This window comes from Leifsonia sp. Ger2509, from assembly GCF_055231915.1.
The window spans coordinates 341,732-398,300 of the sequence record NZ_JBUYVB010000003.1 but is presented as its reverse complement, the minus strand read 5'-3'; the positions used below and the strand labels follow the sequence as shown (position 1 = coordinate 398,300).

The following is a 56,569-nucleotide window of genomic DNA, read 5'->3' as shown; positions in this document are numbered from 1 at the left end:
CGTCGATCACCGGATAGGTGTTGCCGTCTTCCCACTCGATGGTCTTGTCGCTCGTCACCGTGGAACGGGTAAGGAACGTCGCACCCGAGGCCAGGTCGCGGAAAACCACCGGAGCGTACTCGGGGTGAATGTCAGTCTTCATCAGGACTTCCTTGTTACTTAGTGATTAGGGTGTCTTGCCCGCTGCGCTGCACGTGTGTCGCGCGGGGCGAGAAGCATGGTGGCTCGTGGGCCAGCTATCGAGTTTAGCAGATGGTTCAGGACTCCGCCGCGACCGACGCTCGTGCGCTGAAGCGCCCGTCGGACTCGGTGAGTTCGATGCCGAGGCCGAACGTGTCGCTCAGCTTCTCGGAGGTGATCACATTGTCGATGGTCCCCTGGGCGACGATGCCGCCGGTGCGGAGAAGGAGGGCGTTGCGGAACCCGAGCGGAATCTCCTCGACGTGATGCGTGACCATCACGATCGCGGGCGACCGCGGGTCGCTCGCGAATCCGCCGAGCAACTGCAGCAGTTCCTCGCGTCCGCCGAGGTCGAGACTGGCGGCCGGTTCGTCGAGCAGGAGGATCTCCGGGTCGGTCATGACTGCGCGCGCGATCTGGACCCGCTTCTGCTCACCGTCGCTGAGCGTTCCGAACGCCCGCTCCGCGAGGTGGCCGAGGTTCCATTCGTTGAGTACGCGGTGCGCGCGACGTTCGTCGATCTCCTCGTACTCTTCGTTCCAGCGCCCGGTGACCGCGTAGGCGGCCGTCATGACCACATCGAGCACGGTCTCGTTGCGGGGAATGCGTCGTGCCATCGCGCTCGAGGCGAACCCGATCCTGGGACGGAGCTCTGCCAGGTCGCTCTTGCCGAGCCTCTCCCCCAGCACGTCGGCCTTGCCGCTCGTGGGGTGCAATGCGGCCGCGGCGATCTGCAGGAGAGTGGTCTTTCCTGCGCCGTTCGGACCGAGGATCACCCACCGCTCGTCCGGCTCGACGGTCCAGTTCACACTGTCGAGAATCGTATTCTCGTCGCGGACGATGGACACATCAGTGAGCTTGAGAACGCTGGCCATGGTTCTAGCCTACCGGGCGTTCTCAGGCGAGAAGCGACCGGTAGATCTCTCGTGTCTGCTCGGCGATGGAGCTCCAGCTGAACGCTGTTTCGGCGCGCAGCCGGCCCGCGCTGCCCATGAGCGCAGCCCGGTCACGGTCCCCGAGCACCTCGATGAGTGCGGCCGCGAGTTCTGCCACGAACGCATCCGGATCGGTCGGCGTTCCCGTGCCGTCCTGGAGCTGGTCGATGGGCACGAGGCGACCGGTCACTCCCTCGACGATGACTTCGGGGATGCCGCCGGTGGCCGTCCCCACGACCGGCAGGCCGCAGGCCATCGCCTCGAGGTTCACGATTCCGAGCGGTTCGTAGATCGACGGGCAGACGAAAACGGTGGATGCGGTGAGTACTGCACGCAGTTCCGTCTGGCTGAGCAACCGGTCCAGCCACACGACCCCGGCGCGTTCGGCCTGGAGGGCTTCCACGCCCCGGGTGACTTCGGCCATGATCTCCGGGGTGTCAGGGGCGCCGGCGCAGAGTACGACCTGCACATCCGCGGGCAGGAGGCGCGCGGCACGCAGAAGGTACGGGAGGCCCTTCTGGCGGGTGATCCGTCCGACGAACACCACTGCCGGACGATCCGGGTCCACCCCCAGCGACCGGGCGAGGTCGTCGTCTTCCAGCGGCTTCCATCGTTCCAGGTCGATGCCGTTGTAGACGACCTTCACCTTGTCGGGGTCAAGGGCGGGGTAGCTGCGCAGCATGTCGCGTCGCATGCCGTCACTGACGGCGATGACCGCATCCGCCGACTCGAACGCCGAGCGTTCGATCCAGCTCGAGACCCGGTAGCCGCCACCCAGCTGCTCGGCCTTCCAGGGTCGCAGCGGCTCCAGGCTGTGGGCCGTGATCACGTGCGGGATACCGTGCAGCAGGGATGCGAGTTGCCCTGCCGCGTTCGCGTACCAGGTGTGCGAGTGCACGATGTCGGCACCGCCCGCGTCCTGCGCCATCCGCAGGTCGACGCCGAGCGTCGTGATCGCGCCGTTGGCGCCTGCGAGCTCCTGAGGCACGCCGTACGCGTAGGTGTCGGGTTCATCGCGCGGGGCTCCGAAGCAGCGCACGACCACCTCGGTGTCGACCCGGAGTGCTCGCACGAGCTCTGCGACGTGCACCCCAGCACCCCCGTAGATCTCCGGCGGATATTCACGGGTGAGCAGATCGACTCGCATGACCTGAACGCTAGTACAGCCGGGAGGTTGCCTCTACTCTTGACCCATGGCTGGCACAAAGATCTTCGGCATCGTCCTTGCTGGTGGCGAAGGGAAGCGGCTGATGCCCCTCACTGCCGATCGCGCCAAGCCGGCCGTGCCGTTCGGCGGGCAGTACCGATTGATCGACTTCGCGCTGTCGAACCTGATCAACTCCAACCTCCGCCAGGTCGTCGTGCTCACCCAGTACAAGTCCCACAGCCTCGACCGCCACGTGTCGCAGACCTGGCGTCTCGACGGGATGCTGAACTCGTACATCGCGTCCGTTCCGGCTCAGCAGCGGCTGGGCAAGCGCTGGTTCAGCGGCTCGGCGGACGCGATCCTGCAGAGCCTCAATCTCCTGCGCGACGAGAAGCCCGACATCGTGGTCGTCGTCGGCGCCGATCACGTCTACCGCATGGACTTCGCCCAGATGATCGATGCCCACATCGAGTCGGGTGCTCCGGCGACGGTTGCGGCGATCCGCCAGCCCATCGGTCTCGCCGACCAGTTCGGCGTGATCGAGGTCGACCCGAAGCATCCGGACCGCATCGGTGCGTTCCGTGAGAAGCCCACGGACCCTGTCGGGCTTCCGGATTCGCCGAACGAGGTGCTCGCGTCGATGGGCAACTACGTCTTCGACGCGGATGCGCTGATCGAGGCGGTCATCCGCGACGGCGACCGCCCGGACTCGAACCACGACATGGGTGGTGACATCATCCCCGACTTCGTCCACCGCGGCGAGGCCGGCGTGTACGACTTCAACCGAAACGACGTTCCGGGTTCGACCGACCGCGACCGCTACTACTGGCGGGATGTCGGGACCATCGAGTCGTTCTTCGAGGCCCACCAGGACCTCATCTCCGCGCTACCGGTGTTCAACCTCTACAACCGCTGGTGGCCGATCTTCAGCCAGCAGCTGAACTCTCCCCCGGCGAAGCTGGTCCGCGACGGCCGTGGGTCGCTCGGGGTGACGATCGACTCGATCGTGTCGCTCGGAAGCGTGATCTCCGGGGCGCATCTCGAGCGCAGCGTTCTCGGGCCGTGGGCGAAGATCGAGTCTGGCGCGCACGTCGTCGATTCCGTCGTCTTCGAGCGGGCCGTCATCGAACCGAACGCTTTCGTCGGCCGCGCTATCCTCGACAAGGATGTGGTCGTGGCCGCCGGTGCGTCCATCGGCGTCGACCCCGCTCGCGACCGCGCTCGGGGCTTCACCGTGACCGAGTCCGGCATCACCGTCGTCGGCAAGGGAGTACACGTCGTTCCATGACGCAGCGTTCCACCGCGCTCAGCGCCCCGGGCGTGCCCAGCGCCGCAACTGAACAGACCGCCGGCTCGCCCCGATTCCTCGTGGTGCTCGACGCGGATTCGACCCTCATCCACGACGAGGTGATCGAATTGCTCGCCGAGGAGGCGGGCTCCCGCACGGAGGTCGCCGAGATCACCGACCGGGCGATGCGCGGCGAACTCGATTTCGAAGCGAGCCTCCGGGAACGGGTGAAGACCCTGGCCGGGTTACGGATCGAGGTGTTCGAGCACGTGGGCGAACGGGTCCGCGTGACTGACGGCGTCTCGGACCTCGTCAGCGGTGTGCGCGCTGCTGGCGGCGCTGTCGGTGTGGTCTCGGGCGGCTTCCACGAAGTCCTCGACGGGCTGGGTCACCGGCTCGGCCTCGACCATTGGCGAGCCAACCGGCTCGAGGTCTCCGACGGAGTGCTCACCGGTGGGCTGGTCGGTGCGATCGTCGATGCGCAGGCCAAGGCGGATGCGCTCCTCGAGTGGGCGGCGGCAGCCCGCATCCCCCTGACCCGCACGATCGCAGTCGGGGACGGTGCCAACGATCTCAGGATGATGGCGGCAGCCGCTTTATCGGTCGCGTTCAACGCGAAGCCGCGTGTGCGTGCCGAAGCGAACGTCGTCGTCGACCGTCAGGACCTGTCGCAGGTGCTCGGGTTGCTCGGCCTGCGGGGCTAGCCTCGTCAGCGCAGCTGCCTCGGGACTGGCGTCGCGGGATCGCGGTGCAATCCTTTCAGCTCCAGCGTCAGTGCCCCATCCCGAGCCCGCCGTCGACGGGGATCACCGCGCCTGAGATGTAGGCGGCGTCGTCCCCTGCGACCCAGGCGACGACCTTGGCGACTTCGTTCGGCGTCGCGAAACGCCCGGCCGGGATGCTTCGCTTGTACTCCGCCTGCTGCGTCTCCGGCAGCGCGGCCGTCATGTCGGTCTCGATGAAGCCGGGCGCAACGACGTTCGCCGTGATCCCGCGCGCCCCGAGCTCTCGCGTGATCGACCTCGCCATGCCGACGAGCCCGGCCTTCGACGCGGCGTAGTTGACCTGTCCTGCGGATCCGAGGAGGCCGACCACGCTCGAGATGAGCACGATGCGGCCATAGCGCGCTTTGAGCATGTTCTTCGACGCGCGCTTGATCACACGGAAGGAGCCGCCCAGGTTCGTGTCGACGACGGTGTCGAAGTCCTCTTCGGTCATGCGCATGAGGAGGGTGTCGCGGGTGATCCCCGCGTTCGCGATGACGACCTCGACGGGGCCGAGCTTCTCCTCGACCTCGGCGAACGCGGCGTCGACGCCGGCGGTGTCCGTCACATCCGCGCGGACGGTGAGGCTTCCCTCCGGTCCCTCGCCTGAGCGGGCGGTCACGGCGACGCGGTGACCCTGCGCCAGGAACTCCTCGGCGATCGCGAAACCGATGCCGCGGTTTCCGCCGGTCACGAGCACTGTGCGTGGGGTTGTCATCCGGGATCCTCTCCTGTGTGCAGGCCGTGTGCCTGACAACGCGTACCAGTTTATGGTCTGGGTTGGACGTAGGCTTGAGGGGACGGATCGGGCCCGATTCGCGGCACCGGTAACGGACATGAAGCAGCAACAGTCGATCACGAACCTTCCGCTCTCGCCTGACGAGGAGCGACGTCGCCGGATGATCAAGTACTCGGTGGCGATGGGCATCCGTGTGCTCTGCATCATCTCGATCCTGTTCGTGCCGGGCTGGTGGGCGGTCATCCCGGCGATCGGCGCGGTGCTCCTGCCCTATTTCGCCGTGGTGATCGCCAATGTCGGGGCCGACCCCCGTCGAGTGGATGTTCAGCGACCGGGCAATATCATTCCCATGACGCCTCCGGTCTCTTCGCCGGGTGCGGATGCGGGGTCGGATGCACGTTCGGGCGCGGATGCGCGTTCGGGCGACCGAGGCGATGGCGCGGTCGACGAAGACGAAGGCGAAGACGACGAAGGCGAAGGCGGGCGGAGGGAGCATGGCACGTGATCGGGTTCGGTGAACCGGAGGCGCTGACGTGCTCGCGCGCGAACTGCCGCGAGACGGCCGTGTGGCGCATCGAGTGGCGCAACCCGAAGATCCACACGGAGGATCGTGTGAAGGTCTGGCTCGCGTGCGCGGAGCACGTTGATTTCCTGCGTGAGTTCCTCGCTGCGCGGGAGTTCCCCCTGCAGGTTGTCGCGATCGAACCGACCGGCGTGGGCGGAGCGGCTTCGTGAAGGGCTGGAGGTTCGCGTTCTCCCGCCGCTGGCTCGGGTACATCGCATTCGCGATCGTGTTCGCGATCGCCTGCGGCGGGCTCTCCGCCTGGCAGCTCGCGCGGAGCAAGGAGGCCGCGGCAGCGAACGCGCTCCTCGACGCCAACTTCAACTCGCAGCCGGTTCCGCTCCAGCAGGTGCTGCCCACCCTCACGTCGTTCTCGAGGAGCCAGGAGTGGAAGCGCGTCAGCATGACCGGCACGTATGTGACGGATGACGAACTCCTCGTCCGCAACCGGCCGCTCGACAGCACCCCAGGTTTCGAGGTCCTCACGCCGCTCCGGCTGGCCGATGGTTCCCTGTTCATCGTGGATCGCGGATGGGTCCCCACGGGGACCCGCACGGATGCGCCCGACAGCGTTCCGGCCGCCCCTGGCGGCCAGGTCACGGTCATCGCACGGCTGAAGCCGGGCGAGCCGCGACTGGATGGGCGTTCGGGTGTCGGAAACCAGGTGGCGACGATCGAGCTGCCGGACATCCGCACACGGATCGGCGGGGACGTCTACACGGCGGCATACGGACTGCTCGATTCTCAGGATCCATCCCCGGCATCCGCACCGGCATCGACGGTGACAGCCGCGCCTACCCAGGATGAGGGCCTGCACTGGTCGTACATGATCCAGTGGATCATCTTCGCGCTGATCGGATTCTTCGGACTCGGCTACGCCTTGCGTACCGAGTACCGCAAGCTCAACGAGGATGACCCGGCCGAACAGGCGCGTGCGGCCGATCGGGAACGTCGCAAGTCTCTGAGGGCGCGCACGGATGCCGAGATCGAGGACGACCTGCTCGAACGCTCCAGCTGAACGGCTAAGCCAGCGAGATCAGGTCGAGGTAGTCCTTGTTCCAGTGGTCCTCGACGCCATCGGGCATGATGAGGACCCGTTCAGGGTTGAGCGCTTCGACGGCGCCCTCGTCGTGGCTCACGAGCACGACCGCGCCTTCGTAGTGGGCCAGAGCGTCGAGGATCTCGTCGCGGCTCGCCGGGTCGAGGTTGTTCGTGGGCTCGTCGAGCAGCAGCACGTTCGCACCCGAGACGACGATCATCGCGAGCGCTAGACGGGTCTTCTCGCCGCCCGAGAGCACCCCGGCGGGCTTGTGCGAGTCGTCGCCGGTGAACAGGAACGATCCGAGCACGCGTCGCGCTTCGGTCTCGGTGAGGTTCGGCGACGACGACATCATGTTCTGCAGCACGGATGCTTTGACGTCGATGGTCTCGTGCTCCTGCGCGTAGTAGCCGATCCGCAGGCCGTGTCCGGGTTCGATCTGCCCGGTGTCCGGCCGGTCGACTCCTGCGAGCATCCGAAGGAGCGTGGTCTTGCCCGCGCCGTTCAGTCCGAGCACGACGACTTTGGAGCCGCGATCGATGGCCAGATCGACGGCTGCGAAGATCTCGAGTGATCCGTAGCTCTTCGACAGGTCGCTCGCCTGCAGCGGAGTGCGCCCACAGGGTGCCGGCGTCGGGAAGCGGAGCTTGGCGACCCGGTCGACAGAGCGCACCTCCTCGAGCCCCGCGAGAAGCTTCTCAGCGCGCGCGACCATCTGGTGCGCCGCGGCGGCCTTGGTCGCCTTGGCGCCGAACTTCGCAGCCTGGAGCTGAAGCGCGCCTGCCTTCTTCTCTGCGTTGGCGCGCTCCTTCTTGCGACGTTCCTCGTCGGCTGCGCGCTGCCGCTGGTAGTTCTTCCAGCCCATGTTGTAGATGTCGATGACCTGGCGGTTCGCATCCAGGTAGAACACACGGTTGACGGTCTCTCCGACGAGTTCGACATCGTGGCTGATCACGATGAAGCCTCCGGTGTAGCTCTTCAGGAACTCGCGCAGCCAGATGACGGAGTCCGCGTCGAGGTGGTTCGTCGGCTCGTCGAGGATCATCGTGCGGGCGTCCGAGAACAGGATGCGCGCGAGCTCGATGCGACGTCGCTGACCCCCGGAGAGGGTCTTCAGCTGCTGGTCGAGGATGCGATCGGGCAGGTTCAGGTTGCTGGCGATGGATGCGGCCTCTGCCTCCGCCGCGTAGCCGCCGAGCATGTGGAACTGCTCCTCGAGCCGCCCGTACTTCTTCATCGCGGCAGCGCTGACGGCGGGGTCGTCGCTGGCCATGTCGTGCGTGGACTGCTGCATGCCGAGCACGATGCTGCCGAGTCCGCGTGCGTCGAGGATGCGCGTGCGTGCGAGGTCTTCCGGGTTGCCCGAGCGGGGATCCTGCGGCAGGTAGCCGATCTCTTCGCTGCGGTCGACGCGTCCTCCGGTGGGAAGGCTCTCCCCTGCCAGCACCTTGGTGAGCGTCGTCTTGCCGGCGCCGTTGCGACCGACGAGCCCGATCTTGTCGCCGTCCGCAACGCGGAAGTCGACTCCTTGCATCAGAAGTCTGGCTCCTACTCTGAGCTCAAGGTCGTGCACACTGAGCACAGAAGTCGTCCATTCTTTCGTCGTGAAACCACGACAGGGGGTAGGGGTGTACCTGCAAGTATATTTCGAAGTCCCCGCACGTTCTCCGTGAGACTTCTACGGTCGACTGCATTCGGACTCCGGCCTCTGCCGGTCCGGACGTGCACGAGCGACGGAAACGCACCGGGCCCACTGCGGTCGTACCGGGCGCAGGCAGGCCATCGTCCACGCACTCGGCTGCTCGCACTCGGCTCTTCACCGAACGCGAACGATCACGGGTCAGATCGCGAAGCCGATGGCGCGCATCATGTCGCGGCCGTCGTCGGTGATCCGTTCCGGACCCCACGGCGGCATCCAGACCCAGTTGATCCGGAACGCCTCGACGATCCCGTCGAGTGATTCCGCGGTCTGCTCCTCGAGAACGTCGGTGAGCGGGCAGCCGGCACTCGTCAGGGTCATCGAGATGACGAGCGCGTTGTTCTCGTCGTCCCAGCCCAGGTCGTAGATCAGGCCGAGGTCGACGACGTTGACCCCGAGCTCGGGGTCGACCACGTCTTTCAGGGCTTCTTCGACCTGGTCGAAGAGCTCCGGGCTCAGGGTGGTGACCATATCGCCAGCCTACGCTTCCGCTGGAGCGGGCACATCGGTTTCGACGGCGGGCTCCGGCGTCTCGGTGAACCGGTCGTAGCCTTCCTCTTCGAGGCGGTCGGCCAGCTCGGGACCGCCCTCCTCAGCGACGCGGCCCGCGACGAACACGTGCACGAAGTCCGGCGTGATGTAGCGGAGGATGCGCGTGTAGTGGGTGATCAGCATGATGCCGAGACCCGTGTTCTCCTTGGCGCGGTTCACGCCTTCGGAGACGACCTTGAGGGCGTCGACGTCGAGTCCGGAGTCGGTCTCGTCGAGTACGGCGAACTTGGGCTTGAGAAGCTCGAGCTGGAGGATCTCGTTGCGCTTCTTCTCGCCGCCCGAGAATCCTTCGTTGACATTGCGCTCGGCGAAGGAGGTGTCCATGCGCAGCTTCGTCATCGTCTCGCGGACCTCTTTGACCCAGCCGCGGATGGGCGGAGCCTCGCCGTCGATCGCGGTCTTCGCGGTGCGGAGGAAGTTCTGGTTGGTGACACCCGGGATCTCGACCGGGTACTGCATTGCGAGGAACAGACCGGCGCGAGCACGCTGGTCCACGGTCATCGCCAGGACGTCTTCGCCGTCGAGTGTGATCGTGCCCTTGGTCACCTTGTACTTGGGATGCCCGGCGATCGTGTAGGCGAGCGTCGATTTGCCCGAGCCGTTAGGACCCATGATGGCGTGGATCTCGCCTTCGCGGATGGTCAGGTCGACACCGTTGAGGATGGGCTTCGTGCCCTGCTCCGTCTCGACGGTGACGTGGAGGTCGCGGATCTCAAGAACTGACATGTGCTTCTAAATCTCTTTCGTTACGGTCGGGTCGATGTAGACGTCTCCGTCGATCAGCTCGACCGGATAGACGGGAACCGGCTCGTACGCCGGCAGGTTCAGGGGTTTGCCCGTGACGAGCGAGAACTGCGAGCCGTGGGCCCAGCATTCGAGCGTCTCGTCTTCGACGAAGCCTTCGGAGAGGGAGATCTCGCCGTGCGTACAGGTGTCCCCGATCGCGTGCACCGCTCCGGACGAGTCCTTGACGATCGCGATCGGAATTGCATCGATGACGACGCGGATCGCCTGGTTCTCGACGAGCTCGTCCATCGAGCAGACCCTCGTGCCCACTACTTCTCCTCCGCGGTGAGAGCCTGTGCGCCGGCGTCCTGCGGCGGCGTGAGTGCAGTGAGCTCGGCTTCGATCGCGGCCGTGAGGCGCTCCTGCAGAGCGGGCGACCCGATCCGCTGCACGATCTCGGCGAGGAAACCCCGGACGACGAGGCGACGCGCTTCGTCTTCCGTGATGCCGCGGGACTGCAGGTAGAACAGCTGCTCGTCGTCGAACCGGCCCGTCGCACTCGCGTGACCGGCGCCGAGGATGTCCCCGGTCTCGATCTCGAGGTTGGGCACGGAGTCTGCGCGCGCGCCGTCGGTGAGCACGAGGTTCCGGTTCTGCTCGTAGGTGTCTGTGCCGACGGCCTTCGGGCCGATGAGCACGTCGCCCACCCAGACCGTGCGCGCGCCCTCGCCCTGCAGCGCTCCCTTGTAGGTGACGCGGCTGCGCGTGTGGGGTGCGTCGTGGAAGACGTAGACCTGCTGTTCGAGGTGCTGCCCAGCATCCGCGAAGTACGCGCCGAGCAGTTCGGCGTCCGAGCCGGCGCCGACGAGGTGGGCGGCCGGATTGAGCCGGACGACACTGCCGCCGAGCGTCACCGCGATGTGCTTCAGCCGCGCATCCCGCCCGACAGAGGCGAAGTGCGTGGCGACGTGGAGTGCGTCGTCATCCCATTCCTGCACGCTCACGACGGTGAGCGCTGCGGATTCGCCGAGCACGATCTCGACGTTCTCCGTCAGGTGGGCGGGCCCGGTGTTCTGGAGGATGAGCGTCGCACGGCTGAACGGTGCGGCCTCGACGATGGTGTGGGCGCCACGAGCCTTCTCGCCGAGCCCAGCGCGGGTGAGAGTGAACTCCTTATCGTCCTCACCGGTCACCGAGATCACGAGGGCCTTCTCGAAACTGGTCCACGCGTTGGCGGATGCTCGCTCCTCGGGCGAGCCGGCCACGCCGATGCGCGCGTCGTCGCGACCGACCCAGGCGATGCTCACGCCGTCGGTATCGGTCGTGGAGACATCGTAGGGCGAGCCGTCGAGCTCGCTCGAGGTCAGCTCGGCGATACGCGCGACGGGTGTGTACTTCCAGGTCGCTTCACGACCGGTGATGGCCGGGAAATCCTCGACGTTCGTCGAATGGAACCGCTCGGATCGGGTCTGGATGGGGACCAGTCCCCATCCTCCGTCGGAGTGCTTCTTGATTCCGTGCTGTTCAGATGTGGGGCCGGTGGCCGCGGTGGTGGGCGTCGGTGTTGTTGCCGTGCTCATTTAGCCGACGGATCCTTCCATGCCCATTTCGATGAGCTTGTTGAGTTCGAGTGCGTATTCCATGGGAAGCTCGCGCGCGATCGGCTCGATGAAGCCGCGCACGATCATCGCCATCGCCTCGTCTTCCGGCATTCCGCGCGACATCAGGTAGAACAACTGCTCCTCGCTCACGCGCGACACGGTCGCCTCGTGCCCAAGCTGCACGTCGTCGACACGGATGTCGATGGAGGGATAGGTGTCGGAACGCGAGATGGTGTCGACGAGGAGCGCATCGCAGCGCACGGTGTTGGCGGCGTGGTGGGCGTTCTGGTCGACACGCACTTCACCGCGGTAGCCGGCGCGGCCTCCCCCACGGGCGATCGACTTGGAGACGATCGACGACTGGGTGTACGGGGCCATGTGGATCATCTTCGCGCCGGCGTCCTGATGCTGCCCGGGACCCGCGAACGCGACCGACAGCGTCTCGCCCTTCGCGTGCTCGCCCATCAAGTAGATCGACGGGTACTTCATGGTGACCTTGGACCCGATGTTTCCGTCGATCCACTCCATGGTCGCGCCTTCGGCAGCCGTCGCACGCTTCGTGACCAGGTTGTAGACGTTGTTCGACCAGTTCTGGATCGTGGTGTAGCGCACGCGGGCGTTCTTCTTCACGATGATCTCGACGACGGCGGAGTGCAGGGAGTCCGACTTGTAGATCGGGGCCGTGCAGCCCTCGATGTAGTGCACATAGCTGCCCTCGTCGGCGATGATCAGCGTGCGCTCGAACTGGCCCATGTTCTCGGTGTTGATGCGGAAGTAGGCCTGGAGCGGAATGTCGACGTGCACTCCGGGCGGCACATAGACGAACGAGCCACCGGACCACACGGCGGAGTTCAGCGCGGCGAACTTGTTGTCGCCGCTCGGGATGACCGTGCCGAAGTACTCCTCGAAGAACTCGGGGTGCTCGCGGAGGGCCGTGTCGGTGTCCATGAAGATCACGCCCTGGGCTTCGAGCTCCGCGTTGATCTGGTGGTAGACCACCTCCGACTCGTACTGGGCAGCGACGCCGGCGACGAGACGCTGCCGCTCGGCCTCGGGGATGCCGAGCTTCTCGTAGGTGTTCTTGATGTCATCGGGCAGGTCTTCCCAGGTCTGGGCCTGCTTCTCGGTCGACCGCACGAAGTATTTGATGTTGTCGAAGTCGATCTCCGACAGGTCCGCGCCCCAGGTGGGCATCGGCTTGCGTTCGAAGAGCTGGAGAGCCTTGAGGCGGCGCTGCAGCATCCACTCCGGCTCGTTCTTGAGGTGCGAGATGTCGGCGACCACCTCCGGCGAGATCCCACGGCGGGCGGATGCGCCTGCAACGTCGGAATCGGCCCAGCCGAACTCGTACTGCCCGAGGCTGTTGAGTTCGGGGCGGTCGATCAGGATGTCTGACATTTCTACCTCGTTTCCTACCACACGTAACCGGCTGTCATTCCGGCTCATTCCCCACCTCGACGACATGCGTCGCTTCGGCGGTTCACGATTGTGCGAGTGGCTGGTGTGCGTACCTAAAATATTCGAGGACACGGGCGACGCTGCCCCGGCGCCTGAGGGCGCGCGTCACGAACACTTCATTCTACAGGCAGGCTCACAGCAGACGTCGAAGTGTCACCGAATTGACAGTGAGGGCTCTGCTTCGGCACGTGCGATCGAGACGGTCGGAAAGAGCCCGGGGTTGACGTCGAGCACGACCCGCAGGACGCCCACCCAGACGAGAGCCGCACCGAGCAGGTGCAGGGCGACCAGCGCATCCGGCAGGCCGGTCACAGACTGGACGACGCCGATCCCGGCCTGCAGGAGCAGCACGACGATGAACGTGAATGTGCGGCGGCGGGCGAGCCGCGCGTCGGGGATGCGAGCCAGAACGGCGAGGAGTGTGATAGCGAGTGCCAGTGTCGCCGTGCCGAGAACGGCGTGCACGATCGTGATGTTCAACCAGTCGAACGTCATCCGCGGAACCTCGGCCGAGTCGCCGGAATGCGGCCCGGAACCCGACACGAGCGTGCCGACGAGGATCAGCAGGAGCGTGACGGCGAGAAGCGTGTAGCTGAGCACGCGTGCGTAGCGAGGAATCGACACCGTTGCGGTCTCGCTCAGGTGGGCGCGATGCCAGGTGAGCGCGGTCGTGGTCAGGAGGGCGATGGCCATGACGAAATGGAAGGCGACGATATACGGGTTGAGGGCGGTCAAGACGGTGATTCCCCCGGCGATCGCGTTCGCGACGACGAGCCAGAACTGCGACCATGCCAGGCGGGTCATGGTGCGGTTGCGCGGCTTCTGCAGCCTGGCGGCAATGATGACCCACGCAACGGCTGCGCAGAGAACGCCCGTCATCATCCGGTTCGAGAACTCGATGATCGCGTGGATGCCGAGGGCCGGCGTCGGTGTCAGCGATCCGACTTCGCAGCTCGGCCACGTCGGGCAGCCGAGCCCTGAGCCGGTGACACGCACGACTCCCCCGCTGAACACGATGATGATGCTGACGACCAGCGCCGCGGTGGTCGCCCACCGAAGCGATCGCGGTCCGAGGGTGTAGCGCGCGGCCAGGTAAGCGAGCGGGGTTTGCACACTCCATCGTAACCGGCCGCCACCTGGCCGATTCCCGTGATCGCAGTCGTCAGGCGTGCCTGCCGGACGCGGGCGACGCCACCAGCACGCCCAGCCACGCCGGCCGCTGCTCTCCACGGAATTCGGTGGTGCGTCCGACGCCCGGCTCGATCACGAATCCGAGCGAGGTCGCGATCCGCATGCTCGCGACGTTGCCGATGAGCCCCTCCCAGCGCAGGCGCGTGTATCCGGGCCCGGCCGGGCTCAGTGCGTAGTCGACGACCCCGGCCGCGGCTTCCTTCATGTAGCCGTGCCCACGCGAGGGCATTCCCAGCCAGCATCCGATCGATGCGGAGCGTTCCGCGACGTCACGACGGAGTTCGATTGCGCCGATGAGGGCAGGGTCGGCAGACGTGCGGATCGCCCAGGTCTCGTACGCCCCGCTCGCGAGTCCGTGCGGCACATAGCTGTCGACGAAGAACTCGGCGTTCGACCGCTCGTACGGGGACGGCAGCGGAACCCAGCGATGGATCTCGGGGTCCTGGCACAATTCGAGGATCGTGTCGACGTCGGACCGCTCGGGGGCGTCGAGAACCAGCCGCTCCGTGCGAAGCGTGACCGTCATGCGCCAAGACTACGGTCCGGCGAGGGAACACGACCAGCCCTGCGGGCCGGGACGGCTCAGAACGGCAGCAGCGGGTCGATCGCGATCGCCAGGAAGAGCAGCGTCAGGTAGGCGATCGAGCCGTGGAACACGCGCATCGGCGAGACGACCTCGTGCCGGATCGCGAGACTGTAGAGGCGGTGCGATTCGTAGATGAACCAGCCGCCGGTGCCGACGGCGACAGCGGTGTACAGGACGCCCATGTGCGCCACAGGGATGAGGAGCAGGGAGCAGGCGACCGTGGCCCACGCGTAGAGGATCACCTGGAGCCCGACGACCGCGCGGCCGCGGACGACCGCGAGCATGGGCACGCCTGCGGACTTGTAGTCGTCGCGGTACTTCATGGACAGCGGCCAGTAGTGCGGTGGTGTCCACAGGAAGATGATGAAGAACAGGATGAACGGTGCCCAGGCGAGCGACCCGGTCACGGCGGCCCAGCCGATGAGCACGGGCATGCAGCCCGCGACGCCGCCCCAGACGATGTTCTGCGGGGTCCGGCGCTTCAGGATGAGCGTGTAGAAGACGACGTACAGCAGGATCGCGACGAGGGACAGTGCGGCGGCCAGCCAGTTGGCGAGGAAGCCGAGCACGAGGATGGAGGCCACGCCGAGGCCCCAGGCGAAGACGAGTGCTTCACGGTCCGAGAGCTCCCCGGTGACCAGCGGACGGTTCTTGGTGCGGTTCATCACGCGGTCGATGTCGCGATCGAAGTAGCAGTTGAAGGCGCCGGCAGCCCCAGCGCTCATCGCCCCGCCGAGGACGGTGGCGAGCACCAGCAGCAGGTTGGGGATGCCGTTCTGGGCGAGGATCATGGTCGGGACGGTGACGACGAGCAGCAGTTCGACCACGCGGGGCTTCGTAAGGGCGAGATAGGCCTGGAGCTTGCGCCGTGCGCCGATTCGACCCGGGTCTACTCGGCTCTCTACAGCGACGTCCATTGCTCCTCTAACGCTCGAATCCCCACACGATTCTATGGCATCGTCGTCGCGCGGCCGACCCGAGTGGCGCACGTACGTTACGGGAACATGTCACGTTTCGCGCGTGTTACCTATACTTGGAGATGCTCGCCAGCCGAAGCGCCTTCACCCCCGGTCCTCTTTGTAGGTCTCGCACGGGTGCACGCGTCAGGTGCCGAAGACGTCCGCGGCGCGCACTACCTCAATCGGTGCGGGACATGACGGCCCGTCACCCTCTCTACGAAGGGTCAGTTTTCACGTGGCAGCTCTGCAATGGGATCCCATCGACAACAAGGCGGTAGACACCGCGCGCGTCCTCGCAGCGGATGCGGTTGAGAAAGTCGGCAACGGGCATCCCGGCACCGCCATGAGCCTGGCGCCGGCCGCCTACCTGCTGTTCCAGAAGGTGATGAAGCGCGACCCGCAGGACCACGACTGGCTCGGGCGCGACCGGTTCATCCTCTCCGCGGGTCACAGCTCGCTGACCCAGTACATCCAGCTCTACTTCGCCGGCGACGGGCTGAAGCTCACCGACCTCGAGGCGCTTCGCACCTGGGGCTCGCTGACGCCGGGCCACCCGGAGTACGGCCACACCGACGGCGTTGAGATCACGACCGGCCCGCTCGGCCAGGGCATCTCGTCCGCGGTCGGCTTCGCGTACGCCAGCCGCTTCGAGCGCGGTCTGTTCGATCCCGAGGCGGAGCCCGGCACCAGCCCGTTCGACCACTTCGTCTACGTGATCGCCGGTGACGGCGACCTGCAGGAAGGCGTGAGCTCCGAGGCGTCGTCGCTCGCCGGCCACCAGGAGCTCGGCAACCTCATCGCGATCTACGACAGCAACCAGATCTCGATCGAGGACGACACGAACATCGCGTTCACCGAGGACGTGAAGGCGCGCTACGAGGCGTACCACTGGCATGTCCAGGTCGTCGACTGGAAGAAGTCCGGCGTCTACAGCGAAGACGTCGTCGCACTCCACGACGCGATCCTCGCCGCCCAGGCGGTCACCGACAAGCCCTCTCTGATCATCCTGAAGACGATCATCGGCTGGCCGAGCCCGAAGAAGCAGAACACCGGAAAGATCCACGGTTCGGCGCTGGGCGCGGACGAACTGGCCGCCGTCAAGAAGGTCCTCGGGTTCGACCCCGAGAAGACGTTCGACGTCGACCCCGAGGTCATCGAGCACACGCGCAAGGCGGTCGATCGCGGTCTCGCGGCGCATGCCGAATGGGATGTGGCGTTCGAGGCCTGGGCGGATGCCAACCCCGAGCGCAAGGCACTGCTCGAGCGGCTGCTGAAGGGCGAGCTGCCCGAGGGTGTCGAAGCCGCGCTTCCGGTGTTCGAGGCCGGCAAGGACGTCTCGACGCGTGCAGCGAGCGGCAAGGTCATCAACGCGATCGCGCCGCTGATGCCCGAGCTGTGGGGCGGTTCGGCCGACCTCGCGGAGTCCAACAACACCACCATCGAAGGCGCGGCCTCGTTCGTCCCGGCCGAGCGCTCCACGCATGAGTGGACGGGCAACCCGTACGGCCGGGTGCTGCACTTCGGCATTCGCGAGCACGCGATGGCGGCGATCATCAACGGCATCGTGCTGCACGGCCCCACCCGCGTGTTCGGCGGCACGTTCCTGATCTTCAGCGACTACATGCGGCCGGCCGTCCGGCTGTCGGCGCTCATGCGCGTGCCGTCGATCTTCGTCTGGACCCACGACTCCGTCGCGCTCGGCGAAGACGGACCGACCCACCAGCCGATCGAGCAGCTCGCGACCCTGCGCGCCATCCCGCACCTCGACGTCGTCCGTCCCGGCGACGCGAACGAGGTCGCCTGGGCCTGGAAGACGATCCTCGAACGCCGCCAGGGTCCGGCAGGCATCGCGCTCACCCGCCAGAACATCCCGGTCTTCGCCCGTGGCGAAGGAGACGCGACCGGTGACACCTTCGCTTCGGCGAAGAACGTCGCCAAGGGCGCATACGTCCTTGCGGAGGCGCCCGGCGGCACGCCCGACGTGATCTTCATCGCGACCGGCTCCGAGGTGCAGATCGCGGTGGATGCGCGCGAGGCGCTCCGCGCCGAGGGCATCAACGCCCGCGTCGTCTCCGCTCCCAGCCTCGAATGGTTCGAAGAGCAGAGCGACGAGTACCGCGCATCCGTCCTCCCGGCGTCCGTCAAGGCGCGCGTCTCCATCGAGGCCGGTCTCGACCTCACGTGGCGCAAGTACGTCGGCGACCACGGTCGGAGCGTGTCGATCGAGCACTTCGGCGCATCCGCCGACTACAAGACCCTGTTCCGCGAGTTCGGCATGACGACCGAGCACGCCGTCGCGGCAGCCAAGGAATCGCTCGGGTCCCTCTGAGGCCCGGCCAGAACGTCACACTGAAGAGAAGAGAAGAGAAGACATGACAGACGCAACACCCACCGCCCAGCTCTCCGAAGCCGGAGTCAGCATCTGGCTCGACGACCTCTCACGCGAGCGCATCCAGTCGGGCGGGTTGCAGAAGCTGATCGATGAGAAGAACGTCGTCGGCGTCACCACGAACCCCACCATCTTCGCGACGGCTCTCTCCAAGGGCGACGCGTACGACGAGCAGGTGCGCGAGCTCGCGCAGGCCGGCACGGGCGTCGTCGACGCTGTCTTCGAGATCACGACCGACGATGTCGCCGACGCGAGCGACATCTTCCACTCGATCTTCGAGGCGACGAATGGCGTCGATGGCCGTGTCTCGATCGAGGTCGAGCCCGGACTGGCCCACGACGCGGCCGGAACGATCGCGGAGGCGAAGAAGCTCGCCGCCAAGGTCGACAAGCCCAACGTCCTCATCAAGATCCCCGCTACGGTCGAGGGCATCGAGGCCATCGCGGAGACCATCGGTGCAGGCATCAGCGTCAACGTCACGCTGATCTTCAGCCTCGAGCGCTACCGTCAGGTCATCGACGCGTACCTCACCGGTCTTGAGACGGCGAAGGCCGCCGGGATCGACCTGTCGGGCATCCAGTCGGTCGCATCGTTCTTCGTCTCGCGGGTCGACACGGAGATCGACAAGCGACTCGTCGCCATCGGTACGGATGAAGCGCTCGCCCTCAAGAGCAAGGCCGGAGTCGCGAACGCTCAACTCGCCTACCAGGCCTTCGAAGAGGCTTTCGCGACCGACCGCGCCAAGTCGCTCCTCGCCGCAGGGGCGAACCTGCAGCGGCCGCTGTGGGCGTCGACGGGCGTCAAGGACCCGAGCCTCCCCGACACCCTCTACGTGACGCAGCTGGTCGCGCCGGGCGTCGTCAACACGATGCCGGAGAAGACTCTCGACGCGACGTTCGACCACGGCGTGATCACGGGCGACACCGTGACCGGGTCCTACGCAGAGGCCGCCGAGGTCCTGAAGGCCATCGAGAACCTGGGCGTCTCCTACGACGAGGTCACCGCGCTTCTCGAGAAGGAGGGCGTCGACAAGTTCGTCGTCTCCTGGAACGAACTGCTCGACACCGTGACCGCCGCGCTCGAGGCCGCGAAATGAGCTTCAAGGTCCACGTCTCCGGGGCAGCAGAGGCGGCGGTCAAGGCCGCCCTCCCCCAGCTCGTGGCCGACCTCGTCGCGTCGGGGATCACCGCCCAGGACGCAGGGCTGTGGGGTCCGGATGCGGAGGACGAGGCGTCCAAGCGCCTCGGCTGGACCGAGTCCGTCGCGATCTCGCGCCCGCTCGTGCCCGAAATCGTCGCGCTGCGCGACGAACTGCGTGCCAAGGGCGTCGACCGGATCGTCCTCGCGGGCATGGGCGGTTCGTCGCTCGCGCCCGAGGTGATCGCGCAGACCGCCGCCGTCGAGCTGACCATCCTCGACTCGACGGCTCCCGGCCAGGTCCTCGCCGCACTTTCCGAGCGTCTCGAGGCCACGGCTCTCGTTGTCTCCAGCAAGTCGGGGTCGACGCTGGAGACGGACAGCCAGCGCCGGGTCTTCGAGAAGGCGTTCCGTGATGCGGGCATCGACCCGCGCGAGCGGATCATCGTCGTGACCGACCCGGGCTCACCCCTCGACGGCGCGGCGCGCGAGGCCGGTTACCGCGTGTTCAACGCGGATCCCAACGTCGGAGGCCGTTATTCGGCACTGACGGCGTTCGGGCTGGTCCCGTCCGGGCTCGCCGGTGTCGACATCGAAGAACTGCTCGAAGAGGCGGAGACGATCTCACTCGAGCTCGCGATCGACGACCCCACCAACCCTGGGCTCATCCTCGCCGCCGCGATCGCGGGAAGCAAACCGCTGAAGGACAAGCTCGGACTCATCTCCGACGGCACGCACATCATCGGCCTGCCCGACTGGGCCGAGCAGCTGATCGCCGAGTCCACCGGCAAGCAGGGTACCGGCATCCTCCCGGTCGTCCTCGACAAGCTGGCCCCGGAACTCTCGGCGAACCTGCCAGACCTCCAGGTCGTCCGCATCGTCGACAACGCTGAGGCGCACCACCTGTTCCCCTCCGACCGTCACCACGGCGAGATCCTCGTTTCGGGGAGCCTCGGAGCGCAGTTCCTCGTCTGGGAGTACGCCACGGCGGTCGCTGGTCGTATTCTGGGCATCAACCCGTTCGACCAGCCCGACGTGGAGTCGGCGAAGATCGCAGCCCGCGGTCTCCTCGACAACCGGCCGGAGCCGACCAGTCCGTCCTTCGTGGCGGACGGCATCGAGGTCCGCGGATCCGAGGTCGTCGTCGCGGGTGCCGGCACGCTCTCCGGCGTGGTGGATGCGCTGCTCGCGCAGCTCGGACCGGACGGCTACGTGTCGGTCCAGGCCTACGTCGACCGCGTCGCGCTCCCCCAGCTCGAAGGACTGCGCGACCTGCTCGCGGCCAAAGCCGGCCGGCCGGTCACGTTCGGCTGGGGGCCGCGCTTCCTGCACTCGACGGGCCAGTTCCACAAGGGTGGCCCGGCCGTGGGCGTCTTCCTCCAGATCACCGAGAACGCACCGGAGGACCTCGAGATCCCCGACCGGCCGTTCACCTTCGGGCAGCTGATCCAGGCTCAGGCGAACGGCGACGCGAGCGTGCTCGCAGAGCACGGGCGTCCGGTCCTCACCCTCAACCTCACCGATCCGGAGGCGAACCTCGTGCCTCTCTTCGACGCGGTCAACTAGCGCGTCAACGCGAAACAAGGAGCTCAATGTCCCCGGTGGAAATCACCCCGGAGTTCAACCCGCTGCGGGTGCCGTACGACAAGCGACTCAATCGCATCGCCGGCCCCAGCAGCCTCATCATCTTCGGTGTGACGGGCGACCTGTCGCGCAAGAAGCTGATGCCGGCGGTCTACGACCTCGCCAACCGGGGGCTCCTCCCTCCGGGCTTCTCGCTCGTCGGGTTCGCCCGTCGCGACTGGGAGGACCAGGATTTCGAGAAGGTCGTCTACGACGCGGTGAAGCAGTATTCGCGCACGCCGTTCCAGGACGACGTCTGGCAACAGCTCGCTCAGGGCATCCGATTCGTCTCCGGTGAGTTCGACGACGAGTCCGCTTTCGAAAGACTGCGGGAGACCGTCGAGAAACTCGACGTCGAGCGCGGGACGATGGGCAACCACGCGTTCTACCTGTCGATCCCGCCGAAGGCGTTTCCCCTGGTGACGGAGCAGCTCAGCCGGTCCGGGCTGGCGACCCAGGAGCCCGGGCATTGGCGGCGCGTGGTCATCGAGAAGCCGTTCGGCAGCGACCTGAAAACGGCCCGCGAGCTGAACAGTGTCGTGGAGTCGGTGTTCCCACCGGACTCGGTCTTCCGCATCGACCACTACCTCGGCAAAGAGACGGTCCAGAACATCCTGGCGCTCCGTTTCGCCAACGAGTTGTACGAGCCGATCTGGAATGCCAACTACGTCGACCACGTGCAGATCACGATGGCGGAAGACATCGGCGTGGGCGGCCGGGCCGGCTATTACGACGGAATCGGCGCCGCTCGCGACGTCATCCAGAACCACCTGCTGCAGCTTCTCGCCCTCACTGCGATGGAGGAGCCGATCTCCTTCGACGCTGCGGACCTCCGAGCAGAGAAGGAGAAGGTCCTCGCGGCCGTCCGGCTGCCGGAGGACCTCAGCACGGCAACGGCACGAGGCCAGTACTCGGGTGGGTGGCAGGGCGGTGAGAAGGTCGTCGGCTTCCTCGAGGAGGACGGGATGAACCCGGAGTCGACCACAGAGACCTACGCGGCCATGAAGCTCGGGATCGGAACGCGCCGCTGGGCGGGAGTGCCCTTCTACCTCCGCGCCGGAAAGCGCCTTGGGCGTCGCGTGACCGAGATCGCCGTCGTCTTCAAGCGGGCGCCGCAGCAACTGTTCGCCGAGAGCCAGACGTCCGCTCTCGGTCAGAACGCGCTCGTGATCCGCGTCCAGCCCGACGAAGGGGTGACGATCCGCTTCGGCTCGAAAGTCCCCGGCGCCGGCATGCAGGTGCGCGATGTGAGCATGGACTTCGGCTACGGACACGCGTTCACCGAGGCCAGCCCCGAAGCGTACGAGCGGCTCATCCTCGACGTGCTCCTCGGCGACCCGCCGCTCTTCCCTCGCCACGAAGAAGTCGAACTCTCCTGGAAGATCCTCGACCCGATCGAAGAGTACTGGGCGACCCAGGGTCCGCCGGAACAGTACCGCCCCGGAACCTGGGGCCCGAGCTCCGCCGATGAGCTGCTCGCTCGCGACGGCCGAACCTGGAGACGCCCATGATCGTCGACCTTCCCGCCACCACGACGAGCAAAGTCTCGAAGGCCCTCGTCAAGATTCGTGAGGAGGGCGGCGCGGTCGCCCTCGGCCGTGTCCTCACCCTCGTCATCGCAACGCACCTCGGCCAGGAGGAGGAAGCGATCGAGGCCGCCAACGATGCGTCGCGTGAGCATCCGATGCGCGTCATCGTCGTCTCGACGGAGGACCCCAACCATGTCACGCCGGCCGAGTCCGAGGGCCGGCTCGACGCGCAGATCCGTGTCGGCGGCGACGCCGGTGCGAGCGAGGTCATCGTTCTGCGCGCATACGGTGAGACCGCCAGCGACGAAGAGGGCCTGGTCACGGGCCTGCTCCTTCCCGATGCTCCCGTCGTCGCCTGGTGGCCGGGAGCCGCTCCTGAGGTCGTCTCCGCGTCCCCGCTCGGCCGCATCGCGACGCGGCGGATCACGGATGCTTCCGCGCAGCCCGATCCGCACGAGGCGCTCCGCCACCTCTCCCGTACCTACAAGCCAGGCGACACCGACTTCGCCTGGACCCGTCTCACCCTGTGGCGGGCGCAGCTCGCTGCAGTGCTCGACCAGCCGCCCTTCGAGAGCATCGAGTCGGTCGAGGTCGCGGGCGCAGCCGACTCGCCGTCCACGGTGCTTCTCGCGGCGTGGCTCCGCCTCCAGTTGCAGGTGCCCGTCCAGCACGACCTGACCTCGCGTGCCACCGGTTCGAGCGGAATTCACGGGGTCCGCCTGGGCCGTGCATCCGGGATCATCGAGCTCGAGCGAGAGATTCCCGATGTCGCCCGACTCTCGGAGCCCGGCCAGCCGACCCACGATCTTTCGCTGCCACGCCGCAACCTCCGTGACTGTCTCGCGGAGGAACTGCGTAGGCTGGACCCCGACGACCTGTACGGCGAGGTGATCACCAAGGGCCTCGAAGAGCTTGAGGCCGCCGACGAAGGAGTGGGCGCGACGCGATGACGAACGAACGACGGGTGCTCGTCCACCCGGACAAGCAGGCTCTCACCGGCTCCGTCGCCGCGCGCTTCCTGACGAAGACCGTCGACATCATCGACGACCTCGGTGCGGCGAACATCGTGCTCACCGGCGGCACCGTCGGTATCGGCGTCCTCCAGGCGGTCAACGACTCTCCCGCGCGCGACAGCGTCGACTGGTCGAAGGTGCATTTCTGGTGGGGCGACGAGCGCTGGGTTCCGAAATCGTCCGAGGATCGCAACGAACTTCAGGCCCGACAGGCGCTCCTCGACAACATCGCAGTTCCTGCCGGGAACATCCATCCGTTCGCGGCCTCGGACGAACTCGACGACGTGGACGCGGCCGCCTCGGCCTACGCGGACGAGCTCGCGGCATATGCGACCGAGGGAATGCGCTATCCCCGGTTCGACATCACATTCCTCGGCGTGGGTCCCGACGGCCATATCGCGTCGCTGTTCCCCGACCGCGCGGGCATCAGGGAGACCGAGGCCACCGTCGTGGCGGTGCGCGACTCCCCCAAGCCGCCGCCGGAGCGTCTCAGCCTCACCCGTCCGGTATTGAACTCATCCGATCGCATCTGGCTGGTGCTGGCCGGCGAAGACAAAGCGTCGGCGCTCGGCCTTGCTCTGGCGGGGGCGAGCTATACGGAAGTCCCTGTCGCCGGCGCCAAGGGGCGCAAGCGGACCGTGTTCTTCGTGGACCAGGACGCGGCGGCGGAGGTTCCCGCGAACCTGATCGCACCCAGTTACTGACCCCGCCGTCCGAACGAGAAAAGCCCCGACCGGAAATTCGGCGGGGCTTTCTTCGTGAACGCTAGTTGGTTGCGCTGAGCTTTCCGCGACGCGCGCGAAGCTGGGTCAGGGCGTCTTCGAGCAGCTGCTCGGCCTCGTCCTCGGTGCGACGCTCTTTCACGTAAGCAAGGTGTGTCTTGTACGGCTCGAGCTTCGCCACCGACGGCGGATTGTCCTTGTCGCGGCCGGCAGGAAGACCAGACGACGGCGAGTCGATGATGTCGGGGATCTCGTCGTCGGGCAGGTTCGCCGCGAAATGGCGGACCGTCTCATTGCCCAGGGCGTCCCAATACGAGACGGAGATACGCTCAGCGTGGTAGCCGCGGTCCTGCTCCCCCATGGGGCCGGCGCCTACGCGCGAGCCCCGAATTGCGCTTCCACCGGATGCCATTGTTCCTCCTCTGGCCCGCAGGCCGATGTGCTGTGGTCAGGCGCCAGTATCGAACTTGGTGATGAGTCCGAGTACGACGATGCACGTGATCCAGATCAGTCCGAGGATCACGGTGATGCGATTGAGGTTGCGTTCGGCAACTCCTGATGCTCCGAGGTTGGAGGTGACGCCGCCGCCGAACATGTCGGACAGACCGCCGCCACGACCCTTGTGCAGAAGGATGAGCAGGGTCAGCAGCAGGCTGGTGATACCTAGCAGCACCTGCAGGACGACCTGGAGAATTTGCACGAGAAACCTTTCGGGGAACGTCCGGGCTCAGCGCCCGGGAAGACCACAGACCAGTATAACCGCAGGTGTCACAGACCGACGTGCTTCTGGTACCGCACAATGGCCGCGAACTCGTCCACATCGAGGCTCGCCCCACCGACGAGAGCCCCGTCGACGTTGGGTTCCCGCATGAAGCTCGCGATGTTCCCGGACTTCACGGAACCGCCGTAAAGGATGCGCGTCTTGGCCGCGACATCCTCACCGAGGGCTTCCACCAGCACCGCACGCAGAGCCGCAGCGACCTGTTCGGCCTGCTCGGGCGTCGCCGCCTGGCCGGAGCCGATGGCCCACACGGGCTCGTAGGCAATGACGATGTCCGCTGCCGTCGAGACGAGCGCCAGTGATGCACGCAGCTGTGCGACCGGAATGGCGCTCGGCCCGTGCTTCTCGAGGTCCTCGGCCGTCTCTCCGACGCAGATGATCGGCGCGAGGCCCTGCGCAAGAGCCGCAGCGACCTTGCCGGCGACCTGCTCATCCGACTCGTTGTGGAGGGTACGCCGCTCGGAGTGGCCGATGATGACGTAGCGGCATTCCAGTTTCGACAGAAAGTGCGCGGAGATCTCGCCGGTGTATGCACCCGACTCGTGCACCGAGACATCCTGCGCTCCGAATGCGAGCGGGAGTTTGTCGGCCGAGACCAAGGTCTGCACACTCCGAAGGTCGGTGAACGGAGGGAAGACGGCGACCTCGACGGTGTTGAAGTCGTGCGAGGCGTCCTTCAACGTCCACGCCAGCTTCTGGACGAATGCGATCGCCTGCAGGTGATCGAGGTTCATCTTCCAGTTGCCCGCGATCAGCGGGGTACGCCGCATGGTCGAACTCACTGCTGCCATCCGAGGACCTCCAGGCCGGGCAGGTGCTTGCCTTCGAGGAATTCGAGACTCGCCCCGCCACCAGTAGAAATGTGACCGAACTGGTCATCGCTGAATCCGAGCGCGCGAACGGCGGCCGCCGAGTCTCCCCCGCCGACGACGCCGAGGCCGTCGATCTCGGTGAGAGCCTGCGCGATCGCTTTCGTCCCTGCCGCGAACGGCGCGAGCTCGAAGACGCCCATGGGGCCGTTCCAGAAGACCGTGCGACCGGCGCGGATGTACTCCGCGAACAACTCCGAGGTCGAAGGCCCGATGTCGAGACCGAGGCCGGATGCGCCCCACTCAGTGTCCTCGATGCCGTCGACCGGGCGCACGACATGTTCGGCGTCAGCGCCGAATTTCGATGCGACGACGACATCGCGCGGGAGCACGATCTCGACGCCGAGCTTCTGCGCCTGTTCGAGGTAGCCCTTGACCGTCTCGATCTGGTCGGCCTCGAGGAGGCTGGCACCCACCTTGTGCCCGAGGGCTGCGAGGAAGGTGAACAGCATTCCGCCGCCGATGAGCAGGGAGTTCACGCGCGGAAGCAGGTGACCGATCACGCCCAGCTTGTCGGAGACCTTGGACCCTCCGAGAACGACCACATACGGCCGCTCCGGATTCTCCGTGAGCCGATCGAGCACGTCGAGCTCGGTGGCGATCAGCTGCCCTGCTGCGCTCGGGAGCAGCTTCGCGAGCTCGTAAACGCTCGCCTGCTTGCGGTGCACGACCCCGAAGCCGTCGCTTACGAAGGCGTCGCCGAACTCGGCGAGCCTGGCCGCGAACGCTTCGCGCTCCGTCTCGTCCTTGCTCGTCTCGCCGGGGTTGAAGCGGAGGTTCTCGAGCAGCGCGACATCGCCGTCCTCAAGGCCGTCGACAGCCTCGTGAGCGGCTCCGCCGACGGTGTCCCTGGCGAAGGTCACCGGCTTGCCGAGGAGCTCGCACAGGCGCTGTGCGACGGGAGCGAGGCTGTACCGGGAGTCCGGTGCGCCTTCGGGTCGGCCGAGGTGTGAGACCACGACGACCCTGGCACCCTGGTTGATCAGGGCGTTCAGCGTGGGAATCGACGCTCGCACACGGCCATCGTCCGTGATTTGACCGTCCTTGAGGGGAACGTTCAGATCACAGCGGACGATGACGCGCTTTCCGGCGAGCGAACCGAGTGAATCCAATGTGCGAAGCGTCACGTCGGTTCCCTGGTGTTAGAGGCGCTCTGCGACGTACTCGGTGAGGTCGACCAGGCGGTTCGAGTAGCCCCACTCGTTGTCGTACCACGAGGACAGCTTGACCTGGTCGCCGAGCACGCGCAGCAGCCCCGCGTCGAAGATCGACGAGTGAGGGTCGCTGACGATGTCGCTCGAGACGATCTCGTCTTCGGTGTACTTGAGGATGCCCTTGAGGGGGCCCTCGGCGGCGGCCTTGTACGCTGCTTTGACCTCGTCGACGGTGACCGGCCGGGATGCGGTGACGGTGAGGTCGGTGATCGAGCCGGTCGGGACCGGCACGCGCAGCGCGAAGCCGTCGAGCTTGCCCTTCAGCTCCGGCAGCACCAGGCCGATCGCCTTCGCGGCGCCGGTCGAGGTGGGGACGATGTTGATGGCGGCGGCGCGCGCACGGCGGAGGTCGCTGTGCGGGCCGTCCTGCAGGTTCTGGTCGGCGGTGTACGCGTGCACCGTCGTCATCAGGCCGCGCTCGATGCCGAACTCGTCATTGAAGACCTTCGCGAGCGGCGCGAGGCAGTTCGTGGTGCAGGAGGCGTTCGAGATGATGTGGTGGTTCGCCGGGTCGTATTCGTGCTCGTTGACACCGATGACGAACGTCGCATCCTCGTCGGTCGCGGGGGCCGAGATGATGACCTTCTTCGCGCCGCCCTCGATGTGCTTGCGGGCATCCGACGCCTTCGTGAAGCGACCGGTCGACTCGATCACGATCTCGACACCGAGTTCGCCCCAGGGAAGGTTCGCGGGGTCGCGTTCCTCGAGGACCTTGATCGGCTTGCCGTTGACGACGATGTTGTCGCCGTCGAGCTCGACCGTCGCGTCGAGGCGCCCGGTGATGGAGTCGTACTTCAGGAGGTGTGCGAGGGCCTTGTTGTCGGTGAGGTCGTTGACGGCGACGATTTCGAGGTCGCTTCCCTTGGCGAGAGCCGCTCGCAGGTAGTTACGACCAATGCGGCCGAACCCGTTGATTCCGATCTTTACGGACACAGATGACTCCTGTTACTGAGGGCGCCGTGCGGCGCATGTATGTGGGATGAATGCGGACGGCGGCGTCCCGGGCGGTGACCACCCGGGACACCTTTCCCGGTTATGACAGTAGCAGCAGCCCTGCGGTCTTTTCGCGCGCTGCCCGGAAGCGCAGATCCACGTCGGCCCAGTTGGTGATGTTCCAGAACGCCTTGACGTAGTCGGCCTTGACGTTCACGTAGTCGAGGTAGAACGCGTGCTCCCACATGTCGAGCAGGAGCAGCGGGATGGTCGCGGCGGCCAGGTTGCCCTGGTGGTCGTAGAGCTGTTCGATGATCAGCTTCTGGCCCAGCGAGTCCCACGCGAGGATCGACCATCCTGACCCCTGGATGCCCAGCGCGGATGCGGTGAAGTGCGCACGGAACTTGTCGAACGAACCGAAGAACTCGTCGATCGCAGCGCCCAGCTCGCCGCCGGGCTTGTCGCCGCCGTCGGGCGACAGGTTGTTCCAGAACACCGTGTGATTCACGTGGCCGGCGAGGTTGAACGCGAGGTCCTTCTGGAGCTTGTTCACATAGGTGAGGTCCTCGGCGTCGCGTGCTTCGGCGAGCTTGGCGAGGGCGGTGTTCGCACCGTCGACGTAGGCTTTGTGGTGCTTGTCGTGGTGCAGCTCCATGATCCGACCGCTGATGTTCGGCTCGAGCGCCGAATAGTCGTACGGAAGGTCTGCGAGCGTGTAGTCAGCCATTACTCATCTCCTCATTTCGTTGCCGCACACGATCGTTCGCGGCGGCTTTCGAGCGACTTTTCCAGTCTAGTGAGCCCGAGCGACGGCAGAACCTGAAGCTTTCACCCCTTGTCATCGCAGGGTGATGGTGCGTCGGTCAGACTTCGTCGAGATCGGCGGGGAGGTTCGCCTCCGTGCCCGGCACTCCGAGGTCGACGGCACGCTTGTCGGCCATCGCGAGGAGGCGGCGGATGCGGCCGGCGACGGCGTCCTTCGTCATCGGCGGGTCGGCGTGATGGCCGAGCTCATCGAGACTGGAGTCGCGGAAGTTGAGACGCAGCTCGCCCGCGTAGCGCAGGTGCTCCGGCACGTCGTCGCCGAGGATCTCCAGTGCGCGCTCGACGCGGGCGCACGCGGCGACGGCTGCCTGGGCGGACCGGCGCAGGTTCGCGTCGTCGAAATTCACGAGGCGGTTGGCGGTCGCACGGACCTCGCGGCGCTGGCGCAGCTGCTCCCAGCTCTGGACGGTGCCAGTCGCCCCCATGTGCACGAGCATCGCGCTGATCGCGTCCCCGTCGCGGATGACCACCCGGTGCACGCCGCGCACCTCACGTGCCTTCGCTGCGATCCCGAGTCGTCCGGCCGCACCGACGAGAGCCATTGCGGACTCGTTGCCGGGGCAGGTCACCTCGAGGGCGGCGGACCGGCCCGGGTCGGTGAGGGACCCGTGGGCGAGGAACGCGCCGCGCCAGACGGCCGCGAGCTCTTCGCGGGAGCCTGTCGTCAGACGATTCGGAAGGCCGCGGATGGGGCGGCGCCGTGCGTCGAGAAGGCCGGTCTGGCGCGCCAGGGTCTCACCCCCGTCGAGAACGCGGACCAGGTACTGGCTGGTCCTGCGGAGCCCCGAGGCCGAGATGACCGAGACTTCACTGCGGACTCCGTAGAGCTCGGCGAGGTCTTTGCGCACCCGCCGCGCGAGCTCGGGGGTGTCGAGTTCGCTCTCGACGGCGATGCGCCCGGAGATCAGGTGCAGACCACCGGAGAAGCGCAGAATGGTCGCGAGTTCTGCGGCACGGACCGAGTTCTTGCTGACCTCGACCTTCGAGAGTTCGTCTTTGACGTCGGCGGTGAGAGCCAATCGATGTCCTATCTGTCGCGTCGATCGCTGTCGCGAACGAGTATGTCTGTGTGCCGGCCGTCAGGCCGGGATTGTCGTGCCGGGTTCACTCACGGCCGAGGTCGCGATGCTTGGCGCTCACGGCGACCCCCGGGAGGCTCTGCAGGCGCGTGACGAGCTCTTCGGCTATCGCCACGGAACGGTGCTTTCCCCCCGTGCAGCCTACCGCGATCGTGGCGTGCCGTTTGTTCTCGCGCTGGTAGCCGGCGAGGACCGGGGTGAGAGCATCCACGTACGAGTCGATGAATTCGCGTGCTCCTGGCTGGCCGAGGACGTAGTCGCGCACTGCTTCGTCTTGCCCGGTCAGCGACCGCAGCTCCGGGATCCAGAAGGGATTGGGGAGGAAGCGCGCGTCGGAGACGAGGTCGGCGTCGGGCGGGAGACCGTATTTGAAGCCGAAGCTCATCACGGTCGCCTGGACACCTGCTGTGTCTTCCGCCGCAAAGGTCTCGGTGATGTTCGTCGCGAGCTGGTGGATGTTCAGGTCTGAGGTGTCGACGATCATGTCGGCGGACTCCCGGATCTCGCGCAACCGGGTCCGCTCGGCGGTGATGCCGTCGAGGATGGTGCCGCCGCCCTGCAGGGGGTGGGGGCGACGCACGGCTTCGAATCGCCGGACGAGCGCAGCATCGGTCGCCTCGAGGAAGAGCACCCTCACCTTGGTGCCGTCGCGCAGGCTCTGGACCATGTCCTGGAGGTCGGCGAAGAAGTTGCGACCGCGGACGTCGACGACGGCGGCGATGCGCGGCAGGGTGGAGCCTGCCCTGCTCGCCAGCTCGATCAGGGGCCGGAGCATCTGCGGAGGCAGGTTGTCGACGACGTACCAGTCGAGATCTTCGAGCGCGTTGGCCACGGTGGACCGACCAGCGCCCGACATTCCGGTTACGATCAGCACTTCCTGCTGCTCGTTTTCGGTGGTCATGGGCGTCGCGCCTCCGCTCGGTCGGTGTGCCTCCAGCCTATCGACTGCCGAGGCGATCATGGATGGCCCCAGCTAGGGAGGGTCCGATGCCTTTCACCCCGGCGATCTCCTCCGGCGTCGCCTTCTTGAGCTGGGCGACGGAGCCGAAATGTTTGAGCAGTTCTTTGACGCGCGACGGCCCGAGCCCGGGGATCTCGGCGAGTACCGAGCTGATGTCCCGTTTGCGGCGGGAACGCTGATAGGTGATCGCGAAGCGGTGGGCCTCGTCACGGATCCGCTGGATCAGGAAGAGCGCATCGCTGTTGCGCGGAAGGATGACCGGGTAGTCGGAGTCCGGCAGCCAGATCTCTTCGAGACGCTTCGCGATTCCGGCGAGCTGGATGCCCCGGACACCTGACTCCTCGAGAGCACGCGCGGCGGCTGCGACCTGCGGCTGGCCTCCGTCCACGATGAGCAGGTTCGGTGGGTAGGAGAACCGCGCACGGCGCTTCTCCGCCGCGGCGGCCAGCTCGTCGTCGAGTGGATCGGGCTCTGCGGCATCGGAGCCGGTCTCGGTGTCGCCGAGCGCGTTGGCGTCGAGCCCGTCGTTGCCGGAGTCGAGATCGGTCAGCGTCTCGTCGAGCTCGCGATCCTGGATGTCTGCGGCCTCCGACGCATCGCCGGCTTCGGTGCTGCCGGGCCGGAGGTACGCGAGCCGCCGGGTGATGACCTGGTAGATCGACTCAGTGTCGTCGGTCGATTCGGGGATGCTGAAGCGGCGGTACTGGTCTTTGCGCGGCAGGCCGTCTTCGAACACGACCATCGACGCGACGATGTTCGTGCCGCTGAGGTGCGACACGTCGTAGCACTCCATGCGAAGAGGGGCGTCATCCATGCCGAGGGCGTCCCTGATGTCGCCGAGCGCCTTCGAGCGCGCGACGAAGTCCGAGCTCCGTCGCGTCTTGTAGAGGATCAGCGCGTTCTTCGCGTTCATCTCGACGGTCTGCGCCAGCGCTGCCTTGTCGCCGCGCTGCGCCACCCGGATGCCGACCTTGCCGGTGAGGGCTCCGCGCGATGCCCCGGGGTCGCCGGTCTCCTGCCGCCGGGCGGTCAGCCACAGCTCGAGTTCGGCGGCGTCCTCCGGCAGTTCGGGCACCAGGATCTCCCGCGGCGGCGCTGAGTCGCCTTCGTACGCGTTCTGGAGCACGATCTCGACGAGTTCGCCGAGCTCGACGTCGAGTTCTTTGTCGACCACCCAGCTGCGCACACCCCGGATCCGGCCGCCGCGCACGATGAACTGCTGCACGGCGGCGGCGAGCTCGTCGTGGGCGATTCCGAAGAAGTCGGCGTCGACACCCTCGGGCAGGACGACTGCCGTCTTCGACATCGCGGCCTCGAGGGCCTGGATGGCGTCTCGGTGGCGTGCAGCGGATTCGTAGTCCTGGGTGCTTGCCGCCGCCTTCATCTGCTCGGTCAGGGCGCGGATGTATCGCGTGTCGTTTCCGGCCATGAAGGACACGAAGTCCTCGGCGATCGCGCGATGCTCGTCTTTGCTCACCCGCCCGACGCACGGGGCTGCGCACTTGCCGATGTCGCCCAGCAGGCACGGTCGGCCGGTGAGCTCCGCCCGGCGGTACACGCCGTCAGAGCAGCTGCGCATCGGGAACGCCTTGAGCATGAGGTCGACGGTGTCACGGATCGCCCAGACCTTCGTGTACGGACCGAAGTAGCGGGCGTCCTTGATGTTGCGGTTGCGCGTCACGGTGACACGCGGCACATCTTCTCCGAGGGTCACCGCGAGGTACGGGTACGTCTTGTCGTCCCGGAACTGCACGTTGAACGGCGGGTTGAACTCTTTGATCCAGGTGTATTCGAGTTGCAGCGCCTCGAACTCGGTGGCGACGACGGTCCACTCGACGGATGCGGCGGTGGTGACCATCTTGCGAGTGCGGTCGTGCAGATTGCGCAGCGGAGCGAAATAGTTGCTCAGCCGGGCGCGCAGGTTCTTCGCTTTGCCGACGTAGAGAACGCGCCGGTTCGCGTCGCGGAAGCGGTATACACCCGGCTGCGTCGGGATCTCACCGGCCTTCGGCCGGTAGCTGACGGTATCGGCCACGCCGGTACCTACGCAGCGCCCTTGGCGCGCTCGATCGCCGGAAGGATCTCTTTCAGGAAGATGCCGGTGTGGCTCCCCGGTGTCTCGGCGACCTGCTCCGGAGTGCCGGTGGCGATGACCTGGCCGCCGCCCGCGCCGCCCTCGGGACCGAGGTCGATCACCCAGTCGGCCGACTTGATCACGTCGAGGTTGTGCTCGATCACGATGACGGTGTTCCCCTTGTCGAGGAGGCCGTTGAGCACGAGCAGGAGTTTGCGCACGTCTTCGAAGTGGAGGCCGGTCGTGGGCTCGTCGAGCACGTATACGCTCCGGCCGTTCGAGCGCCGCTGCAGCTCGGTCGCGAGCTTGACACGCTGCGCTTCGCCGCCTGACAGGGTCGTCGCGCTCTGCCCGAGTCGCACGTAACCGAGGCCGACATCGACGAGCGTCTGGAGGTAGCGGTGGATCGCCGAGATGGGCCGGAAGAACTCGGCTGCCTCGGTGATCGGCATGTCGAGGACTTCCGCGATGTTCTTGCCCTTGTAGTGCACCGAGAGGGTGTCGCGGTTGTAGCGCGCTCCCCCACAGACTTCGCACGCGACGTACACGTCGGGGAGGAAGTTCATCTCGATCTTGATCGTGCCGTCGCCGGAGCAGGCCTCGCAGCGGCCGCCCTTGACGTTGAACGAGAAGCGGCCGGGAAGGTAGCCGCGTGCCTTCGCCTCGAGCGTTTCCGAGAAGAGGGTGCGGATGCGGTCGAAGACTCCGGTGTACGTGGCCGGGTTCGACCGGGGGGTGCGCCCGATGGGCGCCTGGTCGACGTGGATGACCTTGTCGAGATTGTCGAGCCCGGTGACCTTGCCGTGCTTGCCGGGGAGCTTGCGAGCCCCGTTGAGCCGGTTGGCGAGCACCCGGTAGAGGATGTCGTTCACCAGCGACGATTTGCCCGATCCGCTCACTCCCGTGACGGCGATGAACGTGCCGAGCGGAAAGTCGACCGTCACCTTCTTCAGGTTGTTCGCCTCCGCTCCGACCACCGTGATCATCCGGTCGCGGTCGATCGGGCGCCGGGTGGTCGGCGTCTCGATCTCTTTGCGGCCGGCGAGGTAGTCGCCGGTCAGCGATCGCGTGTTCGCCAGGAGCTCGTCGTACGACCCGGAGTGGATCACGTGGCCGCCGTTGACACCCGCGCCAGGCCCGATGTCGACGATCCAGTCGGCCGTGCGGATGGTGTCCTCGTCGTGCTCGACCACGATCAGTGTGTTGCCGAGATCACGGAGCGCGACGAGCGTCTCGATGAGACGTCGGTTGTCGCGCTGGTGCAGGCCGATGCTCGGCTCGTCGAGCACGTACAGGACGCCGGTGAGACCCGATCCGATCTGGGTGGCCAGACGGATGCGCTGCGCCTCGCCCCCGGAGAGCGTCGCGGCCGCGCGCGACAGGTTCAGGTAGTTGAGGCCGACCTGGATGAGGAAGTCAAGCCGGACCTTGATCTCGCGCAGCACCTGCGCGGCGATCGTCGTCTCGCGGTCGGTGAGGTGGAGTTTGTCCATGAACGAACGTGCGTCGGTGAGGCTCAGCTCGGACGCGTCAGCGATGCTCGCGCCGTGGATGAGGACTGCGAGGACCTCCGGTTTGAGCCGCTTGCCGTTGCATACGGGACACGGGACTTCGCGCAGGTATTCCGCCCAGCGCGCGCGCTGGGTGTCGGTGTCGGCCTGGATGTACTGGCGTTCGATGTATGGCACGACGCCTTCGAACCCGGAGGTGTAGCTCATCTCGCGGCCGTAGCGGTTCTTCCACCGCACCTTCACTTCGAAGTTGTCTCCGCGCATCACGGCGTTGCGGACGTCTTCGCTCAGATCGCGCCACGGTGTGTTCAGCGAGAAACCGAGGTCGCGTGCCAGACCATCGAGGAGTTTCTCGTAATAGTTGAAGAGTCCCTTGCCCTGGGTCGTCCAGGGGACGATGACGCCCTCGGCGATGCTGAGGTCGTCATCGGCGAGCAGCAGTGCCTCGTCGACCGACATGCGTGTACCGAGACCGGAGCATTCCGGGCAGGCGCCGAACGGGGCGTTGAACGAGAACGTGCGCGGCTCGATCTCGGTGAGCTGGATGGCGTGTCCGTTGGGGCAGGAGAGCTTCTCGCTGAACGAACGCCAGGCGGCGGGCCCCTCGAGGTCGACGAAGTTGACCTGCACGAGACCGTCCGTGAGGCGCAAAGCGGTCTCGAGGGAGTCGGTCAGGCGGCTCAGGATGTCGGGGCCGGCGACCAGACGGTCGACCACGACCGAGATGTCGTGCTTGTACTGCTTCTTCAGCGTGGGCGGGTCGCTGAGCTGGATCTGCTCGCCGTCGACGAGCGCACGCGAGTAGCCACCTGCTGCGAGCTCCTTGAACAGGTCGACGAACTCGCCCTTCTTCTGCGAGACGACGGGACTGAGGATCTGGTACCGCGTGCCGGTCTCGAGTTCCATGAGCTGATCGGCGATCTGCTGAACGGTCTGGCGCTGGATCGGCTCACCGCACACGGGACAGTGCGGCACGCCGATGCGCGCCCACAGCAGCCGCATGTAGTCGTAGATCTCCGTGATGGTGCCGACGGTCGACCGGGGGTTGCGGTTGGTCGACTTCTGGTCGATGGAGACGGCCGGGCTCAGCCCCTCGATGAAGTCGACGTCGGGGCGATCGACCTGTCCGAGGAACTGTCGCGCGTATGCGGAGAGCGACTCGACATAGCGGCGCTGGCCCTCTGCGAAGATCGTGTCGAAGGCGAGCGACGACTTGCCCGAGCCCGAAAGACCCGTGAAGACGACGAGCGAATCCCTCGGAATCTCGAGGTCGACGTTGTGCAGATTGTGCACTCGTGCGCCCCGCACGCTGAGGTGGGATCCGGTCACCTGGTTGATACTCACTCGATCAATTCTCCGCTATTCGTGAAGCGGGACGGCCCGCGTTCGCTCTCGGCGACAGTCGCCCTGCCGGTGCGGCCCGCCCCCGCCGCATCGGTTCGAACATATCTTCGATTGTAGCGCTCCCTTGTGGCGCTGCGCGTCTGTACGCGGCGAGTCTAAGTCACCCCTCTGACATCCGGCCGATCAGGGCCGTCGTTCCCGCAGGAGGGGGCCGAGGAGCACGAGCGCGAGCGCGACCAGCGCCCCCGCGGCGACCACGGCGATCGCGGGCAGCGAGCCACCGGCCGTGCTCGCAGCGGCGACCCAGAGTGCCGCAGCGATGAACAACTGGAACGGGACCTGGATCGCGACGAACCGGACAACGGATGGCGCCATCGCCTTCAGTTGGACGCGGGTACGGGGCGACGAGACGAGCATCCAGGACGCGAGGACGTGGGCGGCGTGCACCCCGGCGACGAGCACGTACGGGTGCCAGTCCAGAGGGTCGGGGTGCCGCGTGAGCACCGTGCCGGCCAGAACCACGAGCATCACCCATGCCGTCATCCAGCGGGGCATGACGACGGCTGCTGCGGCGAGCACGATCACTACGCCGCTCCAGAACGCGGAGGTCCCTTCGACGATCCCGAGTGTCGCGGCGAGGAGGAAGAAGAGGCCACGCAGAGTCCACGCGGGAACGTGGAGGCCGATCTCCGGTTCTCCGTCCGGTTGGCGGACAGTCGGGCGCCCGGCCCCCGTCGGGTCGGCGCTCATCGGATCCGCCTCGGCCGGCTCAGGATGCGCAGCAGGGCTTCTCGGTCGGGCCGGTCGGCCGAACGCTGCCAGCGGACGACGTCGATCCCCGCAGCGCCCAGTCGGTGCAGCCGCTCCTCGCGTTCCATCATCACGATGCGGAACGCGACCAGCTCGCGGCGGATCAGCCCGGTCGTCACCGGGTCGGGGAGGGAGTCGACACCGATGACGCGATGTCCGGATGCTCTCCAGAGGAGGGCGAGATGCGCGGCCTCGTCGTCGAGGAAGGTCGAGAAGACCACGATCTCCGCGCCGGGGACGACCTGGGGAGCGCGCACGCGGTCGGAGGCGTAGCCGGACGGGCGGGTCCGGGCGATCGCGTCGAGCACCCGGTAGAGATGGCGCGCTCCCGCGCCCGGCCGAAGGGCACGGGTTCCCGTGGCGAGGTCGTGGAAACCGACCCGGTCACCCGCGCGGACGTAGCCTGCCGCCAGGGAGCTCGCACCCTCTCTGGCGAGGTCCAGGGAGCTGATCCCCCTGTTGCGCGGTGCACCGCTGCTCCATTCGGCCACGCCGTCCGTCACGTCGTCCCTGCTGTCCAGGACGATCAGGATGGCCGCATCCGAGGTCGCCGTCGTCCGCCGCACATACAGCTCGCCCGGTGCCTGCGCCCGTCGTGCCGTCGCTCTCCAGTCGATCCGGCGCATCCGGTCGCCGCTGGTGAACCGATCGATGTCGCGGAATTCGCCGCCGTCGCCCGGACGCGAGGAGGTGTGCGGCCCAGTGAGCCCAGTGAGGCGTTCCGGCAACGGCAGGCTCCTGGGGGCTGTGTACGGAGGCTCGACGACACGTTCGGAGAACAGCGGCAGGGTCGGATCGGACAGGAACGATGCATCGGCGCCGACCAGCCGGTACCGGGTCTCGACGAATCGCTGAGGACCGGAGTGGATGACCGCGATCGTCCCCGGAAGTGCGGCCGCAGTGTCCGGTGCCACGATGTAGTCGCGCTGTGAGGACCCGAGAGTCCGCAGGCGCACGTGCACGGCGTCGAGGCGCGCGGCGGCCGTGACTCCGACCGTGTAGTCGAGTGTCGTCCGATCGGTTCCGCGTCTCGTGGTCGACGTGAACGAGGAGAGAGTGCGGGATGCGGGGCGTCGGTCCCAGGCGACCGCTGCGGCGAGGGCGAGCGGGAGGCCGACCAGGGCGAGCTCGACGTTCGAGACGGCCAGGGCCATCCCGATGCAGAGCAGTGCGACGACGACGCCGGCGGTCACGGATGCGCTCATCGACCACCCGTGACTGGACGCGCTCGGCGGGGGGTCGGATGCGGTGGATGCGGTGCCGGGAGCGTGCTCGTCCACGATCAGTCCGCGACGGATCCGGGGGTGCGGGTTCCGACGACCGGCGGCCCCGCGACGGTGTTGACGAGTTCGGCCACGATCTGCGTGGCCTGAACTCCCCCGGTCCATGCCTGCACGGTCAGCGACAGCCGGTGGGCCAGCACGGGCACCGCGACCGCCTTCACGTCGTCCGGGATGACGAAGTCACGACCATCCATGACCGCCTTGGCCCGCGCCACGAGGAGCAGGCTCTGCGATCCACGGGGGGATGCTCCGACCTGGACGGACCGATGGTGGCGGGTCGCGGCCGCGAGGGCGACGCAATAGGCTGCGATGTCCGGGTCGACATCCACGTGCTCCACCCCTGCCTGCATCGCACGGAGCGTCTCAGCGGTCACGACGGGTTCGATCGGGGCACGCTCCTGGTGGCGGGCGATCCGCGCGAGCAGTACGCGGCTCTCGCCGTGCGCATCCGGGTAGCCGACCGCGAGGCGCACCATGAACCGGTCGAGCTGCGCCTCCGGAAGCGCGTAGGTGCCCTCGTACTCGATGGGGTTCGAGGTGGCGATCACGTGGAACGGCACCGGTAGTGGGAAGCTGCGCCCCTCGACAGTCACCTGGCCCTCCGCCATCGCCTCGAGCAGGGCTGACTGGGTCTTCGGCGATGTCCGGTTGATCTCGTCGGCGAGGAAGAGACCCGTGAAGACCGGGCCCGGACGGAACACGAAGTCGGCCTCGGCCGGCGCATAGACGAATGAGCCCGTGATGTCGGCGGGCAGGAGGTCCGGCGTGCATTGGAGACGCCGGAACTCGAGCCCGATCGCCGTTGCGAGACTGCGGGCGGCCAGGGTCTTGCCGAGTCCGGGTACGTCCTCGAAGAGCACGTGACCACCAGCGAGGATGGTCGCCAGGGCCAGCTCCAGCGGCTCGCGCATTCCGACCACTACCGTCGACACCCGGTCGAGAATCGCCTCGGCCAGGGTCGCCACCTCCCGAACGGTCAGCGGATGCGGCAGTTCGGTCGTTTCGGGGTCAGCGATCATCAATGCTCCTCGGTGACGGTGACGGTGACGGTGACGGTGACGGTGCTGGGTCGCCGGCGTCGAGGGCGGCCAGCGCGTCGAGCGTCGTTTCGACGGCAGCGAGCCGCGGGAGGGCGCGCTCGCCCGGGCGGACGGTTTCCCACCCCTCCCGGCCCAGAGCGCGCACGATCCCTGCAGCGTCGGCAGGATCGTCGAGATCCAGGTCGTGCCGGGCGAGCGTCGCTCGCGCCAGGTCGCGCAGACGCCGATGGGCCGAGACCGCGATCGCGCCCGATCGGGAATGGAGCGACCAGGAGAGGTGGCTCACGTCCCGCCGGATTCCGCTCTCGGCGGGTTCACGGTCCCGAATCCATTCGGCCGGGCGGTGTTCGGGGACCGCGCCGAGCACAACGGCGACAGTGGCGACGACGAGACCGAGCGCGACGGCATGGGCGACATCCATGCCGAAGTACCAGGCGATCACCCCGACTCCGGCTCCGATCGTCGAGCAGATGACGAGCCGACCGCGGAGGGGCGGTCGCAGCAGCACACGTCGCGGTTCCTGAACGGTCATCCGGCGCTCCCGCCTGAGCCGAGCGGGCTCTCTGCGCCGGGCGCGGAACCCCACGACGCGGCGAGGCGTTCGAGCGAACGCCGGGCGACTGCGATGTCCTGGTCTGTGACCGGGGTGTCGCCGAACCGCACCCGCAGGTAGAGCCGGAGGAGCGTGCGCGCCGCGTCATCGTCTGCGTGGACGCGCGCGAGGACGCGCTGGGTGAATTCGGCGGGCGTTTCGGCGGCCCTCCGCTGGACTCCGGACTCCTCGGCGGCCTCCTGAAGGCCGAGCCAGGCACGCTCGATCGCGTCGCGCGGCTCCCGATCCTCGTCGAGGGTGCTCAGCGCGCGGTCGAAGCCGCGCTGGAGTGCCGGGGCGTCGGGCGCCGATGGAGGCTCCTGCTCGGACACCGGCCCGGCGTCGAGCAGCCGAGCACTGTCGAGCGGCCTGCCGAGCGCCTGCCGGCGACGGAGCAGCCGGCCGAGCAGGAGCCCCGCGAGGACGAGAAGGGCCGCGATCGCGAGCCACAGCAGCGGTGTCCCGTCGATGACGAATGGCTTCAACTGAGAGTTGTTCTGGAGGTCGGTGCCCGCTGTATGCTCCGGACCGGGTTGTGGCGAGACGGTGGGTTGGCTGAACTCGGGCACCCAGCGGATGCCGGTGAACGTGGCCGGTCCCTGCAGGAGGATCCCGCCGACGAGGGTGATGCCGAGCACCACGCACAGGGCGAGCACGGTTCGCTTCTTCATCCGTGTCGCCTCACTCGCCTGGACCGCCGACCGCGCGGGCCGGCGCGGCCACGATGCTCATTCGTTCACCGTACCGCCGCAGTCCGAATCAACCCAGATGTCCGGCTTTCTCCATCTGACGCAGGTCGTGTTTCAGGTCGGAGAGCTCATCGCGCAACCGCGCCGCGAGTTCGAACTTGAGTTCACCGGCGGCCTGGAGCATCTGTTCGTTGAGGTCGGCGATCAGCGACTCGAGTTCGTTCGCGCCGGCCGCCGCGATGCCCTCGCGTCGTAGGTTCGGAACGGGGCTCTTCCTGCGCTGCTCGCGGCCGGCCAGCATGGCAGCGGTGTCGGCCTCTTCACGCGCCAGCACATCGGTGATGTCGGCGATGCGCTTGCGCAGCGGCGTCGGGTCGATCCCGTGGGCGGTGTTGTATTCGACCTGCTTCTCGCGCCGCCGCGTGGTCTCCTCGATCGCCTGTTTCATCGAGTCGGTCAGTACGTCTGCGTACATGTGCACCTGCCCCGACACGTTGCGGGCGGCGCGGCCGATGGTCTGGATGAGCGAGGTCGACGAGCGCAGGAAGCCCTCCTTGTCGGCGTCGAGGATGGCGACGAGGGAGACTTCGGGAAGGTCGAGACCTTCGCGCAGCAGGTTGATGCCGACCAGCACGTCATAGACCCCCGCCCTCAGCTCGGTAAGGAGTTCGACGCGGCGCAGGGTGTCGACATCGGAGTGCAGGTAACGCACCCGCACGCCCGCCTCGGCGAGGAAGTCGGTGAGCTCTTCGGCCATCTTCTTGGTGAGCGTCGTCACGAGCACACGCTCATTGCGCTCGGCCCGGAGCCGGATCTCTTCGAGGAGGTCATCGATCTGCCCCTTGGTGGGCTTCACGACGATCTCGGGATCGATCAGCCCGGTCGGACGGATGATCTGCTCGACCACACCGTCGGCGATCCCCATCTCATAGCGCCCCGGGGTGGCCGAGAGGTAGACCGTCTGGCCGACCCGCTCGGAGAACTCGTTCCACTTCAGCGGGCGGTTGTCGAGCGCGCTCGGAAGCCGGAACCCGTGCTCGACCAGCGTTCGTTTGCGCGACGAGTCGCCCTCGTACATCGCACCGATCTGCGGCACTGTCACATGCGACTCGTCGATGACGACGAGGAAATCGTCGGGGAAGTAGTCGAGCAGGCAGTTCGGCGCCTCGCCCGGCTGCCTTCCGTCGATGTGCCGCGAATAGTTCTCGATGCCCGAGCAGAACCCGATCTGCTCCATCATCTCGATGTCGAAGCTGGTGCGCATACGTAGTCGCTGGGCCTCGAGCAGCTTGCCCTCTCGCTCCAGCTCGATCAGTCGATCGTGCAGTTCGGTCTGGATCGTGCCGATGGCCCGCTGCATGGTCGCGGGGCTCGCGGCATAGTGCGTCGCGGGGAAGACGGACACGGCATCCATGCGGTTGATGATCTCGCCGGTCAGCGGATGCAGCGCATAGAGCGCCTCGATCTCGTCTCCGAAGAGCTCGATGCGCACGGCGTGCTCCTCGTAGACCGGGATGATCTCGATGGTGTCGCCGCGCACCCGGAACTTGCCGCGCGAGAAGTCGACGTCGTTGCGCTCGTACTGCATTCCGACGAACTTGCGGATCAGGGCGTCGCGCCCGACATTGTCTCCGACCTGGAGCGCCGCCATCGCCCCCAGGTATTCCTCGGCCGCACCCAGGCCGTAGATGCACGAGACGGTGGAGACGACGACGACATCACGCCGGCTGAGCAGCGAATTGGTCGTCGAGTGCCGCAGACGCTCCACTTCGGCATTGATCGACGAATCCTTCTCGATGAAAGTGTCCGTCTGCGGAACGTAGGCCTCCGGCTGGTAGTAGTCGTAATACGAGACGAAGTATTCGACCGCGTTGTTCGGGAGGAGTTCGCGGAACTCGTTCGCGAGCTGGGCGGCGAGGGTCTTGTTGTGCGCGAGGACGAGGGTCGGCCGCTGCACGGCTTCGATCAGCCACGCCGTCGTCGCCGACTTGCCGGTGCCGGTGGCGCCCAGAAGCACGACATCGGTCTCGCCGGCGTTGATCCGCGCCGTGAGCTCAGCGATAGCCTGCGGCTGGTCTCCGCTCGGTGTGTACTCGCTGATGACCTCGAACGGGCGGACGGCGCGAGTCGTTTCCATGCTTCAAGTCTAGGGAGGGCCGCCGACATCGGGACCGGTGTGCGCTCAGGGCGAAAGTACGCGACGCCTTTGTCGCCGGCTCAGCCGGCGGCGAGCCGTTCCCACAGTCTGTCCGCCTGCTCGCGGGTGTGCTCGAGGCTGCCGTCGGTGTCGATGATGACGTCGGCGATGGCGAGACGCTCCTCGTCGGATGCCTGGGAGCGTATGCGCCGGGTGGCCTCATCCTCACCCATCCCCCGGAGTTCGACGAGTCGGCGGATGCGCGTGGCCGCATCGGCGTGGGCCACGACAACCAGATCGAATGGATAGTCGTTCGCGGACTCCACCAGCAGCGGAACGTCGTAGACGACCACGGCATCCGGATCCGCGCAGCGCGCATCCTCGAAACGCTCCGTCGAGCGACGGAGCACCGCCGGATGCGTGATCGCGTTCAGACGGAGGCGGGACGATTCGTCGCTGAAGACGATCGCGCCCAGAGCGGCCCGGTCGAGACTGCCGTCCGCGTTGAGGACGCCGCCCCCGAAGGCCTCCGCGATCTCGGCCAGGGCTGGACTGCCCGGCTCGACGACCTCACGCGCGATCCGGTCGGCGTCCACCACGACAGCCCCGCGCTCGGCGAGGAGTCTGGCCACCGTCGATTTTCCGGACGCTATTCCGCCGGTGAGTCCAATCAGCTGCACGTCTCCATGCTAGGGCCGGCTGGAGGGACCGACCGATGCCGGGGCGCGAGGGTGACAAGTGCGGTCGAGGGTGACTCGCGTGACGCTCACGCTCGACCGGAACGGGCACGCTCGAGTCGAGAACGCCCTTGACGCCGGAACGGCCGGGCCCCGAAGGACCCGGCCGTTCCGGTGATGAACTGCTTAGGAGTTGCTCGAGAGCTTCTCGCGGAGAGCCGCGAGCGACTCGTCGTCTGCGAGGGTTCCGGCCGAAGCGGTCTCGGTCGAGAACGTCGAACCACCGGACGCAGCAGCGCCTTCGGCAGCGGCCTCTTCGAGACCCTTCGCGACCTGCTTCTTGTGGGCCTCCCAGCGAGCCTGGGCTGCAGCGTATTCCTGCTCCCACTTCTCGCGCTGGGCCTCGAAGCCTTCGCGCCATTCGTTCGTCTCGGGGTCGAAGCCCTCAGGGTACTTGTAGTTGCCCTGGTCGTCGTACTCCGTGAGCATGCCGTAGAGCGCCGGGTCGAACTCGGTGCCTTCGGGGTCGACGCCCTCGTTCGCCTGCTTGAGCGAGAGCGAGATGCGGCGACGCTCGAGGTCGATGTCGATGACCTTGACGAACACCTCGTCGCCGACGGAGACGACCTGCTCGGCGAGCTCGACGTGCTTACCCGACAGCTCCGAGATGTGAACGAGGCCCTCGATGCCGTCTGCGACACGAACGAACGCACCGAACGGAACGAGCTTCGTGACCTTGCCCGGTGCGACCTGGCCGATGGCGTGGGTGCGGGCGAAGACCTGCCACGGGTCCTCCTGGGTCGCCTTGAGCGACAGCGAGACGCGCTCGCGGTCCAGGTCGACTTCGAGGATCTCGACGGTGACCTCCTGGCCGACCTCGACGACCTCGGAAGCGTGCTCGATGTGCTTCCACGAGAGCTCCGAGACGTGGACGAGACCGTCGACGCCGCCGAGGTCGACGAACGCACCGAAGTTGACGATCGACGAGACGACGCCCTTGCGGACCTGGCCCTTCTGGAGGTTGTTCAGGAACGTCGTGCGGCTCTCGGACTGTGTCTGCTCCAGCAGCGCACGGCGCGACAGGACCACGTTGTTGCGGTTCTTGTCGAGCTCGAGGATCTTCGCCTCGATCTCCTGGCCGAGGTACGGCGTGAGGTCGCGGACGCGGCGCAGCTCGATGAGCGAAGCCGGAAGGAAGCCACGGAGGCCGATGTCGACGATGAGACCGCCCTTGACGACCTCGATGACGGTGCCGGTGACGACTCCGTCGGCATCCTTGATCTTCTCGACGTCGCCCCACGCGCGCTCGTACTGAGCACGCTTCTTCGACAGGATGAGGCGGCCTTCCTTGTCCTCCTTCTGGAGAACGAGCGCCTCGACGGTGTCGCCGACCTGGACGACCTCGGTCGGGTCCACATCGTGCTTGATGGAAAGTTCGCGGGAGGGGATGACACCCTCGGTCTTGTAGCCGACGTCGAGGAGGACCTCGTCGCGGTCGATCTTGACGACGGTACCCTCGATGAGGTCTCCGTCGTTGAAGAACTTCAGCGTCTTTTCGACCGCGGCGAGAAAGTCTTCAGCAGATCCGATGTCGTTGACGGCGACCTGCTTCGGCGCCTTGTCGGTCGTTGCGATTGTCATGTAGTAAGTGCTCCAGTATGGACATAGTTCAGGCCGTTCGCGGGGTGGTGCTGTATGTGGTTCCGCGAAAGGCAGGCGGATAGGACGTCACGAAGGTGACAGTCCAGCTTAGCTGGATGCCACGGGTTGCGGCAACCCGGTCGCGACGGGCCACCGACGGGCGGCCGGCGGTCCGTCGCGACGGACCACACCTCAGTCGAGGAGTGCGGACTTCAGGGTGTCGAGGCCGACGCCGCCGATGTCGAGCGCCTTCTTGTGGAAGGCCTTGATGTCGAACGCTGCGCCCTCGCGGCGGGCGTACTCGTCGCGGAGCTGCTCCCAGATGCGCTGGCCGATCTTGTACGACGGTGCCTGGCCCGGCCAGCCGAGGTAGCGGTTCACCTCGAAGCGAACGAACCCTTCGTTCATGTTGACGTTGTCGCCGAGGAACCCGAAGGCGTAGTCGCCGGTCCAGGGACCCGAACCGTCGGGCAGTTGCTTCTCGAGGTGCACGCCGATGTCGAGCACGACTCGGGCTGCGCGCATCCGCTGGCCGTCGAGCATCCCGAGCCGGTCGGCCGGGTCGTCGAGGTAGCCGAGCTGCTCCATCAGCCGTTCGGCGTACAGTGCCCAGCCTTCAGCGTGGCCGGAGGTCCCGGCGTTTCGGCGCCAGGTGTTCAGCTGGGCCTTGTTGTAGACCGCCTGGGCGATCTGCAGGTGGTGGCCGGGAACGCCCTCGTGGTAGACGGTGGTCAGCTCACGCCAGGTGTCGAACTCGGTGACGCCCTCGGGGACGCTCCACCACATCCGCCCAGCCCGCGAGAAGTCGTCGGTCGGCGAGGTGTAGTAGATGCCGCCTTCCTGGGTCGGCGCGATCATGCATTCGAGGCGACGGATCTCGGTGGGGATGTCGAAATGGGACTTCCCGAGTTCTTCGATCGCCCGGTCGCTGGTCGCCTGCATCCACTTCTGGAGCGCGTCCGTGCCGTGCAGTTTGCGGCTGGCGTCCTGGTCGAGGAAGGCGATCGCCTCACGAACCGACGCTCCGGGCTTGATCTCGCGGGCGATCGACTCCTGTTCGGCAACCATGCGAGCGAGTTCTTCGATGCCCCACTCATAGGTCTCGTCGAGGTCGACCGTGGCGCCGAGGAAGTAGCGGGAGGCGAGGGCGTAGTGCTCGCGCCCGACGGCGTCCTTCTCCGGGGCGTGCTGGGCGAGCTCATCGGTGAGGAACGCCTGCAGCTTGCCGTACGCCTCTGCGGAGGCGCGGGCGCCGGCGGCCAGGTCGGCGGCGAGGGATGCGGGCAGTTCGCCTTCAGCAGGCTTGGCGCCTTCCGTGAACTCGAAGAAGAATCCGTTCGCGGCCGTCTGCTTTCCGACCTGGGCGGCGACTTCGCGGACCTGTCGGATGGCGGCGACGTTGTTGCCGGCGATTCCGGAGCGCAGCGTCTCGATGTAGCCGTCCATCGCGGCGGGGAGGTTGTTCAGGCGCTTGGCGACGTTCACCCAGTCCTGTTCGCTGTCGGTCGGGACCAGGTCGAAGATCTCGCGGAGGCCCTGCGCGGGCGAGGCGATGACGTTGAGGTCGCGCTGGTCGAAACCGGCGTCGTGCTTCTCGATGTCGAGTTCGAGTTCGCGGGCGAGGTCCATCTTGGTGACGCGGTCGATGTCGTCGACCGGCTCCGTCGACCGGATGGCGGCGAGAGTACGTTTCGCGGCCTCCGTGGCGCGCTCGGCTCCCGCGGGAGAGTAGTCGGCGTATTCGCCTTCACGGCCGGGTCGGCCGAGGTAGACGTGGTATTCGGGGAACAATTCCAGCTGGGTGTCGACCCACTCTTCAGCGATCGTGTCGATGGGAGTGGGGGTTCGCTTCTCTGCGTTCGTCATACTCCGACCCTATAAGGGGCGGGCGCGCTCCGCGACGGCCGGAGATCAGTGCGCCGCGTCGTCCCAGTTGGCTCCTCGGCCGACCTGCACGTCGAGCGGTACCCGGAGCTCGGCAGCGGTCGCCATGCGGTGGCGGACGATCGCTTCCAGCGCATCCCACTCCCCCGGCGAGACTTCGAAGATGAGTTCGTCGTGCACCTGGAGCAGCATGCGCGAGTTGAGCTTCTGGTCGATGAGATCTGCCGAGATGTTGAGCATCGCGATCTTGAGGATGTCGGCGGCGGATCCCTGGATCGGCGCGTTGAGCGCGGCGCGCTCGGCGTTGTCGCGCAGCACGCGGTTCGTGCTTGTGAGATCGGCGAATGGGCGGCGACGGCCGAAGATCGTCTCGGTGTAGCCGTCCACGCGAGCCTGTTCGACCACGTTGCGCAGGTAGTCGCGCACGGCGCCGAACCGCGTGAAATAGTCGGCCATCAGCTGGCGGGCTTCGGCCGTCTCGATGCGCAACTGCTTCGAGAGTCCGAACGCGCTCAGTCCGTAGGCCAGCCCGTACGACATCGCCTTGACCTTGGTGCGCATGGCGGGCGTGACGTCGGAGGGCGTCACCCCGAAGATCCGCGCGCCGACGAAGCGATGCAGGTCTTCGCCGGACTGGAACGCCTCGATCAGGCCGGCGTCTTCGGAGAGGTGCGCCATGATGCGCATCTCGATCTGCGAGTAGTCCGCGGTGAGCAGGCTCTCGAAGCCTTCTCCGTGTTCGAACGCCGACCGGATCTCGCGACCCTCTTCGGTGCGGACCGGGATGTTCTGGAGGTTCGGGTCGTTGGACGAGATGCGGCCGGTCGTGGTGCCCGTCTGGTCGTACGTGGTGTGGATGCGGCCGTCCGACTCGACTCCACGTTCCAGCGTCTCGATGATCTGGCGCAGTTTCGAGGCATCCCTGTGCTGCAGCAGCAGCCCGAGGAAGGGATGCGGGTTCTGCTCCTGCAGGTCGGCGAGGGAGGCCGCGTCGGTCGAGTAACCGGTCTTCGTCGACCGCGTCTTCGGCATCTGGAGTTCTTCGAAGAGAACCTGCTGGAGTTGCTTGGGAGATCCGAGATTGACCTCGTGGCCGATCTCGGCGTAGGCGCGGGCCGCATAGTCGTTGGCCTTGTCGGTGAGCTGGCCGCGCAACCGGGCGAGCACATCGGCGTTGACCGTGACGCCTGTGAGTTCCATCTCGGCGAGTACGGCGACGAGCGGCAACTCGATCTCGTCGAGAACGCGGCGGGAGCCCGCGTCGATCGCGATGGATTGTGCGGCAGCGATGCGCAGCACGTACCACGCTTCGGTGGCGGCGCTCACCGGCTCCGTGAGGGGCACGAGCTGGTTGGGGTCGGACTGCGGCAGCGACTCGCCCAGCACGTCGTAGACCTGGTCGGCGAGCGTCTGCGGTCCACCACCGGGCTTGAGCAGCCAGCCCGCGAGACGGGTGTCGAACGCGAGCCCGTCGACGACGAAGCCGGCGCGGCTCAGCGCCTTGAACTGCGGCTTCGCGTGGAAGAAGTATTTCGGCGCGCTGCTTGCGAGCCATTCTTCGAGCGCTGTGTAGTCGGGCCGGCCCGCGGCCCACGGAACGTACACGGTGTCGTCGGCGGTCGCGAGGCCGAATCCGGTGATCCCCAGATGACCCCGTTCGACCTGCACTCCGACCGGCTTGCCGTCGGCGGATGCCCTGGACAGCCAGAGCGCGAGCTCCTCGTCGAGCATGGTCCGCACAGCAGGGATCGAGGTCGCGCCGGTGCTGACTCCGTCGGCCACCGAGCCTTCGAGCTGACCTTCCGCAGCGGCGGTCTTCAGGAGCCGCTCGAGAAGCGTCTTGAACTGGAGCCTGCCGAAGATGTCGCGGACGGCCTGCTCGTTGATCGGGCGGCGTTCGAGATCTCCGGGCTCGACGGGAAGATCGAGATCGTCGACGAGCCTGTTGAGGCGACGGTTGCGGAGGGCGTTCTCTTTCTGCTCGCGCAGCTTCTCGCCGACGACACCCTTGATCTCGTCGGCGTGCGCGACGATCTCGTCGACGGTTCCGTACTGCTGCACCCATTTGACCGCGGTCTTCTCGCCGACCTTGTCGATGCCGGTCAGGTTGTCGCTGGACTCGCCGACGAGGGCCGCGATCTCCGGATACTGCGCGGGCTCGATGCCGTACTTCTCTCGAACGGCGGCGGGGTCGTACACCTTGAGCTCGGAGACCCCGCGAACGTTCGGGTAGAGCAGAGTGACGTCGTCGTTGACGAGCTGGATCGTGTCGCGGTCACCCGACACGAGCAGCACGCGATAGCCGTCGGCCACGCCCTTCGCGGCGAGCGTGGCGAGGATGTCGTCCGCCTCGTAGTCCTCTTTCGTCACGGTCGTGACGTTCATCGCGTGCAGTGCCTCTTCGAGGAGAGGGATCTGGCCGGCGAACTCAGGAGGCGTCTCGTTCCTTGTGCCCTTGTACTCCGGGTACTCGCGGGTGCGGAAGGAGTACCGCGACAGGTCGAACGCCACGGCGATGTGGGTCGGCTTGCGGTCGGCGAGCAGCACGATGAGCATCGAGATGAACCCGTGGATGGCGTTCGTGTGCTGGCCCTCACGGTTCACGAAGCTGTCGACGGGGAGAGCATAGAACGCCCGGAATGCCAGCGAATGGCCGTCGATGACGAGAAGGGTAGGCTTTTCGGAGTCTGACACCAGGCAAGCCTACAAGGCGCCTGTGACACTGCTGGCGACGGAGGAAAGGGCGATATGACGCTGGATGCGCTCGCTTATGTGAAGGAGCGCGGGCTCGGCGCCCTCGCCGAGAAGATGGGCATCGAGATCCTGGAATTCACCGTGGAGCGTGCCGTCGCCCGCATGCCGGTCGAGGGAAACACCCAGCCCGCGGACCTGCTGCACGGAGGCGCCTACGTGGTCCTCGGCGAGTCGCTCGGGTCTTCCGCGGCGAACCTCTGGGCGGGCCCGGGCCGACTCGCCGTCGGCATCGAGATCAACGCGACGCACACCCGGTCGGCCACCAGCGGATGGGTGACCGGCGTGTGCACTCCGATCCACCTCGGGCGCACGCTGACGACCCACGAGATCGCGGTCACCGACGATCAGGGCAGGCGCTGCTCGACCATCCGCATCACGAACTTGATCAAGGACCTCTGAACCCGGCCCGCTACTTCTTGGCGGCGAGCTGCTCGATGATCGCCTGCGCGACATCGTGCATCGTGAGGCGGCGGTCCATCGACGCCTTCTGGATCCAGCGGAAGGCCTCGGGCTCCGTGAGTCCCATCTTCTCGTTCAGCAGGCCCTTCGCGCGGTCGACCAGCTTGCGGGTCTCGAAGCGCTCGACCATGTCGGAGACCTCGGCTTCGAGGGCGATGATCTGGGCGTAACGCGCCAGAGCGATCTCGATCGCCGGCAGCAGGTCGTTCGGAGTGAACGGCTTGACCACGTAGGCCAGAGCTCCGGCCTCGGTCGCGCGCTCGACGAGCTCCTTCTGGCTGAATGCGGTGAGGAGCACGACGGGCGCGATGTGCCCCTTGGAGAGTCGCTCGGCCGCCGAGATGCCGTCGAGCTGCGGCATCTTCACGTCCATGATGACCAGGTCGGGGCGCAGCTCGGTCGCGAGTGCCACCGCCGTCTCGCCGTCTCCGGCCTCTCCCACGACCTCGAAGCCGTTGTCTCGGAGGATCTCGACGATGTCGAGGCGGATCAGCGACTCGTCCTCCGCTACGACCACGCGGCGAGGGACGACAGGGGCGGTTTCTTGGTCGGTCACGAGCAAAAGCCTACGGTATTCTGAGTGGCGTTGTTGTGCGCCGGTGTGGCGGAATGGCAGACGCGGAGCACTCAAAATGCTTTGTCCGAGAGGGCGTGTGGGTTCGAGTCCCACCACCGGCACAACCCACGACCCGACGCGGCCGCGTCAGATTCGTCGAGAATTCCTCACTGAACTCCGCCTCGCAGTGGCAGACTGGGTATGTCATCTGATGCCGAATACGTGAGCAACAGGTGCGGTGCTCGGCAGACGCGGCGCCGCAGCAGACAGCTGTTCACTCCCTCCCGATCGGGATCGTGACGCGTGCGAGTGCGAGGGGCGCTCGCCTGACGCGAATCGAAGGAGCATGACAATGGCTGATTTCAAACTGGGCAAACTGCCCGCACGCGAGGGTGCTGTCTCGTTCACCTTCTCGGCTTTCCTCGACGAGACGAAGCTGCCGCCCGTGCCGCCGGTGTTCGGGCACCAGGGTCTCTACTCATCCGGGCCGATCGGGATGCTCGGCAACGACAAGTACGGAGACTGCGTGTGGGCAGGCGCCGCCCACGAGACGATGCTGTGGGGTGACGAGGCTAAGCATCCGTACTCGTTCACCGACCAGACGGTGCTGTCGGACTATTCGAAGGTCACCGGGTTCACCCCGGACGACCCGAACAGCGACCAAGGCACCGACATGGCGGTCGCGGCCTCCTACCGCCGCAAGACGGGCGTGATCGACGCCAACGGTAAACGGCACAAGGTGGCGGCCTACCTCGCGCTCCCGGTCGGCAACGTCGACAATGCGAAACAGGCGGCGTATCTCTTCGGAGCGGTCGGCATCGGCGTCAAGTTCCCGGACTCCGCGATGGACCAGTTCAACAAGGGAGAGCCGTGGTCGGTCGTGAAGGGAGCGAAGATCGAGGGAGGCCACTACATTCCGCTCGTCGGGTTCGACGGCACGAACTTCCTCATCGTCAGCTGGGGCAAGGTGCACCCCATGACACCCGACTTCCTGGCGACGTACATGGACGAGGGCATCGCCTACCTGTCGAAGGAGATGCTCACCGGCGGCAAGTCCCTCGAGGGCTTCGACCAGGCCGCCCTGCAGGCCGACCTGAAGGCGCTCGGCTGAGCCGCGGCGTCTGCGTCTACCCGTCGAGCGTGCGGCACGTCAACCAGACGTGCCAGTCGATGGTCTCGCTCAGATGGAACACGTGATCGGACGGCAGCCGCTCGCAGGCGCGTGCGGCCGCCGTCACCTGCGCCGACCATTGCGGGCCGGATGAGCGTCTCGTGTCCTGCGGGATGAACTGCACGATCAGCATCGCCGCGACGACTCCCAGCGCGATACCTCCGGCGAGTCTCCGGTGGTCGCCGAGAAGACGACGGGTCGCCGCGGTGAGGCGGTCGCCACGCTGGGTCGGTTCCGGTCGGTCCGCGCGCCGTGAGACGGCGATCGAGACCGCGAGAATGACGACCGCCAGGAGCATCATCGACGGCACGACCCCGTACCGGGCGAGCCACACCCGCGCGAGTTCGTCGCGGTCGAAGCGTGCGTAGTCGTAGAAGGTGTTGGGGTTGGTCACGACCGCGATCGTGTAGATGCCTATCGATCCGGCGACGAGGGCGCATCCGGTGATCCGCTGCAGAAGGTCTCCGCGGACCAACACAGAGACGAGCGCGCCGGCCACGACGGCGAGGACGGCGAAGCCGATGAGCGGACCGGTCGCGACGAGCGCCGGTCCGATAGCGTTCTCCGGCGTCACGACGGGCATCACCGCGTTGATCAGGTAGCCGTATGCGATCGACAACGTCTCGATCGGCGGATGCCCAGAGCCGCGCCGGGGCCAGAGCAGGGTCACGACGAGTTGCATCGCGAGCCCGACGGCGAGTCCCGCGTAGACCGGCCACCGGCGCCGGTCGCGCCAGCGGAGGAACGCCAGGGGAAGAAGGAGGAGGCACTGGATCTCCGTCGCGGCGCCCAGGAACGCGACGACGCCGAGGATGAGCGATCCGGCGCGTGTCCGCGGTGTGCAGAGGAGCATCCAGAACACGGTCCACAGCACGAGCGAGTGGACGTTCGCCGCGTCGCCGAGCACCTCGCGCGGAGCGAGCGGGGCGAGCACGGTGAGACCGGCTGTCAGGATTCGCGCCGGCAGCCACGGGACGACGTCGCGCGTGCAGGCGAAGACCACTGCTGCAAGGATTCCGGCGACGATGCAGGAGCCGGCGGTCATCACATCCGCCCACTGTGGCACGGGAACGACGGTGACGGTGAACGCCGCGAGAAGTCGAGGGATGGTGTGCAGATAGCCGGCGTACGGGATGGTGAGCGAGGTGAGCGGCCCGTGGTTTACGGCGTCCTGCAGGAAGTTGCGGCCGTCCTCCGCCCAGAGCGTGTTGCGCGCGACGACGGGGATGCGCAGCCAGGCTGCGATGGCGGAGACCACAGCGAGCATGGCGAGGGATGCGGACGAATGCGCGGCGAAGAACTCGCGGAGCTCGTGCAGCTGGCTCGGTGCGGCGCGACTGCTGCTGTGGATCGTCGGCGAGGTCATCGTTACGTGAGTCCCCGTTCTTCACGCCAGAGATCAGAAGATCACTCTCGCCGCTCGAACTGGGAACGGCGTGCGGGGAGCCTTCGGACCTTCGCAGCTTAAACTCGGCACATGTCCCGGGTCGTGGTCGTCATCCCGCTGGAGCCCCTTCACCCCGGTGCGCGGTTCGTCGTGCGGGACTGGCCCCTCCATGTGACGGTCGTCCCTCCGTTCAGCACGCATGCCACGATCGACGACCTCGCGCGGGCCATTGCGGAGATCACGGCGGGCGTCGCATCCATGGAGGTGACCGCCGGGGGCGATGCGCTGTTCGGGCGACGGCACGACGTGCCGGTGACGTTGGTCGAGGACGATGCGCGCCTCAGCGGCCTCCACCGTGCCCTGAGCACCGCCCTCCACCCCTTGGCCGTGCCGTCGAGCGATCGCGCGTTTCAGCCGGGACCGTATCGGCCGCACATCACGATGAAAGGTGACCGGCGTGCCGTGAAAGGCGACGTCCTGACACTCGCGCAGGTGGCCCTCGTCGACATGGCGCCCCGGTCATCCCCCGGCGGCCGTGAGGTGCTCGCCACGATCGAACTCGATCCGACCCCGGACGCCTGACCCCGGATCAGCGCGCGTGCGCCAGCAGCCAGTCGAACGCGACCGCCACCGTCTCGAGAATCGCGATGTGCCCGTCGCGTGGGCGCAGCCACAGTTCCGCATCCGCGAGACTGCGGACCAGCCACTCGGCGTGGGAAGGAGGCACGACGCGATCGTCCCCGCCCTGCGCGACGAGAACGGGAGCGGTGATGGCTTCGACGGGGAAGCCCCACGGCCGGACGAAGGCGAGATCGTCGGTGATCAGTCCGTCAGGCCCGTCGCCGGACGCGACCGCCACATCCCTTCCGAGCGATCTCCAGGAGCCGGCGAGGGTGGCGTAGTCGCGGTCGTTGAAGCTCGCGAGGTCGAACTCGGCGGTCTCCTCGAACGTGGTGCGTGCATCCGTACCCTCCGCGGCGGCGCGGAGGGACGCGCCGTCCGCCGCCATGCCGGCGAACCAGTCGATGTCCGCATCGAACGGTGCGAGAGAAGCGAAGGTGACCGCTGCTGGCACGCGGCCGGGCAGCAACGCAGCGCAGGCGAGAGCGTGCGGTCCCCCGCCGGATGCGCCCATCACGGCGAACTCCCCCAGCCCGATCGCATCGGCGAAGCCGGCGACATCGACTGCGGCCGACCCGACGTCGCGGCCGGGCACGCGGGTGGAGCCGCGATAGCCCGGGCGCGCATACGAGAGCAGGCGGATGCGCCGTGCCGACGCGGCATCGAGAAGCGGCTCGAGGAGCGCGCCGGTCTGCGGCGAACCGTGGAACCAGACGACCGCATCGGATCCGGTCGCTCCGGTGTCGTAGACGCGCACCGTTCGGCCTTCGGCCAGTCGAACATCCCTCTCGGACACCACCCCGCACATGGTACGGGATGCGACGCACGCGTCCGATCCCTATGCCGTGTCGCTCAGGTGAGGTGGTCGTTCGCGCCGCTGACCCAGGCGATGTACCGGTCGGCCGAGCGCTGGACCGCGCCCCGCGCATCCGACATGATCCGGTTGCCGAAATTGCCGTATGCGCGATCGAAGGGCCGTGCGGTCACGGCGCCCGCGACGCGGCCGACCACGGTCGCCGACATCGGGATCGCGTTCGGAAAGCTGCGCATGAACGTGACCCAGCGGCCGGACGGCCCAGGGAAGAACGTGTCGCCCGCGAGCACGACGCCACGGCCCTCGGCCCCCTGCGCCCAGTGCACGATGGCGCTGCCGGGGAAGTGCCCGCCGATCGTCCTGAGCGTCACCCCGGGAAGGAGGTCGATGTCGCCCGAGAAGGTGCGGATGCGCGGGTCCTCGCGCTGCACCCAGCCGCGGTCGGCCTCTGCGACCAGGATGGTCGCGTCCAGCAGCCGAGCCCAGGTGCTCTGCGCGCCGAACATGTGCGGATGGCTCGCTACGACGAAACGGGCGCCGCCCAGCGCCCGCACCGTCTCCGCCGCGGCCTCGTCGACGAAACCGGTCGGATCCCACAGGAGGTTGCCTTCGCTCGTGCGAAGCAGTTTCGCGTGCTGGCCGATTCCCGTCTCCGGCGTGGTGCTCACGACGTAGAGATCGGGCTCGGCCTCCGCGATCTCGACGGTGGCCCCCTGCTCCCCCAAGCGCTGCAGCGATGTCCAGGCCTGGCCCGACAACGGCACGTACTGGCGTTCATCCAGGCAGATCGGGCACTCGTCCGGCGGATGTTCGCCGGGCGGGTATTCGACAGCGCAGGCGGCGCAGAGCCAGTCAAACATGCGCCCACCGTAACAGACCGTTGATCGCCACCCACCTGGGGGCATAGCCTGAGCCGTGGCGGGGTCGGTCGCTGCACGCTATCGCCGACTTTCACGCTGATCCACTCCGCTCGGTCGAATGCGCCGCAGGTCGGTGCCCGGTGAAAGGTCAACGCACATGGCAGGTCAGCCCGTCGTCTTCATCCACGGTCTGTGGCTTCACGCCACCAGCTGGAACCCGTGGATCGAGTTCTTCCGAAACGAAGGCTACGACCCGGTCGCCCCGGGCTGGCCGGGCGAGGCCGACACCGTCGAGGGAGCTCGTGCGAACCCGGATGCGGTGGCCGACAAGAGCATCGATGACGTCACCGGGCACTACGCGGCGATCATCGAGGCGCTCGAGGAGCCGCCGGTCATCATCGGCCACTCGTTCGGCGGACTGATCACGGAGAAACTGATCGGGCAGGGTTACGGGAACGCAGGGGTCGCGATCGACCCGGCGCAGATCAAGGGTGTGCTCCCGCTCCCGCTCGCGCAGCTGAAGGCGGGCCTGCCCGGCCTCGGCAACCCGGCGAACCTGAAGCGGGCGGTGTCGCTCACCGAGAAGGAGTTCAAGTTCGGCTTCGGCAATGAGCTGAGCGACGAAGAGTCGAAGGAACTGTTCGACGCCTGGACCATCCCGTCACCGGCGCGCCCACTGTTCGAGGCGGCATCCGCGAACTTCCGGGTCCACTCGCAGGCGAAGGTCGATACCGGCAACGAGGACCGCGGACCGCTCCTGCTCGTGTCGGGGACGAAGGATCACACGGTTCCCGATGTGACGACCGAGGCGACTCTCAAGCAGTACCGGGAGTCGAACGCGGTGACCGACCTCACGAAGTTCCACGGCCGCGGCCACTCGCTCGTCATCGACCACGGCTGGCGCGATGTGGCGACGGAGATCCTCGTCTGGCTCCAGCAGCAGAACGCTAACGAGTAGGACGGGACACGGCGTCTAGGACAGGATGTCCTTCGTCGTGAACCGGCCGAAGGCGAGCGCGCCGAACACCAGGATGTAGCCGAGCTGGAGCAGAGCGTTCTGACCGAACGACTCCCACGAGAGCGGCTGCCGGAGCATGTCTGCGAACCCCAGCCAGTAGTGGCTGAACAGCCAGGGGTGGAGCCAATCGACCTGCGGCAGCGAGTCGAGCACTTCTGATGCGATCGACAGGACGATCGTTGCTGCCATCGCGCCCACCGGGACGTCGGTCAGCGTCGAGATGAACAGGCCGATGGCCGAGAGCCCGAGCAGCGAGACGGTCACGTAGGCGGCGACGAGCAGGAGGCGCACCAGCGCGTCGCCCATGCTCACGGTGTCGCCTGACAGGAGCGGAACGGGACCGATCGGGAACAGAGCCGCCCCGATGAGCACCCCCGCCACGATGACGACGAGGGTTCCGGCGATGCAGAACGCGGCCGCGCCGATGTATTTCACGATCAGTAGGCGAACGCGTCCGGCCGGCCCGACGAGCAGGTAGCGCAGCGTGCCGTGGGACGCCTCCCCTGCGATGGTGTCACCGGCGACCACGCCGATCGTCAGCGGGAGGAAGAGGGGTACGCAGACGACCAGCGCCGTGAAGGTGACGAAGATGCCGTTGTGCGTGATCTCGTTGAGGAACTGGGGTCCGCGGCCGGAGTTCGCGCCGTTCTCCCTGATCCGCACGGCAACGGCGATGAGGATCGGCACCCCGGCCAGGGCGGCCAGGAGGGCCCAGGTGCGCCACCGGCGGAACAGTACGGAGATCT

53 protein-coding genes and 1 tRNA gene (2 of these 54 cut by a window edge) are annotated in these 56,569 nt (G+C 66.9%); 16 read left to right on the top strand and 38 right to left on the bottom strand.

Going from position 1 to position 56,569, the window contains the following annotated elements:
- The 3 genes from ACV7NN_RS02150 to glgA form a co-directional block, all read right to left on the bottom strand.
- Window positions 1–142, bottom strand: partial view of a type B 50S ribosomal protein L31 gene (locus ACV7NN_RS02150; RefSeq protein ID WP_345764731.1) — the 5' portion only. It extends 110 nt beyond the left edge of the window; the window shows 142 of its 252 coding nt (coding positions 1–142); it begins with the start codon at window positions 140–142; the stop codon falls past the left edge of the window.
- A gap of 115 nt (window positions 143–257) precedes the next feature.
- On the bottom strand, window positions 258–1,055 hold the full coding sequence (locus tag ACV7NN_RS02145; RefSeq protein ID WP_463347943.1) for an ABC transporter ATP-binding protein: 798 nt from the start codon (window positions 1,053–1,055) through the stop codon (window positions 258–260).
- A gap of 22 nt (window positions 1,056–1,077) precedes the next feature.
- Window positions 1,078–2,262: a glycogen synthase gene (gene glgA, locus ACV7NN_RS02140; RefSeq protein ID WP_463347942.1), complete on the bottom strand. Its 1,185-nt coding sequence runs from the start codon at window positions 2,260–2,262 to the stop codon at window positions 1,078–1,080.
- 46 nt (window positions 2,263–2,308) lie between these two features.
- Here glgA and ACV7NN_RS02135 point away from each other — a divergent pair, with 46 nt between their 5' ends.
- A complete protein-coding gene (locus ACV7NN_RS02135) occupies window positions 2,309–3,550 on the top strand; it encodes a glucose-1-phosphate adenylyltransferase (RefSeq protein WP_463347941.1) in 1,242 nt (413 codons plus the stop codon).
- Window positions 3,547–4,254, top strand: coding sequence for a phosphoserine phosphatase SerB (serB, locus tag ACV7NN_RS02130; RefSeq protein WP_463347940.1), 708 nt, complete (start codon window positions 3,547–3,549; stop codon window positions 4,252–4,254). Before ACV7NN_RS02135 ends, serB begins: the two co-directional genes overlap by 4 nt.
- Before the next feature lie 67 nt (window positions 4,255–4,321).
- Here serB and fabG read toward each other — a convergent pair whose 3' ends face one another.
- On the bottom strand, window positions 4,322–5,032 hold the full coding sequence (gene fabG / locus ACV7NN_RS02125) for a 3-oxoacyl-ACP reductase FabG (RefSeq protein ID WP_463347939.1): 711 nt from the start codon (window positions 5,030–5,032) through the stop codon (window positions 4,322–4,324).
- Between the two features lie 118 nt (window positions 5,033–5,150).
- On the opposite strand from fabG, the gene ACV7NN_RS02120 reads away from it, so the two are divergent.
- Genes ACV7NN_RS02120 through ACV7NN_RS02110 form a run of 3 tightly spaced genes read left to right on the top strand, consistent with a single transcriptional unit; the run spans window position 5,151 to window position 6,633 of the window.
- The gene (locus tag ACV7NN_RS02120) at window positions 5,151–5,558 is read left to right on the top strand and encodes a DUF3099 domain-containing protein (protein ID WP_463347938.1); all 408 of its coding nucleotides are present in this window, start codon (window positions 5,151–5,153) and stop codon (window positions 5,556–5,558) included.
- On the top strand, window positions 5,555–5,788 hold the full coding sequence (locus ACV7NN_RS02115) for a hypothetical protein (protein ID WP_463347937.1): 234 nt from the start codon (window positions 5,555–5,557) through the stop codon (window positions 5,786–5,788). The genes ACV7NN_RS02120 and ACV7NN_RS02115 overlap by 4 nt, the downstream gene beginning before the upstream one ends.
- Complete coding sequence (locus ACV7NN_RS02110) at window positions 5,785–6,633, top strand: SURF1 family cytochrome oxidase biogenesis protein (protein ID WP_463347936.1); 849 nt, start codon at window positions 5,785–5,787, stop codon at window positions 6,631–6,633. The genes ACV7NN_RS02115 and ACV7NN_RS02110 overlap by 4 nt, the downstream gene beginning before the upstream one ends.
- A 4-nt stretch (window positions 6,634–6,637) precedes the next feature.
- Here ACV7NN_RS02110 and ACV7NN_RS02105 read toward each other — a convergent pair whose 3' ends face one another.
- The 9 genes from ACV7NN_RS02105 to ACV7NN_RS02065 form a co-directional block, all read right to left on the bottom strand.
- The gene (locus tag ACV7NN_RS02105; protein ID WP_463347935.1) at window positions 6,638–8,236 is read right to left on the bottom strand and encodes an ABC-F family ATP-binding cassette domain-containing protein; all 1,599 of its coding nucleotides are present in this window, start codon (window positions 8,234–8,236) and stop codon (window positions 6,638–6,640) included.
- Between the two features lie 258 nt (window positions 8,237–8,494).
- Window positions 8,495–8,824: a metal-sulfur cluster assembly factor gene (locus ACV7NN_RS02100; RefSeq protein ID WP_463347934.1), complete on the bottom strand. Its 330-nt coding sequence runs from the start codon at window positions 8,822–8,824 to the stop codon at window positions 8,495–8,497.
- A 9-nt stretch (window positions 8,825–8,833) separates the two neighbouring features.
- Window positions 8,834–9,631, bottom strand: coding sequence for a Fe-S cluster assembly ATPase SufC (gene sufC / locus ACV7NN_RS02095; RefSeq protein ID WP_463347933.1), 798 nt, complete (start codon window positions 9,629–9,631; stop codon window positions 8,834–8,836).
- Between the two features lie 6 nt (window positions 9,632–9,637).
- Window positions 9,638–9,940 (bottom strand): non-heme iron oxygenase ferredoxin subunit, encoded by a 303-nt coding sequence (locus tag ACV7NN_RS02090; protein WP_463351215.1) that lies wholly within the window; start codon window positions 9,938–9,940, stop codon window positions 9,638–9,640.
- A 20-nt stretch (window positions 9,941–9,960) separates the two neighbouring features.
- On the bottom strand, window positions 9,961–11,211 hold the full coding sequence (gene sufD, locus ACV7NN_RS02085) for a Fe-S cluster assembly protein SufD (RefSeq protein WP_463347932.1): 1,251 nt from the start codon (window positions 11,209–11,211) through the stop codon (window positions 9,961–9,963).
- Window positions 11,212–12,630, bottom strand: a complete 1,419-nt coding sequence (gene sufB, locus ACV7NN_RS02080; RefSeq protein ID WP_463347931.1) for a Fe-S cluster assembly protein SufB — start codon at window positions 12,628–12,630, stop codon at window positions 11,212–11,214. It abuts the gene before it with no gap.
- 213 nt (window positions 12,631–12,843) lie between these two features.
- Window positions 12,844–13,803: a COX15/CtaA family protein gene (locus ACV7NN_RS02075; RefSeq protein WP_463347930.1), complete on the bottom strand. Its 960-nt coding sequence runs from the start codon at window positions 13,801–13,803 to the stop codon at window positions 12,844–12,846.
- 49 nt (window positions 13,804–13,852) lie between these two features.
- The gene (locus ACV7NN_RS02070) at window positions 13,853–14,407 is read right to left on the bottom strand and encodes a GNAT family N-acetyltransferase (RefSeq protein ID WP_463347929.1); all 555 of its coding nucleotides are present in this window, start codon (window positions 14,405–14,407) and stop codon (window positions 13,853–13,855) included.
- A gap of 56 nt (window positions 14,408–14,463) precedes the next feature.
- Window positions 14,464–15,384, bottom strand: coding sequence for a heme o synthase (locus tag ACV7NN_RS02065; protein WP_463347928.1), 921 nt, complete (start codon window positions 15,382–15,384; stop codon window positions 14,464–14,466).
- Between the two features lie 277 nt (window positions 15,385–15,661).
- Here ACV7NN_RS02065 and tkt point away from each other — a divergent pair, with 277 nt between their 5' ends.
- Genes tkt through pgl form a run of 6 tightly spaced genes read left to right on the top strand, consistent with a single transcriptional unit; the run spans window position 15,662 to window position 23,821 of the window.
- The gene (tkt, locus tag ACV7NN_RS02060) at window positions 15,662–17,755 is read left to right on the top strand and encodes a transketolase (protein ID WP_463347927.1); all 2,094 of its coding nucleotides are present in this window, start codon (window positions 15,662–15,664) and stop codon (window positions 17,753–17,755) included.
- Window positions 17,756–17,798: 43 nt separating this feature from the next.
- Window positions 17,799–18,911 carry a transaldolase gene (tal, locus tag ACV7NN_RS02055; RefSeq protein WP_463347926.1) on the top strand — a complete coding sequence of 371 codons (1,113 nt, stop codon included), beginning with the start codon at window positions 17,799–17,801 and terminating at the stop codon, window positions 18,909–18,911.
- A complete protein-coding gene (locus ACV7NN_RS02050) occupies window positions 18,908–20,518 on the top strand; it encodes a glucose-6-phosphate isomerase (RefSeq protein WP_463347925.1) in 1,611 nt (536 codons plus the stop codon). Before tal ends, ACV7NN_RS02050 begins: the two co-directional genes overlap by 4 nt.
- A 26-nt stretch (window positions 20,519–20,544) precedes the next feature.
- Window positions 20,545–22,086, top strand: a complete 1,542-nt coding sequence (gene zwf / locus ACV7NN_RS02045; RefSeq protein ID WP_463347924.1) for a glucose-6-phosphate dehydrogenase — start codon at window positions 20,545–20,547, stop codon at window positions 22,084–22,086.
- Window positions 22,083–23,054: a glucose-6-phosphate dehydrogenase assembly protein OpcA gene (locus ACV7NN_RS02040; RefSeq protein ID WP_463347923.1), complete on the top strand. Its 972-nt coding sequence runs from the start codon at window positions 22,083–22,085 to the stop codon at window positions 23,052–23,054. Before zwf ends, ACV7NN_RS02040 begins: the two co-directional genes overlap by 4 nt.
- Complete coding sequence (gene pgl, locus ACV7NN_RS02035) at window positions 23,051–23,821, top strand: 6-phosphogluconolactonase (RefSeq protein WP_463347922.1); 771 nt, start codon at window positions 23,051–23,053, stop codon at window positions 23,819–23,821. Before ACV7NN_RS02040 ends, pgl begins: the two co-directional genes overlap by 4 nt.
- A gap of 61 nt (window positions 23,822–23,882) precedes the next feature.
- Here the strand turns inward: pgl and ACV7NN_RS02030 are convergent, their stop codons facing one another.
- The 20 genes from ACV7NN_RS02030 to polA all read right to left on the bottom strand — a co-directional run bounded on the left by ACV7NN_RS02030 (window position 23,883) and on the right by polA (window position 48,877).
- A complete protein-coding gene (locus tag ACV7NN_RS02030) occupies window positions 23,883–24,251 on the bottom strand; it encodes an RNA polymerase-binding protein RbpA (protein ID WP_345764707.1) in 369 nt (122 codons plus the stop codon).
- A 36-nt stretch (window positions 24,252–24,287) separates the two neighbouring features.
- Window positions 24,288–24,539 carry a preprotein translocase subunit SecG gene (gene secG / locus ACV7NN_RS02025; RefSeq protein WP_163289657.1) on the bottom strand — a complete coding sequence of 84 codons (252 nt, stop codon included), beginning with the start codon at window positions 24,537–24,539 and terminating at the stop codon, window positions 24,288–24,290.
- Window positions 24,540–24,607: 68 nt separating this feature from the next.
- Window positions 24,608–25,390: a triose-phosphate isomerase gene (gene tpiA / locus ACV7NN_RS02020; protein WP_463351214.1), complete on the bottom strand. Its 783-nt coding sequence runs from the start codon at window positions 25,388–25,390 to the stop codon at window positions 24,608–24,610.
- 8 nt (window positions 25,391–25,398) lie between these two features.
- Window positions 25,399–26,616, bottom strand: coding sequence for a phosphoglycerate kinase (locus ACV7NN_RS02015; protein ID WP_463347921.1), 1,218 nt, complete (start codon window positions 26,614–26,616; stop codon window positions 25,399–25,401).
- A gap of 15 nt (window positions 26,617–26,631) precedes the next feature.
- Window positions 26,632–27,636, bottom strand: coding sequence for a type I glyceraldehyde-3-phosphate dehydrogenase (gene gap / locus ACV7NN_RS02010; RefSeq protein ID WP_463347920.1), 1,005 nt, complete (start codon window positions 27,634–27,636; stop codon window positions 26,632–26,634).
- Window positions 27,637–27,736: 100 nt separating this feature from the next.
- A complete protein-coding gene (locus ACV7NN_RS02005) occupies window positions 27,737–28,363 on the bottom strand; it encodes a superoxide dismutase (RefSeq protein WP_463347919.1) in 627 nt (208 codons plus the stop codon).
- A 136-nt stretch (window positions 28,364–28,499) separates the two neighbouring features.
- The gene (gene whiA, locus ACV7NN_RS02000) at window positions 28,500–29,480 is read right to left on the bottom strand and encodes a DNA-binding protein WhiA (RefSeq protein WP_463347918.1); all 981 of its coding nucleotides are present in this window, start codon (window positions 29,478–29,480) and stop codon (window positions 28,500–28,502) included.
- 85 nt (window positions 29,481–29,565) lie between these two features.
- Entirely contained in the window at window positions 29,566–30,441 is an 876-nt protein-coding gene (gene rapZ / locus ACV7NN_RS01995) for an RNase adapter RapZ (RefSeq protein WP_463347917.1), read from the bottom strand.
- A 37-nt stretch (window positions 30,442–30,478) separates the two neighbouring features.
- Entirely contained in the window at window positions 30,479–32,536 is a 2,058-nt protein-coding gene (gene uvrC, locus ACV7NN_RS01990; RefSeq protein WP_463347916.1) for an excinuclease ABC subunit UvrC, read from the bottom strand.
- 8 nt (window positions 32,537–32,544) lie between these two features.
- A complete protein-coding gene (uvrA, locus tag ACV7NN_RS01985; protein WP_463347915.1) occupies window positions 32,545–35,430 on the bottom strand; it encodes an excinuclease ABC subunit UvrA in 2,886 nt (961 codons plus the stop codon).
- 183 nt (window positions 35,431–35,613) lie between these two features.
- Entirely contained in the window at window positions 35,614–36,180 is a 567-nt protein-coding gene (locus tag ACV7NN_RS01980) for a hypothetical protein (RefSeq protein WP_463347914.1), read from the bottom strand.
- The gene (locus ACV7NN_RS01975; RefSeq protein WP_463347913.1) at window positions 36,177–37,520 is read right to left on the bottom strand and encodes a DUF58 domain-containing protein; all 1,344 of its coding nucleotides are present in this window, start codon (window positions 37,518–37,520) and stop codon (window positions 36,177–36,179) included. Before ACV7NN_RS01975 ends, ACV7NN_RS01980 begins: the two co-directional genes overlap by 4 nt.
- 2 nt (window positions 37,521–37,522) lie before the next feature.
- Window positions 37,523–38,542: an AAA family ATPase gene (locus ACV7NN_RS01970; protein ID WP_463347912.1), complete on the bottom strand. Its 1,020-nt coding sequence runs from the start codon at window positions 38,540–38,542 to the stop codon at window positions 37,523–37,525.
- A complete protein-coding gene (locus ACV7NN_RS01965; protein WP_463347911.1) occupies window positions 38,532–39,095 on the bottom strand; it encodes a hypothetical protein in 564 nt (187 codons plus the stop codon). Before ACV7NN_RS01965 ends, ACV7NN_RS01970 begins: the two co-directional genes overlap by 11 nt.
- Window positions 39,092–39,826 carry a DUF4129 domain-containing protein gene (locus ACV7NN_RS01960; protein WP_463347910.1) on the bottom strand — a complete coding sequence of 245 codons (735 nt, stop codon included), beginning with the start codon at window positions 39,824–39,826 and terminating at the stop codon, window positions 39,092–39,094. Before ACV7NN_RS01960 ends, ACV7NN_RS01965 begins: the two co-directional genes overlap by 4 nt.
- An 88-nt stretch (window positions 39,827–39,914) precedes the next feature.
- Window positions 39,915–41,981: an excinuclease ABC subunit UvrB gene (gene uvrB / locus ACV7NN_RS01955; protein ID WP_463347909.1), complete on the bottom strand. Its 2,067-nt coding sequence runs from the start codon at window positions 41,979–41,981 to the stop codon at window positions 39,915–39,917.
- A gap of 80 nt (window positions 41,982–42,061) precedes the next feature.
- Window positions 42,062–42,661, bottom strand: coding sequence for a dephospho-CoA kinase (gene coaE, locus ACV7NN_RS01950; protein ID WP_463347908.1), 600 nt, complete (start codon window positions 42,659–42,661; stop codon window positions 42,062–42,064).
- Between the two features lie 183 nt (window positions 42,662–42,844).
- On the bottom strand, window positions 42,845–44,299 hold the full coding sequence (rpsA, locus tag ACV7NN_RS01945; RefSeq protein WP_463347907.1) for a 30S ribosomal protein S1: 1,455 nt from the start codon (window positions 44,297–44,299) through the stop codon (window positions 42,845–42,847).
- 192 nt (window positions 44,300–44,491) lie between these two features.
- Window positions 44,492–46,165 (bottom strand): DUF885 domain-containing protein, encoded by a 1,674-nt coding sequence (locus ACV7NN_RS01940; RefSeq protein WP_463347906.1) that lies wholly within the window; start codon window positions 46,163–46,165, stop codon window positions 44,492–44,494.
- 45 nt (window positions 46,166–46,210) lie between these two features.
- A complete protein-coding gene (polA, locus tag ACV7NN_RS01935; RefSeq protein WP_463347905.1) occupies window positions 46,211–48,877 on the bottom strand; it encodes a DNA polymerase I in 2,667 nt (888 codons plus the stop codon).
- A 54-nt stretch (window positions 48,878–48,931) separates the two neighbouring features.
- Here polA and ACV7NN_RS01930 point away from each other — a divergent pair, with 54 nt between their 5' ends.
- Window positions 48,932–49,336, top strand: a complete 405-nt coding sequence (locus ACV7NN_RS01930; RefSeq protein WP_463347904.1) for a hotdog fold thioesterase — start codon at window positions 48,932–48,934, stop codon at window positions 49,334–49,336.
- Window positions 49,337–49,346: 10 nt separating this feature from the next.
- Here the strand turns inward: ACV7NN_RS01930 and ACV7NN_RS01925 are convergent, their stop codons facing one another.
- Complete coding sequence (locus ACV7NN_RS01925) at window positions 49,347–49,952, bottom strand: response regulator (protein WP_163289679.1); 606 nt, start codon at window positions 49,950–49,952, stop codon at window positions 49,347–49,349.
- 39 nt (window positions 49,953–49,991) lie between these two features.
- Here ACV7NN_RS01925 and ACV7NN_RS01920 point away from each other — a divergent pair.
- Both ACV7NN_RS01920 and ACV7NN_RS01915 read left to right on the top strand, forming a co-directional pair.
- Window positions 49,992–50,074 (top strand) — tRNA-Leu (locus ACV7NN_RS01920).
- A gap of 230 nt (window positions 50,075–50,304) precedes the next feature.
- Complete coding sequence (locus tag ACV7NN_RS01915; RefSeq protein WP_463347903.1) at window positions 50,305–51,063, top strand: hypothetical protein; 759 nt, start codon at window positions 50,305–50,307, stop codon at window positions 51,061–51,063.
- 16 nt (window positions 51,064–51,079) lie between these two features.
- On the opposite strand, the gene ACV7NN_RS01910 is transcribed toward ACV7NN_RS01915, so the two are convergent.
- Window positions 51,080–52,489 (bottom strand): hypothetical protein, encoded by a 1,410-nt coding sequence (locus tag ACV7NN_RS01910; RefSeq protein WP_463347902.1) that lies wholly within the window; start codon window positions 52,487–52,489, stop codon window positions 51,080–51,082.
- Window positions 52,490–52,600: 111 nt separating this feature from the next.
- Between ACV7NN_RS01910 and ACV7NN_RS01905 the strand changes: the two genes are divergently transcribed.
- Complete coding sequence (locus tag ACV7NN_RS01905; RefSeq protein ID WP_463347901.1) at window positions 52,601–53,092, top strand: 2'-5' RNA ligase family protein; 492 nt, start codon at window positions 52,601–52,603, stop codon at window positions 53,090–53,092.
- A gap of 7 nt (window positions 53,093–53,099) precedes the next feature.
- Here ACV7NN_RS01905 and ACV7NN_RS01900 read toward each other — a convergent pair whose 3' ends face one another.
- Entirely contained in the window at window positions 53,100–53,930 is an 831-nt protein-coding gene (locus ACV7NN_RS01900; RefSeq protein ID WP_463347900.1) for an alpha/beta fold hydrolase, read from the bottom strand.
- 53 nt (window positions 53,931–53,983) lie between these two features.
- On the bottom strand, window positions 53,984–54,805 hold the full coding sequence (locus tag ACV7NN_RS01895) for an MBL fold metallo-hydrolase (protein WP_463347899.1): 822 nt from the start codon (window positions 54,803–54,805) through the stop codon (window positions 53,984–53,986).
- A 157-nt stretch (window positions 54,806–54,962) separates the two neighbouring features.
- Here ACV7NN_RS01895 and ACV7NN_RS01890 point away from each other — a divergent pair, with 157 nt between their 5' ends.
- A complete protein-coding gene (locus tag ACV7NN_RS01890; RefSeq protein WP_463347898.1) occupies window positions 54,963–55,763 on the top strand; it encodes an alpha/beta hydrolase in 801 nt (266 codons plus the stop codon).
- A gap of 15 nt (window positions 55,764–55,778) precedes the next feature.
- On the opposite strand, the gene ACV7NN_RS01885 is transcribed toward ACV7NN_RS01890, so the two are convergent.
- Window positions 55,779–56,569 carry the 3' portion of an ABC transporter permease gene (locus ACV7NN_RS01885; protein ID WP_463347897.1) on the bottom strand. 79 nt of this gene lie beyond the right edge of the window, so only the last 791 of its 870 coding nucleotides appear in the window; the start codon falls outside the window, past its right edge; it ends in the stop codon at window positions 55,779–55,781.

Bases quoted from the DNA above. Each gene is read 5' to 3' on its own strand.
- ACV7NN_RS02145 (WP_463347943.1), bottom strand. From the start codon at position 1,055: ATGGCCAGCGTTCTCAAGCTCACTGATGTGTCCATCGTCCGCGACGAG.
- glgA (WP_463347942.1), bottom strand. From the start codon at position 2,262: ATGCGAGTCGATCTGCTCACCCGTGAATATCCGCCGGAGATCTACGGG.
- ACV7NN_RS02135 (WP_463347941.1), top strand. From the start codon at position 2,309: ATGGCTGGCACAAAGATCTTCGGCATCGTCCTTGCTGGTGGCGAAGGG.
- serB (WP_463347940.1), top strand. From the start codon at position 3,547: ATGACGCAGCGTTCCACCGCGCTCAGCGCCCCGGGCGTGCCCAGCGCC.
- fabG (WP_463347939.1), bottom strand. From the start codon at position 5,032: ATGACAACCCCACGCACAGTGCTCGTGACCGGCGGAAACCGCGGCATC.
- ACV7NN_RS02120 (WP_463347938.1), top strand. From the start codon at position 5,151: ATGAAGCAGCAACAGTCGATCACGAACCTTCCGCTCTCGCCTGACGAG.
- ACV7NN_RS02100 (WP_463347934.1), bottom strand. From the start codon at position 8,824: ATGGTCACCACCCTGAGCCCGGAGCTCTTCGACCAGGTCGAAGAAGCC.
- sufC (WP_463347933.1), bottom strand. From the start codon at position 9,631: ATGTCAGTTCTTGAGATCCGCGACCTCCACGTCACCGTCGAGACGGAG.
- ACV7NN_RS02090 (WP_463351215.1), bottom strand. From the start codon at position 9,940: ATGGACGAGCTCGTCGAGAACCAGGCGATCCGCGTCGTCATCGATGCA.
- sufD (WP_463347932.1), bottom strand. From the start codon at position 11,211: ATGAGCACGGCAACAACACCGACGCCCACCACCGCGGCCACCGGCCCC.
- sufB (WP_463347931.1), bottom strand. From the start codon at position 12,630: ATGTCAGACATCCTGATCGACCGCCCCGAACTCAACAGCCTCGGGCAG.
- ACV7NN_RS02070 (WP_463347929.1), bottom strand. From the start codon at position 14,407: ATGACGGTCACGCTTCGCACGGAGCGGCTGGTTCTCGACGCCCCCGAG.
- ACV7NN_RS02065 (WP_463347928.1), bottom strand. From the start codon at position 15,384: ATGGACGTCGCTGTAGAGAGCCGAGTAGACCCGGGTCGAATCGGCGCA.
- tal (WP_463347926.1), top strand. From the start codon at position 17,799: ATGACAGACGCAACACCCACCGCCCAGCTCTCCGAAGCCGGAGTCAGC.
- ACV7NN_RS02050 (WP_463347925.1), top strand. From the start codon at position 18,908: ATGAGCTTCAAGGTCCACGTCTCCGGGGCAGCAGAGGCGGCGGTCAAG.
- zwf (WP_463347924.1), top strand. From the start codon at position 20,545: ATGTCCCCGGTGGAAATCACCCCGGAGTTCAACCCGCTGCGGGTGCCG.
- ACV7NN_RS02040 (WP_463347923.1), top strand. From the start codon at position 22,083: ATGATCGTCGACCTTCCCGCCACCACGACGAGCAAAGTCTCGAAGGCC.
- pgl (WP_463347922.1), top strand. From the start codon at position 23,051: ATGACGAACGAACGACGGGTGCTCGTCCACCCGGACAAGCAGGCTCTC.
- ACV7NN_RS02030 (WP_345764707.1), bottom strand. From the start codon at position 24,251: ATGGCATCCGGTGGAAGCGCAATTCGGGGCTCGCGCGTAGGCGCCGGC.
- tpiA (WP_463351214.1), bottom strand. From the start codon at position 25,390: ATGCGGCGTACCCCGCTGATCGCGGGCAACTGGAAGATGAACCTCGAT.
- ACV7NN_RS02005 (WP_463347919.1), bottom strand. From the start codon at position 28,363: ATGGCTGACTACACGCTCGCAGACCTTCCGTACGACTATTCGGCGCTC.
- rapZ (WP_463347917.1), bottom strand. From the start codon at position 30,441: ATGACCACCGAAAACGAGCAGCAGGAAGTGCTGATCGTAACCGGAATG.
- ACV7NN_RS01980 (WP_463347914.1), bottom strand. From the start codon at position 36,180: ATGAGCGCCGACCCGACGGGGGCCGGGCGCCCGACTGTCCGCCAACCG.
- ACV7NN_RS01970 (WP_463347912.1), bottom strand. From the start codon at position 38,542: ATGATCGCTGACCCCGAAACGACCGAACTGCCGCATCCGCTGACCGTT.
- ACV7NN_RS01965 (WP_463347911.1), bottom strand. From the start codon at position 39,095: ATGACCGTTCAGGAACCGCGACGTGTGCTGCTGCGACCGCCCCTCCGC.
- ACV7NN_RS01960 (WP_463347910.1), bottom strand. From the start codon at position 39,826: ATGAAGAAGCGAACCGTGCTCGCCCTGTGCGTGGTGCTCGGCATCACC.
- uvrB (WP_463347909.1), bottom strand. From the start codon at position 41,981: ATGGAAACGACTCGCGCCGTCCGCCCGTTCGAGGTCATCAGCGAGTAC.
- rpsA (WP_463347907.1), bottom strand. From the start codon at position 44,299: ATGACAATCGCAACGACCGACAAGGCGCCGAAGCAGGTCGCCGTCAAC.
- ACV7NN_RS01940 (WP_463347906.1), bottom strand. From the start codon at position 46,165: ATGACGAACGCAGAGAAGCGAACCCCCACTCCCATCGACACGATCGCT.
- ACV7NN_RS01930 (WP_463347904.1), top strand. From the start codon at position 48,932: ATGACGCTGGATGCGCTCGCTTATGTGAAGGAGCGCGGGCTCGGCGCC.
- ACV7NN_RS01915 (WP_463347903.1), top strand. From the start codon at position 50,305: ATGGCTGATTTCAAACTGGGCAAACTGCCCGCACGCGAGGGTGCTGTC.
- ACV7NN_RS01910 (WP_463347902.1), bottom strand. From the start codon at position 52,489: ATGACCTCGCCGACGATCCACAGCAGCAGTCGCGCCGCACCGAGCCAG.
- ACV7NN_RS01905 (WP_463347901.1), top strand. From the start codon at position 52,601: ATGTCCCGGGTCGTGGTCGTCATCCCGCTGGAGCCCCTTCACCCCGGT.
- ACV7NN_RS01895 (WP_463347899.1), bottom strand. From the start codon at position 54,805: ATGTTTGACTGGCTCTGCGCCGCCTGCGCTGTCGAATACCCGCCCGGC.
- ACV7NN_RS01890 (WP_463347898.1), top strand. From the start codon at position 54,963: ATGGCAGGTCAGCCCGTCGTCTTCATCCACGGTCTGTGGCTTCACGCC.